Origin of the sequence: Pleurocapsa sp. CCALA 161 (assembly GCF_003003995.1) — a bacterium.
Lineage (GTDB): Bacteria > Cyanobacteriota > Cyanobacteriia > Cyanobacteriales > Xenococcaceae > Waterburya.
This window is the reverse complement of sequence record NZ_PVWF01000008.1, coordinates 1-57,671: the sequence shown is the minus strand read 5'-3', so window position 1 is coordinate 57,671 and position 57,671 is coordinate 1. Positions and strand designations below refer to the sequence as shown.

Sequence of the window (57,671 nt, the reverse complement as noted above, 5' to 3'; positions counted from 1 at the left end):
CCCTCAATCGGCTGTTGTTTGCGAGCCGCCATCATTTCTTGGCTAACCCCAAAATACAGATCATCTTGATTATCTAAGTTTCGACTACGCCCATGTGCCAATATTTCTAATTCAGCAATCTGTTGATTGAGAAAAGCACAGGCATCTTTAACATAATGCACATAGTAGGTATCACAAAGCCCGCACTCGCTACAGAGTTCCTTGGCAGGACGGCGACTACCAGGTTTTAAGGCTTTGGCTTTTTTGTGAGCAGAAACAGTCATATAGCAAGAAATTCATTAGGCAATAACTGTCAGATTAAAACAATAGCTATTGGTAGTACAACTGTTGCAAAGTTTCGTAATGGAACTTGCCGTAATAGGTAGTAGGTAGTAGGTAGTCCTAAAGGATACCCTAAAGGATTAGCGCCTGGGGGCGCGTCCCGCTTCGCATATAGGTAGTAGGGAAAAAACTTATTGCTCATTACTCCAAACTTGCTCACCCATCATTAATTAATTGACAAAGCATTAGTTTTTAATTAGTTTTTAAAATTGATAAGAAAACCCTAAAGACACCACTGGATAAACACCTAGCAGATCTAGTTCGTCATTAAGCTCTTCTTCCTCATTTTCTAATGTTTGATCGGCAGCAGCTTCCACCTCTTCTCGAAGTTCTGCGGGTATCTCAGCAGAAAAATTACTAGTCACTGTAGCTTCAGGAGAACCACCAAATACTACTCCCAAATTCCACCAAAATCCTAATCCTTTACCTGCGCCTACTGCATTGCCTCCCCCAATTCCCACATAGGGAGCAGCAGCGTCGTTAATATCAATATCGGCATCAATAGTGGCTAACCCGTCAATATTTAAATCTCGAATATCAATATTCTCTCCATTAAGTTCAACTTCCCCTAGTTCATCGGCAACTCGGTCAGAAACATCTGCCGTACCTTCGATATTATTATTGCCTAAAATTAACCCCGCGCTGAGTCTAAAGCCAGAACTTCTAAATGGCTGAATATCAATCAGGGTAGAAACATTAAATAAATTTAAGTCTCCTTCGTAGTCAAATTCTGTTTCATTAACATCGATACCCGTTGTAAAAGCATTGACTCCTACCCTGGCATTAAAATTAGGAGTAATTTTGCGAATTATACTCCCGCCAAGTCCCAAGGTACTCACTTCGGGAACAATTGCCCAACCGCTTTTGGAATCGGGAGTGCTGCTTTCAACTTGTGGTACAGGAATCTCAACAGGATTATTCTCTACTCCAGGTTCAGTAGCAGGAGTCACCCCTGAGCATTTAGAATTGTAAGGATAATTTTGGCAGAATCGATCCAAATCTAATTCTCTTTGGGCTAATCGTTCCCTCGCTTGAGTTGTCCAAGTAAACTGACTCCCAAATGATGGTGATAATAAATCTTGGGCTTGAGTCGAAACTGATGGTTGAGTTGAAGTGATTGGCTTAACTTGATTGGCTTTAGTCTGATGCGCATTTCCTGACTCTGCTATTGCAGGTTGGGCTACAAAGCTAATCAAACCTAGACAGAATCCTAGGGAACTTTGGATTACGGAAGTGTGTACCTTATTAGTCTTCACAAAATAATTACTCTAAGTTTAGTCTTATTTAAATTACCATTAATTGTTTTTTTGGCGTTGGTAAATTAAATAAAAAAGCTCAAAGCTAAGAAGCTCAAAGCTAGATACGAAAACGAACCAGTCAACTTTAATATTTAGTTAACCTTTAAAACTGATAGGAAAGTCCGAAAGACAACACTGGATAAATACCCATAATGTCTAATGCTTCGTTAAGGTCTTTTTCTTCATCTTTAAGCGCTTCATCGGCTGCTGCCACCACTTCCTCTCGAAGTTCTGTGGGGATATCTGTCGAAAAATTACTCGTCACTTCGGCATGAGGAGAACCACTAAATACTACTCCCAAATCCCACCAAAATCCTAATCCTTTACCAGGCTTGACGGCATTACCACCTCCAATACCTAGATAAGGAGAAACACCTTCATTAATCTCAATATCAGTATCAATAGAAGCCAAGTTTTCAATATTCAAGTTCCGAATATCAATGTCTTGACCGCCAATTTCCACTGTCCCTAGTTCATTAGCAACTCGTTCAGAAACATCTGCCGTCCCCTGAATGTTATTATTACCAAAGACCAAGCCACCACTAAGTCTTAAGCCAACCTTTTTAAACGGTTGATAATCAACCAGAGTAGAAACATTAAACAAATTCAAGTTTCCTTTATATTCATATTCTGTTTCATTGACATTGATATCTCTGCCAAAGTTATTGATGCCCAATCTCGCATTTAAATTAGGAGTGACTCTTTTGACTACATGTCCTCCAATTCCCAAAGTACTTATTTCGGGAACAATTGCCCAGCCACTTTTTTTCTGAACAGTGTTAACTTCAGCTTGTGGAGTAGGAGCTACCCTAGAGGCATTTTCTAAATTTCTAGGCTCTTGAGCAGGATTTACTCCGAGACATTTTGAGTTATGGGGATAACTTTGGCAAAATTGAGACAAGTCTAATTGTCTTTGGGCAATGATCGACTTGATTTGCTCACTAGAAGGCGAAGTTAACAAACTTTGAGCTGAAGTTGCTTGATCAAATCGATCTTCTAGAGTCCGATTTTCTTTGACTGATTCTGCTCTGACAGGTTGAGAGACACAACTGATTAGACCTAGACAAAACCCAAAAAAACCCTTAATTACAATAGGATTTAAGCTATTAGTGTTCACGAATATTAATTCAAATAAATTTGGATTTATTCAAATTAACATCGATTTTTTTGTTTGTAATGCATCTGTAGACTTCGATGTACGTGAATCTAACGAGTCGCCGAATTGAATGTTGAGGTTGGAAAAAAGAGTAGGAACAAGAAAAGATTAACTTTCGAGATTGTCATTGTCTATTTCTAATTGATATATTTCTCGTCTTGATAAAGAAGTGAGCTTGGCTAACTGACGACTAGCCTGCGATCGCGTCATGCCTTGAGCTAATAACTGCTGTAGTTCATGTTTTAATTCGGCTTTAGAGGTAATTAGGCTAGTTTCATCTGCTCCTTTGATAACTAGGGTATATTCCCCCTTTGGTTGACGCTCATTGCTATAAAGGTCGATCGCCTCGCCGATGTTTCCTCGCCAAAATTCCTCGTGTATTTTAGTCAATTCTCTGGCTAAAACAATTTTTCTCGTATCACCCACTACGGCGACTAAATCTTTTAAAGTCTTGAGGATACGATGGGGAGCTTCATATAGGACAATGGTTTTAGTTTCATTGCGCAATAATTCTAATCTGACTTGGCGATCGCTTTGTTTGAGGGGCAAAAATCCTTCAAAGATAAACCTGTCTGTGGGTAAACCCGATGCAGCTAAGGCACTAATTACGGCTGTTGGCCCAGGAATGGGAATTACGGTAATCTGATGGGCGATCGCTGCCTGGACTAATTCGACTCCAGGATCGGAGATACTCGGCATTCCCGCATCAGTAACTAAAGCTAGATTTGTTCCCTGTTGTAAACGGTTAATTAATTCTTGAATACGGCTGTGATGATTGTGTTCGTTATAACTAATCTGAGGCGTTGAGATTGCTAGGTGTTGTAATAATTTACCCGTACGTCGAGTGTCCTCAGCAGCAATCAGATCTACTGATTGAAGAATACGTATCGCCCGAAGAGTAATGTCTTCTAAATTGCCAATCGGCGTGCCGACTAAATATAATTTGCCCAATTTTAAGTTACTTACCGTCTTTTAGTAGATATATATAAGGTGTCTATCGATCATACTAGTCTGCGATTAGTTTGGTTTGATGCGTTCTAGGATGGGCTGTGTTAGAACGGGTTAATTAATCGTTGAATTTTACAGTAAACAATTTTTTGCTAACTTTGGTTTAAATTTAATGAGCGCAAACAGCAAGCTAGGAGAAAAACTACTTTCTCTCCATCGGCAAAAATTTACTGGAGTTTTGACCATCACAGCTCAAGATAATCAACAGCAGTGGGAGATGTTTTTTCACCAAGGACAGTATTTATGGACAGAAGGAGGTTATCATGCCAATCGTTCTTGGCGCAGAAACTTTACTCGCTATTGTCCTGGAGTAAATACAGAAATAGTTGAACTGAGACACCAACCACAAATGCGATCGCGACCTTACTGTTTGCTTAATGTCTTGCTTCAGCGAAAAATAATTCAGCGCAAACAGATTCAAGCTTTAATTGATAATCTTAGCCAAGAAATTTTGTTTGATTTACTACAAGCAGAATATAAAAGCGTTCTAAATTATAGTGTTGAAGCCACTTCGGCTCATTATTTGCTCAAAGCTGGCTTTAGCCTGTCTTTAATCTCACTCAATTTGGAACAAATTTTGTTTGAATCCCAGACAGCATGGTCTAAGTGGGGTAGTAAAGGATTAGCTTCTTGTTCGCCTCATCATGCTCCTTTGCTCCATCGCAGTCAAGATTTACAACGGCAGTTACCAGACTTGATTGTTGCTAATATGTCTCGCTTATTAAATGGAAAACAGACCCTCAGAGATTTAGCAGTCAAAATGGACAAAAATGTTTTAGATCTTACCTGTGGCATCATCCCCTATTTTTTCAAAGGTTATTTACGGTTGTTAGAAATTGCCGATTTATCTGATGCTCAAGCCATGAAGTAAGGTAAGGCTTATAAATAAAGAACTTTAATAAAAACCTAAGATGTTTAAACTAATAAATCTGAGATAATAGCAAAAAGAAAATATATATTAGCTTAAGCTGCACCTTGCCAACTCACACCGATATGATTTTTGCGTTTCAGTTTCAATCTCCTGGTCCAATTATTTTTGAGCTTGGGCCAATTGTGCTTCGTTGGTACGGTTTGTTGATTGCTACAGCAGTATTAGTGGGGTTAACTTTAGCTCAATATTTAGCTAAGGCTCGTCGGGTAGATCCAGACCTGTTGGGGGATTTAGCAATTTGGTTAGTTATTGGCGCTATTCCTTGCGCTCGCCTCTACTATGTTATTTTTCAATGGCAGCAGTATGTTCAGCGCCCTTGGTGGCATATGTTAGCGGTGTGGGAAGGTGGCATTGCGATCCACGGTGCGATTATTGGGGGTACGATCGCCACCATTATTTTTGCTCGTCTGAAGCGAATTTCTGTGTGGCAGCTATTAGATTTAATAGCACCCTCGCTCATTTTGGGTCAAGCTATTGGTCGTTGGGGTAATTTTTTTAATTCGGAGGCATTTGGAAAGCCGACAAATTTGCCTTGGAAATTGTATATTGCTCCTCAATACCGACCTTTAGAGCTAATCGATCAAGAATTTTTTCATCCGACTTTTCTGTATGAATCTTTGTGGAATTTAGGCATATTTGCCTTGCTACTCTGGTTGTTTTTTTGGGGCTTAAGCAGAACTAATCAACTCAAAACTGGTACGCTTGCAGGGGTCTATCTAATTGGCTATAGCCTGGGTCGGGTTTGGATTGAATGGTTGCGTACTGATAGCCTGATGATTGGGCCTTTGAAGATGGCTCAACTAGTCAGCTTGTGCGCGATCGCTCTTGGTCTACTAATACTTGCGTGGCTGTACTGGTGGAGAAGACCACTACCCGATGTTGTCTTTCCCCATTCCGCAAAATCATCTAACTACAGACCATAATTCAATACTTCCAAATTCAAATATTTATTACTTAATGAACTTAACTCAAACTGCCCTAAAGCCAGCTGTCTACATTATTGGTGCTGGGCCAGGAGATCCAGAATTACTGACCATCAAGGCATATAAAATACTGACTCAAGCCGATGTAATTCTCTATGCTGATTCATTAGTCCCCAAGCAGATTTTAGAGGATGTTCGCCGTGATGCCGAACTGGTGGCAACGGGCAATAAAACCTTAGAACAAATCATTCCCCTGGCAATTGAACGAGTTAGGCAGGGTAAATCTGTGGTGCGTCTACATTCGGGGGATTTAACTTTATATAGTGCGATCGCCGAACAGATGCAGGCTTTTACTGAAGCGGATATTCCCTTTGAATTGATTCCTGGGATCAGTGCTTTTCAAGCTGCGGCTGCCAAACTCAGCACAGAGTTGACTATTCCAGAGCTAGTACAGACTATTATCCTGACCAGAGTTAGCGGTAAAGCATCTGCTGTCCCCGAAACTGAGGAATTAGCCTCTCTGGCTGCGCATAAAGCTAGTTTATGTCTTTATCTAGCTGCTCGCCATAGTTCAAAAGCACAGGATCAGTTATTAGAACATTATCCCGCGGATACTCCTGTGGCAGTTTGCTATCGAGTGGGTTGGCAAGACGAGCAAATCTGGGTCGTTCCTTTGTCTAAAATGGCTGCGGTGACCAGAGAAAAAGATTTAATTAGAACAACCTTGTATTTAATTAGTCCTGCGCTGCAAAAGGCAGTAACAACTCGTTCCCGTCTCTATCATCCCCAGCATCAGCATCTGTTTCGACCAGGGAAAAAACCTGAACAGGTAAAGTAAAACAGACAAAGTAAATGGTCAAAATCATTAAACAAACGACTTCAATGCAGACTCGCGATCGCGTGAGGCTGGATGCAGATATTTATCGCCCTGAAACAGAAGAAAAGCTGCCGATTCTGCTGATGCGTCAGCCTTATGGTCGAGAAATCGCTTCAACGGTAGTTTATGCTCATCCTCGTTGGTATGCAGCCCAAGGATATATTGTCGTAATTCAAGACGTGAGGGGAAGGGGAACATCAGCAGGAAAGTTCGATCTGTTTACCCACGAAGTTGCTGATGGCTTGGATACGATTAACTGGGTATCAAGCTTACCCAATAGTACGGGCAAAGTCGGGATGTATGGTTTTTCCTATCAGGGCATGACTCAGCTATATACCGCAGCCCACCAGCCAAACTGTTTAAAAGCGATCGCTCCAGCTATGGTAGCCTACGATCTTTACAGGGATTGGGCTTATGAAAACGGGGCATTTTGTCTCTGGGCTAATCTTGCCTGGGCAATTCAGCTAGCGGGAGAAACGGCACGTCTTCAAAAAGATGAAGCAGCCTATTTAAAACTGAAAGCAGCGTCTAGTCACTTGCCCTTGCATGACTCTATTGCTGCTAATCCTCAGTTAATGCAAGAACTAGCCCCTGACTCTTTTTATCATCAGTGGTTAAATCATGCTGATGCTGGTGCTGAATATTGGCAAAAGCGATCGCCTAAATATCTTTTAGACCAGATAGATCTGCCCATGCTTCATATTGGGGGCTGGTTTGATCCTTATCTTCGGGGAACAATGAATCTCTATCAGGCAATGGTCGCTCAATGTCATCAACCCCAGCATCTGTTAGTTGGGCCCTGGGGACATCTTCCCTGGGGAAGCAAACTAGGACAGGTGGACTATGGTATAGAAGCGCAAAACCCCATTGATGAAATTCAAATTCGCTGGTTCGATCATTGGTTAAAAGATATCGACACAGGATTATTAAAAGAATCAACTATCTGCCTATTTGAAATGGGCAGCAATAACTGGAGAGAGTTTGACAGCTTACCTAGGAAGCAAACAATCTTTTATTTAGCCAGTGATGGTTTAGCTAGCATCAGAGAAGATAGCGGGATGCTCTGGCAATATGAAGAAGTTGTCGATCCTTCGCCTCAAGAATTAATCGAAACCGATCTTAGCCAGATCATAACCGAGTTCGCTCATAACATAGATATTTTAGTTCACGATCCTTGGCGACCAGTACCCGCATTAGGCGGACATGCTATTTATCCGAGTGGATCTTTTGAGCGCTCGCTTTTGGACTGTCGTGCAGATCTGCTCACTTACACCTCAGCCACTTTAGAATCAGATTTACACCTAACAGGTGTAGTAACATTGACAGTATTTTGTGCTACGAAAAATCCTAGTTTTGATCTGTGTGCCGTTTTGTCTACAGTAAATCCAGATGGTACAGTGTTTAACTTTACTCAAGGCTATATTCGAGTAGTGGCTCTAGATTCCAATCCCAACCTAATCACAATCCCACTACAACCAACCTGTATGTGTATAAAAGCGGGCAACAGCTTACGTCTTAGTCTTAGTGGGGCTTGTTTTCCTGCTTATCCTCTCAATTCAGGCGATGGCAAATTACCTCATGAATCTCGTCAGATTGATCACTGCATCATTACCATCAAGATTCATTCAGGGGGTGACTATCCTTCTAAATTAGTGATCAATAATTAAAAATTAATCAACGATATCTATAGGCAAAACATCATAACCAGAATGGGGAGATGAACAAAATACTGCTTTTACCCCCCAAATAGATTAGATATTTATGCTTGGCTAATTTAATTTTTACTGACCAGAATCTGCTGGTGGTGCTGCATTAGGATCTGCTGGAGCTGCGCCATCATCCATTTGTGTGGGTGCTTCTCCACCAGCATCAGTTTCACCACCTTCAGGAGTTGCACAAGAAGTGAGTAAACCCAAACTCAAGACAAAAGCAGCAAATAAAGTTCCTAAATATTTAACTTTCATGTTTTTCTCCAAAAAAAAACTTCAATCGAGATAATTTACTGAAGCAAATATATTAATTGCTTCAGGTACAGAGTTAATGTAACCAAATAGATGAAAATTTTTTGATAAGGCAAGCTTAAATTCACCAAACTTAATTACAATTTCATCTAGTGGTTATGAATTTGTAACACAATTCAGTTAATTTATCAAAAATATCGCAAAAAATGTCGCAATTAATACTGTTTATTTAAGCTTTTCTTTCTTTAAAATGTCTTGATTCTTTGGCATGATTACGAGAGAAAAGTTGTAAGAGGCAAATATATGGAATTAATTCAACAATTAACCCAAGGTCTAGGAGTTGATGAAAGCCAAGCTAAAGGTGGTGCTGGACTCATTTTTCAAATGGCAAAAGAACAACTAGGAAAAGGTGATTTTGCTCAAGTAGCTAATGCTCTTCCTGGTATTAGTAATTTAATTGGCGAAGCTCCTGCGGGGGGAAAAGGTATTGCTGGTGCGATTGGTGGCTTGGCTGGCATGATGGGTGAAGACAGTGGCGGAGGACAATTAGCTAATATGGCTGCTTTGGCTACTGGTTTTAGTCAACTCGGTTTAAATCCTAACATGGCAACTAAATTTATTCCCATCATCTTGTCTTTTACTCAAAATCAAGGTGGAGAAGGGATTAAAGATATTTTGGCAGGAGTGTTGCAATAGAGACTAACTTACTCCAATAAGATTTGAGACATTTTCGAGAGCGTCTTTTTTATTGCCATCAATGCAATAGACCACTTTTGTCCCTAAAATATAATTAAGTGTTAAGAAATATGAAATTTATTGTATGGCGATCGCTCAAAAAGCTCAACGAAAATCTCGTGTCATAGTCGTTGGGGCTGGGATCGGTGGTTTAACAGCAGGGGCATTATTAGCAAAACGTGGTTATCAGGTAACAATTTTCGATCAGGCAATTGTGCCTGGGGGATGCGCTTCAACTTTTAAACGGCGTGGTTTTACCTTTGATGTGGGAGCAACTCAAGTAGCGGGCTTGGAGCCTGGAGGCATTCATCACCGCATCTTTACAGAATTGGAAATTGAACCTCCAGAGGCTAGCTATTGCGATCCTGCCTGTGCGGTATTTCTACCAGGAGAAACTGAGCCAATTAACGTTTGGCGGAATGCAGATCGATGGCGACAAGAAAGGCAAAAACAGTTTCCTGGGAGTGAACCTTTTTGGCAGTTATTAAATCGGCTATTTGAGGCAAGCTGGCGTTTTCAGGGTCGAGATCCTGTCCTTCCTCCTCGCAATGTCTGGGATTTATGGCAGTTAGTCTCGGCAGTTAGACCAGATACTTTAATTACAGTGCCTTTTGCCCTGATGACTGTAGCAGATGCCTTAAAGCTATCTGGCTTGTCTGACAATCAACGCTTAAAAACCTTTTTAGATCTACAGTTAAAACTATATTCCCAGGTGGGAACAGAAGAAACAGCCTTACTTTATGCCGCCACTGCTTTAGCAGTTTCCCAAACACCCCAAGGACTATTTCATCTGCAAGGCAGTATGCAGACATTGAGCGATCGCCTAGTAGCTGGATTAGAGAAATACGGTGGTAAACTTTTAATGCGTCATAATGTCAAACAAATCCATACCGAGTCAAGAAAAGCTACAGGAGTTACGGTACAGAACAAAACAGGGGAAACCTGGACAGAATCGGCAGATGAAATAGTAGCAAACGTTACGGCACAGGATTTAGTTAGGCTGACTAACGATCCCACCCTCAAAAACTATCAACGTCGAGTGGAAAAGCTGCCCCAACCATCAGGAGCATTTGTAATTTATTTGGGAGTCAAACGAGAGGCGATTCCCCAAAACTGTCCGCCCCATCTTCAGTTTCTTTATAACCAAGATGAAGTAATTGGCGAAAACAACTCCCTGTTTGTCTCAGTGAGCAAGCCTGGAGATGGACGCGCACCCGATGGACAAGCAACTTTGATTGCCTCTTCTTTTACCAATACAGATTTATGGTGGCAAGACAGAGACTATGAGCAGATTAAACAACAATATACCGATGAGGCGATCGCTCGTCTAAATTCTTATTTTAATCTTTCTCCCGAAAATATTATTTACACTGAAGCAGCAACTCCCAGAACCTTCGCTAAATATACCGCTAGAGACAAAGGTATCGTCGGCGGATTAGGACAGCGGATCAAGACTTTTGGTCCTTTTGGCTTTGCTAACCGCACTCCTATTGAGCATCTTTGGCTAGTGGGAGACTCTACCCACCCAGGAGAGGGGACAGCAGGAGTTAGTTATTCTGCTTTGACGGTAACCAGACAAATTGAAGGGGGGTAATTTTAGCAACCAGAGTCGGAAAACATCTGGACGACTCGATCAATTAATTAGTAGTCAACACAGAAAGTAAAAATTGACAATTGGCAGTTAATCGTCAAAAATTTGATAATTATATTCCTACAAAAGAAAAGTAATGTTTAAAGCCTGGTTATTTGGTGTAGCAATTTTGTTTGTGCTAGCAGAGCTTAGTATGTGGCTTAAGCAGTTTATTTTACCACTGCCAATTTATATTTTAGCAGGGGCATTTTTGGCGATCGCCTCCAATTATGAAAAGGGTTTGATCGCTTTATTTAGAAAGGATACTTTAGTCTCAGATCCCTTAACCCAGACGGCAACTTTAATTGCTCAAGCTAAAGCCTTACCAGGTCAAGAAGTTGCTAATCTACCTCAAGCTGATTAAACGATTTAAGAGCAAGCGGGTTCACAAGTTAGAAGTCACAAGTCACAAGTTTTACAAAACGCGTTGTGATTAACTTAGTTAATTAATCAAGAGCAGAAGTAATAATTTGGGTTAATTCTTGTTCTGTCCAAGGTTTGTGTAGACAAGCATGGAGATTTGCTTGTTTTTTAGCTCGCTCAATCGCTTCTTCATCTGCTTGCCCAGTTAACATGACCGTAATCAATTGAGGAAAACGCTGATGAATTTGAATTAAAAACTCATCTCCTTTAATGCCAGGCATCAGCCAATCTGAGACGATCGCGATGACTTGAATTTCGTCTTGCTGTAGCTCTTCAATTACTTCCCAGGCTTCATCGGCACTTTCGGCCACTTCATAAATAAAGCGATCGCCAAATTTACGTTTTAGCTGTTCTTTAAGACTGTCGAGAATAACAACCTCATCATCAACACACAAAATTGCAGATTCGCTCATAATTTGTTCACTGTTCATTGCTCACTGTTCACTGTTCATTGCTCAAAGGTAACCAAACAGAAAACCTAGTATTTCCTGGCTGGCTGGATACGGTAATAGTGCCATTATGCTTGTCAACAATTTTTTTACTAATATGTAAACCCAAACCACTTCCCTCTCCTGTTGGTTTAGTAGTAAAAAAAGCCTCAAATATTTTGTCTTTGACTTGCACAGGAATTCCCGATCCTGAATCAACCACTTCTACTTTAATGCCTTCATTTTCTAAAGCAGTTGTCAGGGTTAGCGTTCCCCCTTGTTTCATGGCTTGAATTCCATTATGAATTAGATTAGTCCAGACTTGAATTAGCTCATCAGGATAGCAGCGAATTTCAGGCACATCTTGATAATGACGAATGACTTCGATATTTTGTTTTAATTGGTTGTGGTAAATCTCCAAAACGGTTTCTAATCCATCTTGCACCTGAGCTAGCCGTTTTTCTTCACTGGCATCAAAACGAGCGTAGTTTTTCAAGGCAAAGACAACTTTAGACGCTTTTTCTACTGAGGTTAAAATGGTTTTATTATTGCTTAACAGGCGAGTTAAATTATAAGCAAGCTCTAGAATCCAGCTAACTTTTTCATGCTGCAAAAGAAGTAAATAGCTGTCAATCTCCTTGATGACCCCAATATCAATCAAAAGATCGGCAATATTGCGCGCATTATCGATCTGGTATTCCTTAAGTCGATCGCTAATCTGCCGTTTAAGAGGGCGTTTTTCACTGGAAGAAAAAATGGGCTTGCTGCTCATTGACTCCTCAATCAGTTTAAAAAACAGAACTTTTTCAGCTGAATTGAGAAATTCCGAGAGCTTGGGTAATTCAGCGATCGCTGCAATCAAAGCCTTATTATTGTTGCCTGCTGAAGCTTGAATTGCGCCCAGTGGTGTATTAATTTCATGAGCGACTCCTGCTACTAATTGCCCCAATGCAGCCAGCTTTTCCTGTTGAATTAGCTGCTGTTGAGCTAGCTTTAACTCTTTGAGCGTAATTTCTAAACTTCGGGTTTGCAGCTTTAGTTGATTAATGTATTCTGCTTGTTGCAGAGCTACGGCTAAATGAGTCGCAATTTGCCTCATTAATTCGATTTCCGAATCTGACCAGATGCGAGTAGATTGATTTTGATATGCACCTAATAAACCCCAAAGTTTTTGCTCCTGAAAAACTGGAACTAACAGATAGGCTTTGGCTTGATACTGTTCTAAAGCTTGAAGATAACAATCAGGAAAACCCTTGGTGTAAATATCCTCTACTGCGGTGAACTTTTGTCCGTGAGCATATTTCCCCCCTTGAGTTGATTGCAGAAAACTATCTTGCTGAAGAATATCTCCCGACGCACCTTTTGACCAATCTCTTAACAGACAGCGATCCTGCTGAACATGACCATTACCCAGAACTTCATAGTTATTTCGTTCGACTAGTAACGAGCTCCAGCCAGCACCGACAGATTCTGCCAGAACCTGACCACTCCAGTCATCATTGAACTGATAGATCAATAAGCGATCGCATTTTAAGACTCGACGCATTTCTTGAGTTGTGCTCGTGAAAATAGTCTGAATATCTTGAGAACAGCGAATTTTCTCAATAATAGTGGCTGCTACTTTAATTTGTTCTATAGCCACTTTCTCTGGTATTGGTGGTGGTGGGATTGGTGGTTGATAATTATTCATAAGTAAACAGCTAGCCAAATAATATATCTAGTTTGTCTTAGCTAATTGCCAACGGCAATACGAAGCCTCAGAGATAGATGAAATTACTTAAACAATCTTTTGGCTCATCTTGAAACTGATCAAAGAAATGATTATTTTGATCGTCATTTCGGGAACTTATAAATACAGTAGAAATTAGCGATCACGATCACAAATAGTAACAATGTATTGTCGGGCATACAATTTACATGGGCAATAATCAAATTAAAAATTCTGCTTGGCAATTAAAAGCTTCGTTAAATACTAATGTTGATGATAGTCGGGCAGCAATTATCTGCGTTGATGACGAACCGGTAATTTTGAGTAGTCTGGGAGAACAGCTTAAACGTTCTCTAGGTCAAAGATATGAAATTGAACTGGTAGATAGCGGAGCAGAGGCGATCGCTCTTTGTGCCGAATTAGTGCCAGAAGGAATCCAGATTCCCCTAATCATCTCCGATCAAATTATGCCTGAGATGATGGGGGATGAGTTACTAATTAAGCTTCATACTCTCTATCCCGACACACTTAAAATTTTACTGACAGGGCAAGCTAACGCTGATGCAGTGGGGAATTTGGTTAATGCTGCTGCTCTATATCGTTATGTGACTAAACCTTGGGACGAAACAGATTTGATTCTCACTGTTGAAGAAGCTTTGCGTCGCTATCAACAAGAGCAACAATTAGCTGAACAAAATCAAGTTTTATTAGAAGTTAATCAAAAATTAGCTGGTGCAATTTCTCTGCTGCAAGCTACCTTAGAAGCTACGGCAGATGGCATTTTGGTCTTAAATGAAAGTGGACATGTAATCAACTATAATCAGAAATTTATTGATATTTGGGGATTGCCTAGCAAGACTGAACTAGATCGCGATCAAATTCTTACCTTGATTTTAGCCGAACTGACTGAACCTTACGCCAACAGTCTCAAAGCAAGATATGCTCAAGACAATTCCCCTCAATTTAATTCTCTAGAGCTAAAAAACGGCAAAGTGTTGGAGTGCTATTCTCAGATCCAGCAACTTCAAAAGCAAACAATTGGACAAGTCTTGAGCTTTCGAGATGTGACCGAACACAAAAAAGCCCAAATTATTATTCAACACCAGGCTTTTCATGATTCATTAACTGATTTACCCAATCGAACTTTATTTGATCGCGAATTAGCTAAAGCCTTAAATCAAGCTCAGCAGGAGAATAAAATGCTGGCAGTAGTGTTTATCGATTTAGATCGTTTCAAAACTATTAATGATACTTTAGGTCATGCAATTGGCGATTCATTGTTAAAAAGTGTGGTGGAACGATTAAAAAGTTGCGTTAGAGAAAAAGACATCATTGCTCGTTGGGGTGGAGATGAATTTACTCTGCTGCTGCCTGAAATCAACTGTCGGGATGATGCAACAGCGATCGCCAAGAGAATCTTATCAGCTCTCAAGCCTGAATTTAAATTAGACAAACACTATCTACATATTACTAGCAGTCTAGGCATCGCTGTCTTTCCTGATGATGGCAAAGATGCTGAGACTCTACTCAAAAATGCTGATATAGCTCTCTATTGGGTAAAAGAAAAAGGTCGCAACAATTATCAACATTACACCTTTAGACTGAATTCCCAAGCCCACGAACTGCTAAGTCTTGAAAATAGCCTACATTATGCTCTAAAAAACCAAGAGTTTGCTATTTACTATCAACCAATAGTAGAAGTTTATACTAACAAAATTGTCAAAGTAGAGGCTCTGCTACGTTGGCAGCACCCAGATCTGGGCATAGTTTCCCCTAATTTATTCATTCCCATCGCCGAAGAAAACGGTCTGATTGTCGAGATCGGCGACTGGGTGTTAAAAACTGCTTGCGCCCAAACAAAAGTATGGCAAAACATGGGCTTATCTGACCTCATCGTTTCGGTCAATTTGTCGGCTCGTCAATTTTATAACAATGACCTTGTACAAACAATCAGGCAAATCTTGCGCTCAACCAAACTCAGTCCTGATTGCCTAGAGCTAGAAATAACTGAAACAGCTACGATGCGAAATACTAACCTCGCCAAACAAATATTATCAAGTCTGCAACAAATGGGTATCTCTCTTTCTATGGATGATTTTGGCACGGGGTATTCATCATTAAGCTATCTGAAAGACTTTCCTTTTAGCACAATTAAAATAGACCGCTCTTTTGTTCAAGATCTCAGTTTTGACTCAAGTAACTTCGCTATTATCAACGCAATTACTACTTTGGGAGCCGGCTTGAATCTTCAGATCGTTGCGGAGGGAGTAGAATCAGAACAATTAAAGAACCTGCTTAAAACTTTGCACTGTAATTATATGCAGGGTTACTTTTTCAGCGTTCCTCTGGCAGTAGAACAAGCCACCGATCTACTGCTCAAATATTTAGGCAATCAAGCTTAAAGCTACCCTAACCGTTCAATTGCTACAAACGAATTTTAGTCACAGAAAATGAAACTGAAACTATCCGCATTCGCATTCCTTGGCGCGATTTTACAGGCAAAGCTGTTTGCCACTGTCACATTTTAGACCATGAAGATCTTGGCATGATGGGAATTGTTAAAATTATAGGCTAACGTAAAATCTACAAATTTCATCTCGATTTCATATTCGTATGTAATTCTAGACTATTGAGTAATAAAATTTGATTTCGATATCTATGCACACAATTCTGACTAAAATTAGATTGCTAACCTTAACATTTATAGGTGCAACGACCCTTACGGTTGCCTGTTCTCCAGCCATTTCTAACCAAACCCCAGCTTCAAATACTAACGCTACCGAAGCTAGTAACAAGCAAGACATGAAACAAGATGGTGGCATGATGATGCAGCACGATATGTCGATGGACATAGGGCCTGCTGATGCGGATTACGATTTACGTTTCATCGACAGCATGGTTATGCACCATCAAGGGGCTGTAAATATGGCGCAAGAAGTACTGCAAAAATCACAGCGTCCTGAAATGAAAAAACTAGCCCAAGATATTATTGCTGCTCAGAAACAAGAAATAGCGCAAATGAAACAGTGGCGTACAAATTGGTATCCCAATGCCGATCAAACTCCTATGGCTTGGCATCCAGAGATGGGTCATATGATGGCAATGTCTGAAGATATGGAGCAAAGTATGATGATGAGCATGGATTTAGGAAGTGCTGACGCTGATTTTGATCTACGTTTTATCAATGCCATGATTCCTCATCATGAAGGTGCATTGGTGATGGCAAAAGATGCTTTGAGTAAAACCAAGCGTCCTGAGATGAAGAAACTATCTCAAGCTATTTTGACCTCTCAACAGCAAGAGATCGACCAGATGAAACAATGGCGTAAAGATTGGTATAACCAGTAAAAAACGCGATCGCTTTACCGCCAATAGTTGACTGAATGTACTTAAAATTCTCCGCCTAAGCGATCGCAGCTAAAACTTTAAAATCAATCGCGGTTATTTTATCGTCGTTCACAAAGGCTGCTCTAAACAATCATTATCACCCCCCAACTTTGTCTCGTTCAGCTGATTCTGCTAAAAAACTCAAAAAATTCCCAAAACCAAATTAATAGTTTCTAGATTAAGTGCTACTTCAAAGCGATCGCTAGAGGAAGTTGAAAAATGAAGGTACTGCCTTGACCCAATTCGCTGCGAACACTTAACTGAGAAGAATGCGATCCCGCTATAGACTTGGCGATCGCCAATCCTAATCCTGAACCACCAGTGCTGCGAGAGCGATCGCTGTGTACGCGATAAAAGCGATCAAATATCTTTTTTTGATGTTCTGGGGCAATACCAATTCCCGTATCTTGAACTTTAATTAAAGCGTATCGGTCATCGCGCTCCAGAATAACCATAACTTGACCAGTTGAAGGCGTATATTGAATAGCATTGACAATTAAGTTATAAACTAAGCGATATAGTTGGTCGCAATCGCCACTTACATTTAAAGGTTTATTGATCTTTATCTGGGAAGTCAGCGTTATTTGATTGGCGATCGCCAATGATTCTAATTCCTCTACTAAGTCATCAACTAAATCGTTTAAACAACAAAGTTGGCGGCGTAAAGGAATAGTTTTTCGATCCATGCGAGCCAACCACAGCAGATCTCCAACCAGTTGAATCAATCTTTTATTTTCTCGCTCGATCGTAGTTAAAATATTTTTTGCTTCTTGTTGCTTTAGATCGACTAACAGTGATGACTCTACCGTTGCTTGCATGGCTGCTAAAGGCGTTCTCAGTTCGTGTGCAGCATCTGCTGTAAACTGTTCGATTTGTTGATAGGAACGGTAAATTGGCTGCATTGCCAAACCAGCTAACCACCAGCTTGCAATAGCTACAAAAATTAATGAAGTCGGTAATCCCAAGAGCAGAATCAGTTTTACTCTACCGAGATAATCTTCAAAGTCTTGAAGGCTTCGTCCAACTTGGAAATATCCCCAATCTTCTCTGGTTTGAGTATGCAGCGAGAAAGAAATTTGATGATAAATATTATTGCTGCTAGTGTTAAGGGTTTGCCAGGGTTCTGTGTTTAATGATTGGGGCAAACCTTCTGGGTAATCTCCAGCAATAGCGATTAAGCGTCCTGACGTATCGTACAAGCGAGCGTAGTAATTGCCTTGATCAACAGCAGAAAGAATATGGCGTTGAGAATTGAAACGATCAGAAATACAGCTAGTTCCAATCAAGCAAAGATTGGGTAGCAGTTCGCCGATAATTGGCTCGATTTTTCCTGGCTGTCTCAATTTTAGTTCTAGACCATCGTGCAGAGTTCCCGCTACAGATTCTAATTCGTTGTCGAGGGATATCCAATGAGCGTGAGAAATAGCTTTATAGACTCCAGATCCCAGCAGACTCAAAATTAAGCCCATTACTCCTGCATACCACAGAGCTAGAGAAATGCGAGTTTTATTAAACAGCTTATTTTGTCTCATCATTGGTCTAGGTTAAACCTATATCCCAAACCGCGTAAGGTTTCAATTAAATTGGAGCAAGAGACTGCTTCTAACTTACGTCTGAGTAAACGCACTTGAGCAGCGACGACATTGCTAAAAGATTCTGCATTTATTTCCCAAAGTTGATTGCGAATCTGCTCACTAGTGACAATTTGGTTCGGACGCTTCATGAAATACTCTAATAATTGAAACTCCTTATTGGTCAACAAAACCTTTTGCCGCTCGCCTTGTGATCTCAGATGATGAACAGTCTGGCTGCCGTAGTCTAGGCTCAAATTTCCCAATTCTAGGTGTTGGGGCTGAATTTGAGGCGATCGCCTCTGTAATGCTCGCAAACGTGCCAATAACTCTGCCATACCAAACGGTTTAATTAGATAATCGTCTGCCCCCGCATCCAATCCAGTCACCTTGTCCTCCATGCGATCTTTGGCAGTTAGCATTAAGACTGGTAAGGAATTATTTTTAGCACGCAACTTTTTAAGTAATTCTATTCCTGACAAACCAGGCACTAACCAATCGAAAATCGCTAGGGTGTATTGCGTCCAATTATTTTCTAGATAACTCCAAGCGTCATTACCATTTTTTACCCAATCAACTATGTATTTATAATGTTTTAAGGTGCGCTCGATCGCAGCACCTAAGTTTGGTTCGTCTTCAACGAGGAGAATTCTCATGTCAAATTAACCATTAAATAACATTGATTTTGAGGAAAAAATTAGGGATGTAATACTAAATTTGTTTCATATAGGTTACTTAAAAAATTGAGTAACAAGTAGCAATTATTAGTTATTCTGATTTCATCGCTAAATTGTTACGCAGAAATTAAACATTACCTTTGCCAAGCGAATTTAGTATAACTATCGCGATCGCTACTTTAAAATATTTTTGGCTTAACCGAGAAGTATCCAAACCTCATGATTATCTTAAATTCCAGGTGCTTCTGTAGTCAAGAAAGCCAATTGACCACCCTGAACTAAATCGGCATCGGCAATAACGCCATCTTCAATACTATGAGCTTCAACACCATGAATAAAACGTGTACCAGGGGATTCATCAAATAATTGAGAAACATCAAGAATCCCCGAAGATTCCCAATTACCCAGATCGTCTGGTTCACTATCAGTTTGACCTTCAGGCACAGCAGAGCGATCCATCTGCGCTACGCGAGATAATTTACCCGATTCTGGATCTAATTCCCAGATAGAACTTTCTTCTCCAGATGTACCACCAAAGTCTTCATCAGAAAAAGTAGCACGGTCTTCCTGAATTAAAATCTTGCCATTATCAGCCCAATCTAGGTTATCGGGGCTGCGTAAACCAAAGTCAGAACCTGCAAACTGACCATTACCTGCATCATCGCCATCATAAAGGATATCAATCTGTCCAGTTAAAGGATCGCCAGATTCGCTAAATTCAGTATCAATTTTATAGGTAGTACCCCAGTTATCACCTGCAAAACGTCCACCACGACCAGTAGAAGCCAAAACTGCTTGCGTACCATCTTCGGGGTTTGTAGCTACATCTTCAGGACGAGAAAATTGAAACCCTCCAGCGTCGATCGATAACTCATCTTGTTGGGCTTGAGTAGCAAACCCTAATTTGTCATAACCCATCTCGTCTTGTATCTCGCCGTCGTCGTTAGTATCCACCGCCGAACCTGCTAAATCAGGTCGATAATAATCCAGTTCTACCCAACTACCAGCTTGACTATTGCCAGTACCGTTAAAACCTGCGGGGTCTGGTGCATTGTCATCATCAACTACTTCACCATCTTCATTGGTAAAAGTGGGAGTGTCGGCAAGCTCACCATCAGGAACCCAACCGTAGAGTTTTCCGTCAGTTAAACCATTGCGTTCCAGTAAACTTGCTCCTTCACAAGTATCTTTTTCACCGACATACATTAATAAAGGTGCAGCTTCGCGGTCATCTCCTACCAAAAAAGCAACTTTATCAGTCGTACCAGTATCTAGTTCAGTAACGTTTTCCCAAGCAGCGCGACCCATCCAGGGAACTGCCTGAAGAGTATTAGTCGCTGGGTCGAGAACAAATTCTGTACCTCCATCAGTTTCTTCTCCAGTAAAGAACAAATTATCTTCTAAACCGCGACCATCACCAAATTGTTCTGCTGCAACGTATTGCGCCGAACACATACGATCTATGCCTTCAAATTCGAGGTCGGATGCTTCGTCTACTTCTTCCCCTGCGCGATTAATAATTTTGTCGTAAGCCAGACCAGAATCTTCTAGTTGTAAGGTTTCTTTATTGATATCGAAGAAACTGACTCGCGCCCCAGTCAATTCTGTACCGTTAGCCAGAGTATAGCCATAACCTAAATCGGAACTAAATTCGTGGTTAGCCAGTATCCTAACTGTGTCGTCATCTAAAGCAAATGCACCTAAACCATCAAGAATACCTGGAGGTGTATAACCGTTAATTTCTTCGCCGACAGTAAAGATCGGATCTACTTGATAACCGTTTAAACCGATCATTTGTGCAGGTTGTTCGGTATCGCCAGTATTAATAATTGGTGTTGGTGTTACAGGAGTACCGCCAAGATTAGGATCGAGATTTAAAGGGGTGTCTAGATTGATTAAGATTGCTTCGTTGTTATCGATGTCTTCTTCTCTTCCTTGAGAAAAGGGATAGTTGTTGTCGTTGGCAACCAAAAGGGTATTTTCATCAATGACAACTACGTTTTCAATAGTCTGAAAAGGAAAATCAAAAGTAGTTTTGCCATCGCCGTTTAAGTCATCGGGGTCATCAATATTTAGTAAATCAACAACTTCTTCTTTAGCAACAAAACCGTTGGCATCCACTTGGGTAATATCGATTTTGAAGATTTTTTTAAATTGTGCTTCTTCTCCCTGGTTGTTATCCCGTTCGATAACTAAAAACTCATGGTCGTTAATTGGCGTAAAGTCGCCAATAGGATTACCATCGGTGGTGGGATAGTAACCAACTAAACCAGTGTAGGAAGCAGATTCAACATTAAATTCATAGATTCTTAGAGCATTTTCAGGATCGCCGTCTACTTTTCCTTCTAATAAAGGATAAAGAGTCTTGCGGTCAGGACTAAATGCTATACCTTCAAAACCTCGCGATGTCTCTAAATTGGGTAAACTATCTCCTAGATTGGGATTTTCAGGAGATTGGACAAACTCGCCTGTAATTGAATTTACTACCGCCACCCCAGTTGCAGGAAAGTCGGTAAAAAAGCCATCCACCCCGATCTCAATTAGCTGTTCAATCTCTCCCTCTGGGGTTTGGGGAGTCCCATCTGCTGCTAATGTTAAGTAAGTTTCTTCGTTACGATGGGTATAGGGATGAACCTGCAAACCAGCAGCGTGAGCATTATCGATAAAAGAGGTTACTTCTCCTGTTAATTGGGTCGTAATTTCGGCATTACCGTCACCATCTCCATCTACTGGTTGATCTAACGATTCACGGAGTAAAATATTGTTTTTCCAAGGGCCAGCACCTTCTGCATATTTATCACTAATTATTTGCAGAAATTCTGCACTATCTAAATCGCGGTAAGTAGTATTGGCAGATAAACCGTTTTCTACCGCATTGACAAAATCTTGACCGTAGATTGCAGCCAAATCGTTACCTTGTTCGAGGTTGTAACGGATGTCATAGGGGACGGAGAAAACGTCGTCAGGATTGGCATCTTTGGTGGTGTCACCGTAAAGCTGAACTAAAGGAATATCTCCCAACCCTTCAGCATCTAACATTCCCTGGAGTTCAATTAAGTTTTGGAACTCAAAAGATTGAATAAAAATGCGATTAGGGTCAGTAAAACCTGTTGATTGAAGAGTTTCAATTAAAGGTGATTCTAAAGATAAACCCTGTTGATCGAAAAAGGTAGGGTGCTTGGTTTCTGGATAAATACCAACTTTAACCCCTGTTTCGGCTTCAGTCTCTTGAACTAGCTGAATAATTTCTTCCAAGGTAGGAATTTCAAAAGCACCGTCAAATTCTTGAGAACGTAAATCATTAGATTGAACCGCTCGTAGCTGCTTAATTTCTGATAAGGTAAAATCTTCGGCAAAATAGGCTGTAACCTCTTCTCCATCAAGGATTTTGGTAGACATTCGGTCTTCACCAAACACCTCAGCCACATTAGTCGTGTCATCTAAAATTGGTTCATGACGAGCAATTAAAACCCCATCTTTCGTAGATACTAGATCGGGTTCAATAAAATCAGCCCCTTGAGCGATCGCAACTTTGTATGCTTCTAATGTATGTTCTGGTAATAAACCACTCGCGCCACGATGTCCGATAACTATTGGGTCTTGACCATTAAGAGTATTTAAATTAGTAACATTAGGAGTTGCAATTGGTGCTTCCAGTAGTTTTCCTTCAGTATCAAAGTGCAATAGGTAAGGGCCAAATTCATCTCCTACCCAAAGCTCTCCATTTTCATCAATTGCCAAGGATTCCAGATCAAAATCTCCCCCAGTTAATAGACGTTCTTCGCTGTCTTCGTTAACAATATCAAAAGGAATTAAATTATCAGGATCGGATAGCTGAATAAAATTCTCTACGTCTACACTGCCGTCACCGTTTTCTACTCCCGTAAAATTAGGATTTGTTTGATATATCCGTAATAAATAATCGGTACTATTTTCTTTTGTACCAAAGCCATTATCAGACAAAAACCAAAATGCCCCTGTATTATCTGGAGCAAACTGTACACCACTGAATCCCTGAACTGGTTGTCCGTCAAACGGCCCTGTTCTGCCATTAGCATCTATGGGATTACCTTCACCGTCATTCCCCCCCGCAGGTGTACCTTCAGCCAGAGTATCTGCTGGTAAAGAAGCAAAACCAACTAATTGGTCAGTCATATTTTTTGTATGCTTGAGTGAAATTAAATGACTTAATTAAGTAAAAATATTGCGTTATAAGTAATCTTTCAAGAAAACTTTTAATCACTTTTTCCTAATTACTTACCAGAATTTCATACTCATATTAAGAGTAGGTAATCAATGATTTAATAAATAATCAAATAAATGAATATTTAGACTATTTTCAAAACTTAGTTTTGATATCAATTTTATTTCTTTAAATCGCTTTTTTGTTCTCTCATACAGACTAAATTGTGACCCAATTCGGCTCGTTATCTAACTGCGGAAAATCATCTCTTCTGGTTTATATTTCAGCTTGAGCTTGTTGCCCTTCGCTTCCAAGGCTGTAGAAAACTTAATCCATCGCTGATCGGGAATGGTGAAGAGGCGATCGCTTCCTTGGGCGAGAGATTCTAAAAATTGTTCCACAGTCTTATCCTGATTCGACGGACGACGGTAAAAGGTTTCTAGTCGTCGCCATAGTTTGGGAAAAATTGGTTCTAGCTTAGCGAGGTTAACTTGTGGTTTAACAGTAAATCCTTGATTCGATGCATCCTCTGTCCATATTCCTAGCTTTTCTTGCCTGGCAGTTTCCACGGCTTCAACCAGGCGATCGCGCAATTCTTGATATAGGGTGTCGTAAAACAGTGGATATACAAAACCTTCTGCTAATAGCTGATAATTAACGCTTTTTTGTAGTTTTTCTGCTTCTAAAATAATCTCTGACCCGTCTGGATCGTCTGGATCGCCCGTAAAAACAAAACAAACAGGTCTACCATTTTTCTCAATTTGGTTAGACAGAATATAACCTGGTTGTCCATTTTCTTCTCCACCCAGTAGCTTAAGATTACGTTTTGTGGCATCAGAGGAGAAAGGTTTGATAGCTGCTTTTTCTAGCGCATCTATTCCCTCATAGCGTAGTTGAACTTCACCATCCGACTTAAATTCAATTTGTCCTTCTAAACGGTCAAATAAAGAGTCATCATCTGCCAAAAATCTGACTGAATCGCCATCTGGAATTCCACTTTGGGGGTTGAAAACACCTTTTATCGTTAAAAATGGCATTGTTTTGCTCTTCTTAGTTTAAGCTCAAAAATTAGTTATAAATATGGGCAAAAAAAGAAACAACTACAGAAAAAAATTAGTATTAATCATTCTATTATGCTGCTGAGAAATTATTTTAGTCTTACCCTAATCTTGCAAATCATTAAAATCCCCTAAGTTAAAAATATAATTTTCTAGTAACCAGAAACATCTAAAATATAGAAGGCGTAAGTAATTAGATTCTCAGTTAAAAGTAAATTTAAGTTAAATTTTTAATTAAGATTTGATTATGTTGACCAAACTAATTATTAATTCACAAGAGGATTTTTTTTTGGAGATTAAATATTTTAAAGAAGAACTCAATCAAGTAAAATAATTATTAATTATTAATTGATAACGTTATCTTAATCTAAAGATAAAATATTGTTTCTTTAGTTGATAAAGTACCACATGAATAAACATTAATTTGTGTAAAGTTAAAATTAAATGAAAACGAAAGTAGTATCTTTTCAATAGAGCAAAAAATATTATACTTGCTCTAATGCGAAATACAACCCATCAAAATCTTATTCCTCAATCTACTGGTTTGTTAAAAATTTCCAGCTTACCAGTGAGTAGAGAACTAGACCTTAAACCACTGAAGTTTTCCCTGATTATTCCTACCTACAATGAGGGAAAAAATATTCAACAGTTAATTCCAATTTTGGTTCAACTTCTAGATAAGATTCTACCAAAAGAATATGAACTGATAGTTGTTGACGACAATAGCCCAGATCAAACCTGGAAATTAGCGTTAGAATTAACTGCCCAATATACCCAATTAAAAGTAATACGCCGAGATGTCGAAAAAGGACTGGCTACAGCGATAATTCGAGGATGGCAAGTAGCAAGGGGTGAAATCTTAGGGGTAATTGATGCTGATTTACAACATCCTCCCCATATCTTGATAAAACTGTGGCAGAAGATGGAAAAAGGGGCTGACTTAGCTGTTGCTAGTCGCAATGTCGATTCTGGAGGAGTTAGTGAGTGGAATATTCTGCGTCGTTTTCTCTCTCGTGGTGCGCAAATGTTAGGGTTGATTATTCTTCCCGAAGTGGTTGGTCGTCTCAGTGATCCGATGAGTGGATATTTTATGCTGCGCCGTGAGGTTTTAATTGATCAATCTTTAAAACCGTCAGGCTACAAGATTTTAATTGAAGTTATAGCTAGAAGTAGAATTCGCTGGATTGGGGAAGTAGGTTATGTCTTTCAAGAGAGAAAAACGGGAAATAGTAAAGTTACGTGGCAGCAATATTTAGAATATATTCAGCATTTAATCCGTTTGCGCTTAGATTTATGGCAAATTAGACGTTTTATTCGCTTTGGGATTTCAGGTGTTAGTGGTGTGTTTGTGAATATGTTTATTCTCTATTTATTACGGGAATATGTCGGTTTGGGATTAACACGTAGTGCAATTTTGGCAGCAGAAGTAGCAATAGTTAATAACTTCTTTTGGAACGATCGCTGGACTTTTAGAGATTTTTCTAAGCATCAAAAAGGCAGAATCAAAACATTTAGAAGATTTCTGAAGTTTAATGTGATTTGTCTTTCAGGTTTGGTGTTAAATATTTTAGTACTAAATCTTCTTTATAATCTTCTGAATATGAATGAATATCTTGCCAATATTATCGCGATCGCTACTGTTACTTTTTGGAATTTTTGGTTTAATCTTAAACTCAGTTGGCGCACAACTGATAATTCCTAAGACTAGATAGGCATCACTTAATTATATTCAGGATTAACTAAGAGTTGAAATTCTGCTAATTTTTTTAAAACTGTTTGATAAGAATTTCTATTAACATTGGGTTCATAATCTAATCCGACAAAAGAATCACTAGCTAAATTAATAACTTTAACTCCAGGTAAAATATTTCCCGTATAATCTCGCCAGTTAGGATAATCTACTTTTAAACCACTGTAATCAGGACAGAATAAAATAACTTCATGCCCCCATTTACTCAATCTTTTTAATCTTTGCAATCCACTAACTGTTACGCCATCAATAATTGGTAGGAAACAAGATGTGATAATGGCAATTTTCATCTGCGATCGCTTTTTTTGACCATCAGGGAACATGGTTGCAATATTATCCCTTTCGCTTCGGGGACATGATGTTACCCTTAACTACCAGTTTGTTATGCGCCTGTTATTTGGAAACAAAATTTTGTATTTACCATACTAAATTAAGTGTATTGCTGCCAAATTTTGAGATCTTCGGGACGATCAACATCAGCTAAAGTAGGTAAGTAATGCACATCTAGTTTTAGTTGTTGAGCAATATTTTTAGTTTGGTTTAAGACCTGTTCTGTTCCCCAAGTAATATTCTGAAAAAGCTGAGAAATAGGACGATTCAAGCCAATTAAATAATATCCCCCATCTTCTGCTACACCCAAAACTAAATCATGGGCTTGTAAAGAGTCAAATGCTTTGCTGAGTATGACTTGGTCAATATCAGGGCAGTCAATACCAATGATCGCGACTCGTTCATTACCTAATCCAAAAGCCCGCTCAAAAGCCGATCGCATTTTATCTCCCAGATCCCCTGAAGCTTGAGGAATATAATCACAGTCTTCTTTTAACCATTCTTTCATGGATTGGATATCACCCCCTGCGAAGTGAACCTCAATCGCTATATTTCGAAATAATTTTAAGGCGATCGCCGTTTTTAAAGTATGCTCTGTCATTTTTCGCTGTAATTTTGCAGCACCCAAAGCACCCAAAGCAGGAATCATCCTAGTTTTCGTCTTGCCAGGCTCAGGATAGCGACTAAAAATAATTAGAGTTTCGGTCATGCAATGAGTAGTGAACAATAAGCAATAAGCAATGGGCAATTATTTTTCTTCCCACTTACTGTAGGGATGCTTGACTAGATAAGAATTAAAATATTTTTTATCCTTAACTTCTCGGTCAATCCAGGAAGGAAGATTAATTTTCTGATGCTCATTTTCTAATTCTACTTCGGCAATAATCAAGCCAGCATTTTCTCCCAAAAATTCATCAACTTCCCAAGTCAAATTATCTATCTTGATTTTGTATCTAAACTTTTCAATTAATGGTTTAAGACAAAGATTATTGAGCATCTCTTGAGCGTCACCTACAGGAATCAAATACTCAAATTCAGCGCGACTATAGCCCACCGCTGTACTTTTGATCGTCAGATAACCCTGCTTCCCAACTATTCTAAGTCTTACAGTTGTACCATTGCTAGTTGGTATATACCCTTGAGAGTATTTTACACCGATATCTGGAAACTGACTTTCAAGCAATTGTTTATGCGATCGCCAAACTGGCTTCTTAACCAAATATTTGCGTTCTATTTCTGTGTTCATTATACGTTACATTTTAATTCAATAAAACTTCGCTGATCTTGCCTGCTTCTACTGCCAAAATTTGGGAATTTTTGATCCAGTCATGGTTTAAACGCGATCGCCGAATACTTCTAACATTAGCTGCGATTCAAATGTCGTCAGTTCGATAAACTCGTTTTCTTGTTTGACTTGACGAATTTTTTTAAGTTAAAGCATTGCGCTGTTTCAGCAGTTGATCTTAATTACTCAAAGATTTGAGTAATTGAGATCAAACAAATTAAAAAAACATCTACTTATTTATATAGTATTTTGAGGCTAAAAAAAATTTTTAATTCCGTCTTTGTGATGAGCAAAACAATATTTAAATTGGCAAAGATATAAGTATCTCACTACATATATATCTGAATAATGTAATTAAATGTTGCAAATTACTTTGGTAAATCGACCTACGGTAAAAATAAAACGAACAAATAATAGTATTTGTTTAAAACCGTTGGTCGCTCGATTACCTTTGATTAGCTGTAAAGTTTGTGTAATTATTCCTGTGCGTAATGAAGCGGAAAATATTCAAGCGGCTTTACTGGCGTTAACAAATCAAGTTGACTTAACAGGTAGACCATTAAACAAAAACTGTTATGAAATTATTGTTTTAGCTAATAACTGTACCGATAATTCTGTCGAAATAATTAGACAGTTTGCGCGAAATCACCCAAATCTAATACTTCATCTGGTAGACAAAAAGATCCAAAGCGATCGCGCTCACGTTGGTTGGGTACGCAAACTTTTAATGGATGAAGCTTATAGACGATTCCAATTACTCGGATATGGTAGGGGGGTAATTGCTTCAACCGACGGCGATACAAGGGTTGCTTCTACTTGGATTGCTGCAACTTTGGCAGAAATTGAAGCTGGGGCTGATGCTGTAGGCGGTCGAATTATTACCAACAGTACAGAAAGAAATAAACTCGACCAAACTACTAGACTATCTTTTCTGCGCTGCATCCGCTATGACTATTTAACTTCACAGTTAGAAGCTGCAATCGATCCTAGTTTTGACTCGCTTCCCCGACACCATTGTCACTATGGTGCAAGTTTTGCCGTCACTGCCCAAATATATGATCGGGTTGGCGGTTTACCGCCTTTACCTTCTTCTGAGGATGTAGCTCTTTATAATGCTTTAATGCGCATCGATGCTCGTTTTCGCCATAGTCCAGCAGTGCGGGTGGTTACTAGTGCAAGAGCAATAGGTAGGGCAAAAGCGGGGTTAGCAGATCGATTATCTGAGTTAAAGATAATGGGCAAAGAGCAGCAGTGTTTATGGGTTGAATCGGCTTTGACCATTGAAACTCGGTTTCATCTGCGCCGCCAGCTACGTTATCTGTGGCAAACCAGAGCAAATAATTCAATTAAAATGATTCTTATGGCTCAAAAGTTGGGTATGGAGAGAGATGTATTAGCAGAAATTATCTGGCGATCGCCTACCTTTGGCAAAGCCATCGAGCAAATTAGCCAAGATCAGGAACAAAATGCCGTTCCCTACGAGCAATACGCAGAAAAGACCCCTCTTGCTCAAGCCGTCGCCGATTTACAGCTTTTAGTTAATCACAGTCATTTAAATCGCTATTATTTGAGTTCAAATACGCTCGAACAAATCGAGCCGATATCGCTCCTGACGCAATCCCTTTAAATGTTTTAACTGACTAAGCTGCAAAAAAGAATCGTGAACTTCATCCCCTGTAAGTGGATAATCTTTAGCAAATAGCGTCCAGTGAACCAGCAAAAGATGTCCTCCGACATGAAGATGTTCGATAATTAACTGTTGAGCGGTTTTAAGATCGTCCCAACTTAAGTAATAACCAACCTCAGATAGCAGAGTTAAATCGAACATTTCTTCAGGATAATCTTGTGGCACTTGGGCAACTTTAAAGCGTACCTGGGGCAAATCTTGACAACGAGCGATCGCTTTTTGTTGAGCTATTGAGGAAACATCAATCGACAGTAAAGAGTCGCAGCGTTGAGCCAGTAAAGCCGTAAGTACTCCAATCGAGCCACCTATTTCTAAGGCATTGCTGTAGCAAGGTTTGGGTAGAGCATTAATAGTTGTCTGATATTTTTGTGCTTCATAATCGCTGGTTTCAAAATCCCAAGGATCGGGATTTGCTCGATACATATCTTCAAAATAGCTGGGCGGTAAAGAATTTTTTGGCTTATTCATAAAAAAATCTCTCTTTAGGCTCGTGTGTATTTTTTTTTACCTATGAAACTAAATGATAAATACAAAATAAAGACTATGGAAAAAACGTTGTTCGATAAAATCTTCCGTGACAGCAATGGCAATATTGTTATTGCTCAACCACCGAATTTACCTATTATTATCTGGGGTGTAGCTAGTTTGCTAACACTGATTTTTACCAGTGGCTCGATCAATGTAGGGTTGGACTTAATAGCTTTTGGCTCTTTGTTTACTTGGGCATGGCTTGAATTATTTCAACAAAAAACGGCGAGGATTCCCCTCTTCTGTCTTTAGACGAAGAGAGGGAGGAATCGCCGACAGGGTTTACGTTATACACAGACCAGTTGACCTCTTAAGTAATTTGGCTTTTGAGACAGAGAATTGACCTAATCTTTTCCAGGTAACACCTTCATATAAACTGACAACTTTATTCTTTTCTGAATACCCTCCGATGTATCCTTTGACAGTATTTTTACCCTTGGTGGCTTGAACTAAATCACCACTTCTAAATCCAAAGGGTGCAACCGTTCCACCTTTACGCTTTCTGATTCCACCTTTTTGTGGATTCTCAAAATGCAACTGTCTTCTATATAGTTGAGGGCGAGCTATCACTTTAAATGGTGCATCAGTTAGTTGAATCGAACCAACCCAATGGTGACCGCGAGAATTAGAAGTATGGAACGCTTTATATTGAACAAACCTACTCGCACCGAGGGCAATTGCGTCATTGCCGTGAGTCGTTACATCCTGGATAGACTTGTCATTTTTGTTCTTTTTCAGTCCTAAATGCTTCCTTAAAATACTGGTTTGCCAGCCTTCTAAAGTATGGGTAGGAGCAATGTCAGATAATTGTTTTAGCATCCATTTTTGACCAACCATAACTGGACTAAATCCTTTATTGCCTCGTGCTTTAACGTATTCGTAAACTATTTCCGTTACGGGAAAAAGCTTGGTTAGTTCTTGAATAATTCTTAGCTCTAGCTGTCGGTTGGCTCGAATTGATGGAGGTAATTTATGATTTCTTCGGTTATTGAATCTTTTTTGTCTATGCGCTCTTTGAGCAAAAGGAATATTTCGATTTATTCTTCTACCACGTCTGGCACGACGCAGTATTTTTTGAGCTTGTTTTCTAGCGATAACCCGCTTGAATGGCAGAACTACATGAGCAGCAAACAATACAGCTTTTTTGCTGACTGCTGCTATACCACTAAACATCTTTCCTGGGTCGATTGAAGCCACTATTTCTTGAGTTTCAGTACCACTTGGTTCTACAAGTAGCTGAACACAAAAGATATTTAAGTCGTTCCACACTGGTTTGGCTTTTTTTGAAGCAATCCATTTCCTTGCTCTCACGCTGGTTGTAGGCATTAGCGCCTCGCCTAATGGCGATAAAACTGGTACTCTAATTTTGCGAGACAGCGCGGTCTTGGGGCGGCGGCTTTTGGGGACAGAATCTTCTGACCCAACGCCGTGGTTGGAGATGCTGGGGTTCCCCCAGCCTCCCCCACGACCAAAACGCGCCTTCTTTGCCCAAGTGGAGCGACTGTCGAGGGTGTTTGTCATTGGGTATAACCCCTAATAATAGTTGTTTGTCTCTTCCTACACTATTGCTATCATGTCCTGTCTTAAAGCACCTGTAATCAGCAGGTTTAGAGATAGACCAGACAAGAGAAGAATCTGGCAGTCTGTAAAAAGCAATAGCTCATGTAGTAGTGCAATTCTCAGAAACTCTGATTAGTTTCATGCCCCTCATGTACGCAAAGCGTCATGAGTGGGTTATTGACGGGGTTAATTATTTTCGCAGGATGCTAGGTTTCGTTGTGTTAGTTGGATTTGTTGGGTTAAAAATTTTTAGCAATAATACAATTTAAACTCTAACCATTTCTCATACTGAGATTAAGACTATTTATACTCCTTCTAGTAAAACCAAATACTACCTACTACCTGTCATCACCGTTTTATATTTAATTAACAGGTCTGAACTGACAAAATAAGGGCTAATCTAGAAAAAATAGTCCTATTCTAGATAGATTTCCCAAGGCTGAGTAAAATTTTGCAGCATTTCGGCGCTAAGGCGGAAACCGGCGGGATCATCGCTGATTAAATCGCTAATTTGCGAACGGTATTGAGCGATCGCCTGTTGCTTTAATTTCAGTACGCTACTAATATCCAATCGCCAAGCAGTTACTGATTCAGAAAAATCCTGTCTTTGTTTAATGTCCCAATCCCAAATTGGATATTCAATTAGGCGTGGAGGATTAGTCAAATTCTCGGTGGCTACGGCAAACAGTTGCCAGCTAGCACGATGATCGGGGTGTGGATCTTTTCGCCAAGGTAAAAAGATTATTGATGGTGTTGTGTTTTGAAGGTACTGCTGACAAAAAGCGATCGCTTTTGCCGATGCACTAGCAAGATTTACTGCACCATCGGGCATCCCCAAAAAAGTAACTGCTTCGGGTGCAACTCCTAAAATAGCCAAAGCAGCCAAACTTTCTTGTTCTCGTAATTTCTTTAGTGCTGGAGGTGGATAAGCAAGCGAGTTAGGATGAGATTTTGTGCCATCACTCACCACTACTATTGATACTGGAAGATTTAACTGGCGTAGTAAAGCGATCGCGCCTCCGCAGCCCAAGGTTTCATCATCTGGATGGGGCGCAACAATTAAAACAGAAGCATTTTGATTAACCAGAGTTTTAATGTCTAAAAGTGGTAAAGACTTTGGAGTACTAAAAAAGCGATTGTCCCTACCTTTACCAAAGTTGATTGACATCATCAATTTCTGTAAGAACGTATTTACCAACACCTGTAAGAGCAGCATCAAAAGCAGGTTGACGCAAATATAAACTCAAATCTCTAATTATGCGTTCCATGGGTTCGGGTGGTAGTAAACCCAAAGTACCAATTGAACGCTGGCTGAGTTGAATCGTATCAATACAAATTTGTTCGATCGCCGTTCGTACCATGTTGGCGTAAGCTACTAGCTTTGCAGCTTGTTCCTGATGATCATCTGGATAACCACCAAACACGGGGGCGTAATTATCGACCAACTCTGCTGCACCTTTTAACCACAGATTGCCACTTTCAATCGCGATCGCCATTTTTCCTAAACGTTCTTGTTGATGGGGATGTCCGCAGCGATCTAACTTTTGTAAATATTGACGACTAGCGTTAAATAAAGCTTCTGCACCGCCAAGCTGTACCGCAGCAAAGCGAATTACACCAGCGCTTAACCAAGGTTGCCGAAAATAGTCTCCAGGTTGAGCAAGTAAGGATTTTTGTTCTACTTCTACCCCGCTAAAGTCAACTTTATAACTCACTGTGGCTCGCATTCCTGCTGGTTGCCACCAGTCAGGATCTACGATGGTTTCAACTTCATCCATCGGCACAATGCACATTTGCCAACTATCGTCGGGTAATTTACCGTTAACAAAAGGACGTTCCACATAACCGCAGCCCGTACAAAAAGTTTTGCTACCCTCTAAGCGATACTTACCATTACTTTGCGGAATAATATTAACTCCATCTTGAGCTTCGGCATTCCACACCCCAAATATTTTATGCTGTCTGGCATCGTCAGCATAAGCTTCGATTTGCTCTGGCGTACCAAAGGTTTGGATCAGTTGTAGAGCGTTAACATGACCTTCGTAAATACGTCCGATCACTAGGTTAGCGCGTCCAATCTGTTTAAGCAGCATTAATAACTCTTCAGTATGACCAGTTTCAAAACCTAACCCTAGTCCACCTAAACGACTACTCAAAGGGGCTATCAACAAACCTGCTGCTGCAATTTGCTGAAACTCTTGGGCGGGAAAGACACCCTGCTTGTCCAAAGAACTGGCATTAGCTGCTGCAAAATCAGCAATCTTTTTAGTCTCAAGCGCGATCGCCTCTCGAGATAAATTCTGATTCGGTGCTGCTTTAGAGAAAAGTTGGGTAGTAATGTCCCTTCTCCTTATTTAATAATTTAATTTAATTAGATTGTCGCGATCAAGATTATGTTAATGCTTCTATCAAAAGATTTAAAAGTAAAATTAGGCGATCGCCTAATTTTCCCAGTAGGTTGCATTTTAATTTAATAAAACTTCGCTGATCTTGCCTGCTTCTACTGCCAAAATTTGGGAATTTTTGATCCAGTCGTGATTAAAAGTGTCGATATGGGTAGTAGTGATAATGGTTTGAAAGCGATCGCCGATTACTTCTAACAGTTGTTTCTGACGATTGGGATCTAGTTCAGCCAAGACATCGTCTAACAAGAGCAAAGGTGGTTCTCCCACCACCTCCTCAATCAACTTCAATTCAGCTAGCTTTAAGGCTAATACTAGAGTACGCTGTTGTCCTTGGGAACCATAATAACGAGCAGGGGTTTGATTAATCGCCAACTCAATTTCATCGCGGTGCGTCCCTACCATTGTTTTACCTTGATACTGTTCCACCATACGGCGTTCTTTAATCTTGGCTAAAAATGCCTGCTGCACGATTACAGGATCATCTTCTAACCACTTAACGTTAGGCAGATAGTTAACCTCTAAATTTTCAGTTTCTCCACTAATACGTTTATGCCAAAATTCAGCAATGGGAGCAAGTCTTGCGATTACCCTGGCGCGTCGGCGCGCTACCCTCGAACCTGCTGCTGCTAGCTGTTCATCCCATAATCTCAACTGTGGTTCAAATGTCGTTAGTTCAATAGACTCGTTTTCTTGTCTAACTTGACGAATCTTTTTAAGTAAAGCATTGCGCTGTTTCAGCACCTGATTATATTGCTGCAAAATACTGGCATAGACTGGCTCTAATTGAATCAACAACCCATCTAGCCAGCTACGTCGAGCGTCTGGCGCACCCCGAACTAAATCTAAATCTAGACTAGAAAATTGGACTGCATTTAGCACCCCCAAAAAGTCTAGCTGACGACGTAAGTTTTCTTGATTTACCGATACTGTACGCCTTCCCTGCTTACGAAACACCACCTTTAGTTCACTAGTGCCATAAGCTCGTTCTACCCTTGCTTCTATCTGTCCTACCGTGGCAGAATCTAAAACTAATTCGCGATCGCGACTAGTACGGTGACTCTTGAGAGATGCAAGTAACTCTACTGCTTCTAATAAATTAGATTTTCCTTGGGCATTATTGCCTACTAAGATCGTCTTCTGTGCCTTAAATTCAATCTGGCGATCGACATAATTTCGAAACGATCGCAGACGCAAGCTCTTTAAATACATTGATAATCTTGCTGATGAAAAATATGGCGGACAGAATGTTGTGCTATTAGAATTATTCCCCTACGGAAGAAGCAAATTCGGGCTTTTGTTCAACTTTAGCTTGCTTTTCTTTGTCCTTACGACGTTTTTTAGCATATAGCTGAATGCTCGCCACCATGGTAATAACTAAAGCAGCTACCAGCCAAGTTGTAGCATCAAGGGGCAAACTATTTTTAAACACAGCTAAAAGCACAATTAATACCAGTAAAATTGTCGGTGCTTCATTCAAGGCTCTAAACTGTTGTCCTGTCCACTGACATTCACCCAGAGCAAGCTTGTTCATAATCCGCTTACAGTAATGATGATAGCCAATCAGCAAAATGACAAAAGCCAACTTAATATGTAGCCAAGTTGATTTAAGTATTTCTGGTTCGGTAGAAATCAAGCCAATTGCCATGGCTACAGTTAAAATCATCCCAGGAGTAGTAATAATGCTGTAAAGGCGCTGCTCCATGATGCCATACTGCTTCTTGAGGATACTGCGTGCTGGTTCGGGTTCTTGTTCTGCTTCTGCATGATAAACAAATAACCGTACTAAATAAAACAACCCTGCAAACCACACCACGATTCCAATCAGATGAAATGCTTTAAACCAGTAATAAGCCATAGATTAAATTATTAAATTATTGCGCTGTAAAATTTTTGTTCCTATGTAGGGAAGTGTATATTTTCTTCTCTCTTAAATTACATCTACGCAATAAAATTTCAAGGAAAATGAGATAACGGGACTGGCCAGATTTGAACTGGCGACCTAGCGCTTCAGATTGGTGTAGGTTTCCCTACTCTCTGGACTATCCCTTCACCTTGGGCAAAATACCTTTAGGTGGTGGCCGTTATGTTGCAGACAGTTCTAGTAACTAGACCTAAAATTGCTCTTCCCTGCTTTTATATCTGCAACCAGTCTCTGCACCTTCTTTACCAGGAACTATAAAGCTTGGCTCAAGATTACCTTGGTCGTCAACAAACTCGTTAACAACTTTAGGCTTCCTTGAATTTGACCACATTCATTAATGAAGTTTCCCTCATTATGCCCGATGTTTCAGGAGGCACTTGCTCTATCCAACTGAGCCACAGCCCCTTGTATATCTCAAAGTATATCTCAAATAGGATCTTCATCAAGATAAACCAACCAGACCAAGCGAATCCAAATAAAGATATTTTTGTATATAAAACTTAACTAGATTAATAAATATTGCAACATCGATTCATACTTCCTGTTATCTAAAGAAATAAATTTATTATCAGTTCAGGAAAAAAATCAAAATTTAGGAGAAAAATACTGTGACTTATCTAACTCTATTAGCGGCGACTACGCCTCATACCGTATCTTGGAGTCCTAAGGTGGCTTTTGTCATGATTGCCTGCAATATTGCAGCGATCGCTATCGGAAAATTTACTATTAAATATAAAAATGCCGGGCCTCAACTGCCTTCTCCCGCTTTGTTTGGTGGTATGGGACTACCTGCTTTATTAGGTACTACTAGTTTAGGACATCTTTTGGGTGCAGGAATGATTTTGGGTCTAGCTAATGCTGGCGCTTTATAAGGATGAGTAATTTTGCTGAATATTGTAGTTTAAACTAACCAAAGCAAGCGTAAAGCGATCGCTTTACCATTTTCCCAGAAATTCGGCTAGATGGCTTATTTAGTTAAAAATATGGGCGATCGCCTTAACCAAAAAATAATCAACAAGTCGCTCTCAAGGCTTTAGAATCAGCTTTAAGAGCGAACCGCAGTTTGCCCTTACACAAATACCATACTAGGTATAACTTAAAAATCGGCACTCAAGGGAGTTCTGGGGAAAGGAATTACGTCGCGGATATTAGTCATCCCTGTCATAAACTGTACCAATCTTTCAAAGCCCAAACCAAATCCCGCGTGGGGAACTGTGCCATAACGGCGTAGATCTAGATACCACCAGAGATCATCAGCTTCTATATTCATTTCTTGGATGCGTCTTTCTAGGACATCAAGACGTTCTTCCCGTTGAGAACCACCAATAATCTCACCAATACCAGGGGCAAGGACATCCATGGCAGAAACGGTCTTTTCTCCGTCATCTAGGCGCATATAAAACGCTTTGATATCTTTTGGATAATTAGTGACAATCACGGGCTTTTTAAACAGCTTTTCCGCGAGATAACGCTCATGTTCCGACTGGAGATCGATACCCCATTCAACGGGATATTCAAATTTCTGAGTCGCTTGCTCTAATAACTCCACCGCTTTATTGTATGTAACTCGTTCAAACTGATTATTGATAATATTATCGGCGTTTGCCAAGACGGATTTATCCACCCATTTATTAAAAAATTCTAGGTCGTCGGCACAATGTTCTAAGACATACTTAAAAATATACTTGAGGAACTCTTCTGCTAGGTTTTGATCCCCTTCCAAATCGCAAAAAGCCATCTCAGGTTCGACCATCCAAAATTCTGCCAAATGACGGGAAGTATTAGAATTTTCCGCGCGAAAAGTAGGACCAAAAGTATAGACATTTTGAAACGCCATCGCCATTACTTCTGCCTGTAGCTGTCCACTAACTGTCAGGTAAGCTGGTTTACCAAAAAAGTCCTGACTGTAATCTACTGCCCCTTGATCGTTTTTCGGTAGGTTATTGAGGTCAAAATTAGTTACGGTAAATAATTCCCCTGCCCCTTCGCAATCGCTAGCGGTAATAATCGGACTATGAATCCAGAGAAAGTGTTTCTCTTGAAAAAACTGATGAATTGCCGTAGCACAAGCATTTCTAACGCGGAATACTGCCCCTAAAGTATTAGTACGCGATCGCAAATGACTGATAGTACGTAAAAATTCAAAAGAGTGGCGTTTTTTTTGTAGAGGATAAGTCTCAGGATCGGCTGTGCCGTAAACGATTACCGAGTCTCCTTTTAGCTCAATTTTCTGTCCTTTCCCTGGTGAGTCCACCAGCTTGCCCGTAATTTCGACTGAAGCCCCTGTAGCAAGTTGTTTAAGAATATTTTCATAATCTGGTAAATCACCATTAAGAACCGCCTGTAAACCCGCTAAAGACGAACCATCATTAACTTCGACGAAAGCAAAGCCTTTTAATTCTCTTTTGGTACGTACCCAACCTTTAATGGTTACGGGTTCATCTGGTTGACCATTTTTTAGAATGTCTGCAACTCGTCTAGTGACCATATAGCCTCAAATTCATGGATGATATCAGGATTATTTTATCGTTTTGAGAGAATTAGTTTTTAGTTGGTTAGTTTTTAGTTGGTTAGTTTAGCGCGGAGTTCGGATTTGAGGCGGTTGAGGATCGATTTTTCGTCAAGAGAGTCGAGAATTTTTTTTACGACTACTTTAGGACTTTGTTCCCCCCAGGATGCACCGTTAGCCAGATAGGTTTTGGTCACTTGTCCGATGACGTAGGCAGATACCCCCGCCACTCCTCCTTGAGCGATCGCCACCGATAAATAAGGAGCAAGAGATAAGCCTCCTGTAGCAGGAACAGTTAAGCCTAAAAGCCCTTTAACTGAGCTTAAACCTAAAGTTGCGAGTAATTCGCTAGCGCTAATCCCACCCATACTCAGGGCGATATTTTTTAAGAGCTGTACCGCCCCAGCTTGAGTCATATTAATACCATAAAGACGAGACAGAGAAAGGATAATCCCCACATCAATGACTGCCCCAGAAAACAGATCGATCGCTGTGACAGGATTAAGCGCCACCGTCATCGCTTTGAGCATCATACCCTGATTAATTAAAGCATTGGCAGCGCGATCGCGAATTGCTAACTTACGCTGTAGTAGCTGTTCATTGACCTCATCGGCAAACAACATACTGTTGAGTGCTACTAAAGATTTTCCTTCGCGGTCTAATAATTCTAGAATTTTGAGCTTAAGAGTTTCTACCTGAGATGCGCCCCTGACTCTCTCTACCTTAAGTTTACCTGTCTTATCTTTAACTCCTCGGACTTCAACTGGAGAAGCAGCAACCATGATAATTTCATCAGGAGAAATCAATTCTCGGACTCTTTCTTCCTTAATCTTCTGATATATTGCCAGGCGATCGGCTTCAGGATATTGGTCGATCTTGTTAAACACCAACAGCATCGGTTTTCCTGCTTCCCTGAGTTTAGATAAAGCGCGATGTTCAACCTGAGTAATGTCTCCTGAAACAATAAACAAAATCAGATCGACTCTATGAGCCAAATCACAGGCTAAAGCTTCTCTTGCCTCTCCGTTAACCTCATCAATCCCTGGAGTATCCAGTAGTTGAATTTCGCCACCTTGCCCTGTAATCGTAAGACGCTGAAGATTTTCTGAAGTATCAGCAATTTGTTCAGGAGTTAATTTCCAGTTAGCCTGATCGATGGTGCGAGTAACACCATGCAGCGCCCCTGTCGGGAAAATATCTTGTCCCACTAAAGCATTGAGCAAAGAAGACTTCCCTCGCCCCACCATACCAAAAGCGGCAATTTGTACCACCGACTGCTCCAATTTATCCAGCATTTGCGCCAAGCGATCAATCTCAGATTCCAAACCCTCCTGCTCTTCAGCAGTTAGGTCAATATTGCTGATTAAACTGCGCAGAGAATTTTGCGCTTGACGATAATTTAACTCGGCGGTAATTTCCTCAAAGCCAATCAGTGCCTCTTCTAACTCTGAGCGATCGCCTGTTTCTTTTGACAACACAGAATACCTCTTGGTAACTTATCTCTTACTCTTTTTTCTTGACCCTTAATTTATAGTCTGTCTCATTTGTTGAATTTTGGTTTTAGTTTAACGAAAAAAATTAGCCCAATTATCATCTCTCACATAAGATTGGTTCATCAATTCTAGAGTCGCTATATTATTTAATAAAACCAGATCTACTTACTGCATAAACTTACCTGTCATAAATTGTGAATCGTAGTTATCTACCAGAAACAGTCGCCCATGTTCGTATTACCCAACAATCAATCTCAATGGGCAAAATTGAAGGCGAAGTCCAAGCTGCTCAGTATGAATGGCAATTTAGATGGCGTTTTCGCCACAGACACTTATCGGTGCAGCCTTCTCTCGGTAGAGCCTTAATTCAAGAACCTTTAGAGCGCTTCCTCGAACGTTGCGATCATCAATTAGAAGCGGGTGGCGATTATACTTTTACCGTTAGAACCAAGATGTGATTAGTGATTACTAACAAACTAAGAGCTAAAAACCAGTCAATTAATAACGTAGTCTATTCAATTAGATACTGCTTGAAGATATCGTTCAATTAAAATAATCGCCACAAGATCATCTACAGGACGAGGAGGTGTCCTTAGACCTTGAGGAATCAAGCGTTGTAGTCCCTGTGGAGGGTACATTATCCAGTAGCGATCGCGTGCTTCTAGGGTGCTGTTGGTTTCGTTAACCATAGTTACTGGCAGTTTTAATAAGCTAGATTCAATCTTTTGCTGCCACGCTTTAGAAGTCGTACCGTCTCCCATGACGATTAAATCAATGGCGTACTGTCTCACTAGCTGTTTAATACTGGCGATCGCTTGGGTCGAATCAATCACCTGATGATAAAGCAATTGCTGCTTACTATCGACCACCGCAACACCACACTTATCTCTACCAGGATCTAAACCAAGTATATTTTGATACAAATTTAGTTACCGATTAATTAAATTAATTGTTTCACTGCTCATTGTTCACTGCTCATTGCTCATTGTTCACTGCTCACTGCTCACTGCTCATTGTTCATTGCTCATTGCTCATTGTTCACTGCTCATTGTTCATTGCTCAAGTGCTATAGACTACCTTGCCATTTCGCATCACCACAAAATCAATTTTTAACGGCCCCGCAGTATAGGTATTCTCAGTAACTATCGCTCTAATTTCTCTGACAGGTTCGGCAGCTTGAGTAATTTGATCAACAAAATCAATTAGATTTTCTATTTGATTATCGCCTATTTCAATCTCACCCAATGTTCCTGCTCGTTGAGCGCGAAATTTTGACACCGCCAACAACCAATTTAATCTTTCCTCTACTTCTTGGCGAGTAACATTTTGGGAATCAATCGATACAGTGGCAATTTCCTCCCCCGCTTGAAATATTTGTTGATTGAGTGCTACATCAGCAAACACCCTAACTTCTTGTTCTCCTTGAACATAATTACCCGCCGAAATAATTCTCACCACATAGTCTCGACCATCTTGGATCTGTGATTCAAGCTGTTCTACTTGTGACCTAGTGATCTTGACGATCTCTTGTTCGGATTTTGCACCACTAAACTGAGTTGCCTTGACTGCGTTGGTGTTTGCCTGTCTCAATAAACTGTTGATCGCCAATTTTGCAGCGTTGGGATCGATAATTCTCACTACTGCTGAAGATAGTACCTGACTCTTGACCACGGCAATCTTTTTTTCTCTTAATTCTTGATAAGATTCTTCTAAAGCTGCCACGTTTCTCGATAAGAAAGCGAGTTGAGATTCTAGCTGTTCGAGTCTTTTGGTTCTGAGTTTTAAACCAAGTTCGGCTGAGGCGATCGCTTTATCTAATTGGGAAATTGAGCGATCTCTTTCTTGCACTTGGGTTTGCAGTAATTGTTGTTGCTGTTCTAAATCTTGTAGCTGAACTTCTCTTTCTGAGAGAACCCGATCCTGCTGGGTAATTTTTTGCTCTCGTTGCTGAAGTTGGGACTGTAATTCCTGACTTTGCTGTTGAAGTTGGTCTAGCTGTTTCTGTCGTTTTGAACGTTCAGTCAACAAACTATCTAACTCTTGTTGTAGTTTTTTGGCTTGAGTGGAAATTTTTTCAACCTGCTGTTTTGAGCGCTCAAAATTTTGATTAGTAGCCTTTAGGTTGGCTGCTGCTTGAGTTTGTTCCTGTTTAACTTTAGATAGCTGCTGCTGTACTTGCTGTTGTTCCTGTTCTGCCTGTTCTAATTCCGCCTCGGTTTGTCTCTTTTCTTTAAGAATGTCGTCAAGCTGAAAAATACCTCTTCTCAAAGAGCCACTTAAACCAAAAAGAATGCCTAAAGTAAGAGCCGAAATTGACATCCCTGTAATCCAGGTGATGATCATGGCTGTTTGGCGAGGACGGAGGTTAAATAACCTGAGTCTAGCTTTACCTATTTTAGTCCCCACACGATCGCCAAATACTGCAACAATACCGCCTAGAAGAAAAATTGCTGCAATCAGAATATAGCCGCTGGTCATGAAAGGTACTTAGGTAATTGAGTCCAAAAATCAGCTTGGACAAGCTGCTATGATCGATTTAGTCGTCAGCAATGTCGTTAACTATTTCATCTACAATTATTTAAGCAAATTGTTGACTCAGCGCTACAGGATTGTGTACGGTAATCTTTTTTTTGTGAATTGTGACTAATCCCTTTTCCCTCAAATCTCCTAACAATCTGGTGACGGTAACTCTGGTAGAGCCAATCGCTTCGGCGATCGCTTGATGGGATAACTTAAGATCGATCTTAATCCCTTCAGTGGTGGGCGCACCAAAATCACGACACAAAATTAATAAGAAACTAACTAAACGAGAACCCATATCTCGATGAGCCAAGGTTTCAATCATCATTTCTGTTTGCAAAATGCGGGAGGATAATCCTCTTAGCATTAGCAATGATAACTCTGGATTTTCTTGTAGAGCTTTTTCCACCTGTTCAATGGGTGCTGATAAGAGTTCGACGGGAGTAAAAGCCACAGCATGATAAAAGCGATCGCTTTTTTGACCAGTAATTAGAGAAAGCACCCCAAACACTGTATTCTCTCTCAACAAAGCTACCGTAATTTCTTCTCCTGCTTCATAAACGCGAGACAGCTTAACAGCTCCTTTTAACAAAAAGTAAACTCTTTCGGCTGGATCTCCAGGAAAAAAAATAGTTTTGCCCCGATCAAAACTCTCCACAATCGGCGGAAAAGAACCACGACCAAGTTTGCGAAATACTGATGCTAGAGGTTGATTTTGTGTCAATGGTAGTTCCATAGGGCCTAAGCCTAAGTTTAGTTACAAGTGTGCTAAGTATTCTATTAGTTTAAATAGTTATACTTTTTCACAATACAATCTTTGTTTTACTTTCCTTAGTCTAATTTAGTTCTATATTTTCGACCTAAATCAATTTTAATACGGTTATGTCACTTTCCCAGGCAGTTGTAGGATAGATAATTGCAGCTAAAAATTTGGGGAAAGACCGTGCTAGATTTAACTGGAAAAAATGCTTTCGTTACAGGGATAGCCAATAATCGTTCGATCGCCTGGGGGATTGCCCAGCAGCTACATAAAGCTGGTGCCAACATTGGCGTTAATTATCTTCCTGATGAACGAGGACGTTTTGAAAAAAAAGTGAGAGAGTTAGTTGACCCCCTTAATCCTAGTATTGTTGTTCCTTGCGATGTGCAGAATGATGAACTATTGGATTCAATGTTTGCCACAATTAAAGAACAGTGGGGTAAGCTAGATATCTTAGTTCACTGTCTGGCATTTGCTGAACGGGAAGACCTCACAGGGAATTTCTCGGCAACTTCTAGAGCAGGTTTTGCCAAAGCTTTAGATATTAGTAGTTTTTCTCTTAACTGCCTTGCGGTTAGAGCTAAACCCTTAATGACTGAAGGAGGCAGTATCGTTACCCTCTCCTATTTGGGAGGAGTAAAAGTGATCCCTAACTACAATGTAATGGGAGTAGCTAAATCAGCCTTGGAAATGAGTGTACGTTATTTAGCTGCTGAATTAGGGCAAGACAATATTCGCGTTAACGCTATTTCTGCTGGCCCAATTCGTACTTTAGCTTCTTCGGCGGTAGGAGGCATTTTAGATATGATCCGCCACGTGGAAGAGACTGCTCCTTTACGCCGTACCGTAACTCAAACAGAAGTTGGCAACACCGCAGCCTTTCTCTGTAGCGATCTGGCAAGTGGTATTACAGGACAGGTAATCTATGTTGATTCTGGATATGAGATCATGGGAATGTAGGTTTTTTTTAGCTATTAGCTCTAATAGATTAATCAGGAGGAATTATGCAAATTAGCGATCGCGCAGCGTACCCAGAGGGGAATCGCAAAACTCTCAAGAACAATCAGCATAATGCTTTAAAGCAAATAAATTCCAGAATCGCTTCTGTCAGTCGTACCACGGGAGAAACAGACGTACAGGTAGAAATAAATATCGATGGCACTGGTCAATGTAGTGCGGATACAGGTATTCCATTTCTCGACCATATGCTGCACCAGATTTCCTCTCACGGTATGTTTGACCTAAATGTTAAAGCTACTGGAGATATTGAAATTGACGATCATCATACTAATGAGGATGTAGGCATTACTCTAGGGATGGCATTAGCTCAAGCTTTGGGCGATCGCAAAGGGATTGTGCGTTTTGGTCATTTTATCGCTCCTCTAGATGAGGCTCTAGTTCAAGTAGCTCTTGATTTTTCGGGTAGACCCCACCTCAGCTATGGATTGGAAATTCCCACCCAAAGAGTCGGTAATTATGACACTCAACTAGTCAGAGAGTTTTTTGTAGCCATCATCAATCATGCTCAGATGACTCTGCATATTCGCCAGATGGACGGAATTAATTCTCACCATATCATTGAGGCGACTTTCAAAGCCTTCGCTCGCGCTATGCGTATGGCAACGGAAATAGATCCCCGTCGTGCTGGTAATATTCCTAGTTCAAAAGGAGTGCTTTAGCAATGAGCAATGAGCAATGAACAATGAGCAATGAACAATGAACAGTAATTAGTAATTAGTAATTAAACAGTGGAAGTATCTAGTCAGTGGGTCAAGGTAAATAGTCAAGACTTTGAGTTTGATGCTTATTTAGCAATGCCCGAAACGGCGGGGATTTATCCTGGGGTAATTGTAATTCAAGAGATTTTTGGGGTAAATAAGCATATTCAGGAAGTTACGGATAAATTAGCTAGTGAGGGTTATATAGCGATCGCTCCTGCAATTTATCAGCGTCAAGCACCAGGATTTGCTGTGGGTTACTCGGAAAAGGAGACTAAACAGGGTAGAGAATATAAAGTTAAAACTCAAGCCAAGGAGTTACTCGCAGATATTCAAGCCTGCATTGTTTATCTTTATAGTCAGCCCCAGGTGAAACAGTCGGGAGTTGGCACTATTGGCTTTTGCTTTGGTGGTCATGTGGCATATTTAGCAGCTACCCTAGCAGATGTTACGGCGATCGCCTCTTTTTATGGGGCGCAAATTGCTACTTGGTGTCCTGGCGAAAATGAACCGACGATTAATCGTACCAAAAACATCACAGGGAGAATTTATACTTTCTTCGGCACAGAAGATCCTTTGATTCCTAATGAGCAAACTGAACAGATCGAACAAGCATTAATACAACATAATGTAGATCATCAGGTGTTCCGTTATGAGGGAGCGACTCATGGATTTATGTGCGATTATCGTCCTCAAAGTTATAATTCTGATGCGGCTCAAGATGCCTGGAAAAAAGTGCTAGACTTGTTTAGCCAATTGTGAGTACCCTCAAAGTTACTCGGTTTGTGTGTTAATATTCACCTTATACAATACTATGTCTGATTCAACCTCCGTTCCCAACTCATCTCAAGCTTTCTCGATGGCAGATTTTGAGAATGCGCTTCAGGAATATGATTATGAGTTTACTAGAGGTCAGAAAATACAGGGAACGGTAGTCGAACTTACCTCTGAAGGCGCATATATTGACATTGGCGGAAAATCTCCTGCGTTTGTCCCCACCAATGAAGCAGCCTTGGGTTTTGTCAATAATTTAGCTGCAATTTTACCCATAGGTGAAACTAAAGAGTTTCTAATTATTCGCGAACAAGATGATGATGGACAGGTAACTCTTTCTCTGCGTCAACTAGCATTAGATCGAGCTTGGGCTGATATTAAGGAAATGGCAGAAACAGGAAAATCTACTCAGCTAAGAGTGACGGGGGTTAATAAAGGCGGAGTTATGGGGGAAGTCGCGGGTTTAAAGGCATTTATTCCGCGATCGCATCTACAGCAGCGCGACAGTCTAGATTCTTTGGTTGGACAGCTTTTGACCGCTACTTTTTTAGAAGTTAACCAAGAAAATCGCAAATTAGTACTATCCCAACGGGATGCTATGCGTGCTGTGGCGATGAATAGCATTGAAGAAGGGGTGTTAATGCCAGGGAAAGTTGTCAATATCAAGCCCTATGGTGTGTTTGTCGATCTTGATGGCGCGACAGGGCTGCTACACGTTAAGGAAATTAGCGGTGCGAGGGTTGAATCTCTCAATAATCTGTTTGAAGTCGGACAAAAGATTAAAGTTGTGATTAAACAAATTGACGAGCATCAAAATCGCATGTCGTTATCAATTAAAGCTTTAGAATCCTATCCAGGGGAAAACATCGAAAAGCTGGAGGAAGTGATGGCAGACGCTGAATCAAGATGGGAACAAGCACAGCGTCGTAATACTGATGCGCCTTCTGCACCTGAAAACTCGGAAAATTCTGAACAACCTGAAGAAGTAGAAAAATAGGGAGAAAATGATCATGATTGCCTCAAATCTCCCAACCCTCAAGCCCCCAATTCTCCATGTCAATCGACAGCCAATGGCATATTCAACGCAGCCAAGATATCTTACGCCAGTATCCTCAAATCAGAGAATATTTTGGTAACTATCCTCTTTCAATCTTACCAATTGTTTTATTAGTTCTCTCCCAATGGCTGATGGCTTGGCTGGTTAGAGATTTACCTTGGTTTGCAGTCGGCGGGATCGCTTTTTTGGTCGGACAGTTTATCCTGCATTCTTTGGGAGTTTTTGTGCATGAAGCTGCCCATAATTTGATCTTTAAATCCAAGTTTGGTTCTCAGTTTGCCCTGTGGTTGATTATTTGTGGTTCTCTTTCGTTTGGAGAGTCCCTAACTTACATTGGAGTGCATGGTAAAACCCATCATCTTCAACTTAATGATTATCAATACGACCATGAACTATGGGATCGTCATCGTGCCGAATTTGCCAACAATCATCTTTCTTGGCGTATGATTGAAAGCCTTTTGCATCTTCTGCCAGGAGGATTAATTGTTAGCGAGCTAATCATTTCTAGTTTGGTTAAGGCTGATACTCGTCAAGTAAAATCTGCACCCATTGACCAAAAATTCAATTTTGTCCTAATTTTCACGAGTATTTTACTCTACGGGGTTGCCTATTTGGCGATCGCTCCTCAAGCTGCGCTATATCTTTTCTGGAGTTTGACCCTAATGGCAAGCAACTGGGGAATAACCTTTCGCGGACAATCTATTGCCGAACATCATATTTATCATCTAGGCAAAACCTACTCCACCTATAGCTGGACGAATATTCCCTTATTTAATACTGGCTACCACGACGAACACCATACCTTTCCCCAAGTAGCGTGGATACATCTACCTAAAATCAAACGTCTTGCGCCTGAATACTTTACCAACGACAATCCTTATTCTTACTTTCAGTGGTGGTGGAACTGGGCAAAATCGATCTTTGCTCCCGCAGGCTATAACCGCTATCTACCTGATTCAAAAGCGTCAGTCCACAAGCAATTGACGTAAACTCAAAAATAGAAAATTAATGTCTTTCTTTTCTGTTGTTGCATTTCGTTACACTTTTTGTTAATTTTAGTAACAGATAGCTAGCAAGTGTTTCATTTTTGTTGAACGCGATGAAGATCAAATGGAAAGAATTAGTATTTAAAGTTAGTGTTTGGGTTGCCTTAGAGGTTTTCTTTGGTTACGTAGGAGTAGACACCATCGCTGACTACAGTGAATATATATTTGATCGCAGCATAATCACTTCAATTTGTTAACGCAATAATTGAGCTTAATCTCAAATTATTAGCTCAAGCGGATCAAAATAAAACACTTGTTTGCCGAAATTAAGCGCCCAAAAAAACTAACTACTAAATAAACTTGATAACTATGGCTGCTACTTCCGCCGAATCGAGTCGCGAAGTCTATCTAGAAGATAATCGCTCATCAGTGAAACCAACTTGGAAAATCAAGCTTTTGTACGATGGAGAATGCCCCTTGTGCGTGCGGGAAGTAAACTTTCTCACTAAACAAGATGCAGGTAGAGGAATTATTAAATTTGTCGATATTTCTAGTCTCGATTACGATCCCCAAGATAATGCAGGAATTGACTTTGCCACGGCAATGGGGGTAATTCATGCAGTTTTGCCCGACGGTACAATCATCAAAAATGTCGAAGTCTTTAGACAAGTTTATGAACAGTTAGGTCTAGGTTGGGTTTATGCCATAACCAAAATAAAAATAATTGGCGCGATCGCCGATTGGGTTTATAAAATTTGGGCAGACTGGCGTTTAAAAATCACGGGTAGACCACAAATAGACCAGATTATTGCCGAAAGAGAGCAAAAGCTCAATAACTCAGACTCAAGCAGATGTAAATTAATTTAAATTAATTTATTAATTGATTAGCTAAAAGCTGAAAACTAACCGTTTCGCGATTTAATGATTAGTAAACTGGCAGTAATCATTAGTAAAAGATAAATACAGTCGAACTAAAGCAGTTGACGATGTTATTATCAATGTGCCAGTGATTATTATAGGGTAACAATTATGGTTCAAGCACCTGTATCTCCAGTGGTACTAGCTATCTTAGATGGTTGGGGTCATCGCGAATCAACAGAAGCAAATGCTATTGCTACAGCTAAAACTCCAGTATTTACTAGTTTGCAGTACGCATATCCCCATACGTTGATTAAGACATCAGGAAAAGCAGTAGGATTACCCGATGGTCAGATGGGAAACTCCGAAGTTGGACATTTAAACTTGGGGGCGGGAAGAGTAGTTCCTCAAGAGTTAGTGAGAATTTCAGATGCGGTTGAAGATGGTTCTTTGCTGAATAATCAGATATTAATTGATGCTTGTAATCAGGTTAAGGCTACAGGAGGCAAGCTGCACCTATTGGGGCTTTGTTCTGAAGGAGGAGTTCATTCTCACCTCAAGCACCTAATTGGCTTACTTAATTTAGCTAAGGCTAATGATGTTAAAGATGTTTGTATTCATGCAGTTACCGATGGGCGAGATACCTACACAACGGAAGGGATTCAGGCCTTAAACAAGATCCAGGACGCAATTGAGCAAGTTGGCGTTGGTCGGATTGCAACTATTAGTGGTCGTTATTACGCGATGGATCGCGATCGCCGTTGGGATCGAATCCAGTTAGCCTATAACGTCATGACTCGCAACGAAAATATTTATCCTTGTTCGGCTACTGAAGTTTTAGAAAAATCTTATCGTTCAGATATCACCGATGAATTTATCATCCCCACGAGAATCGCCCCTGGAGCAGTCGAATCTGGTGATGCAGTGATTTTCTTTAACTTCCGTCCTGATCGCTCAAGACAGCTAACCTACGCCTTTGTGAACGACAAATTTGATGGGTTTGCACGTAGCAAAATCGATCCGCTACATTTCGTTACCTTTACCCAATACGATCCCAATGCACCCGCAGAGGTAGTTTTCCCGCCCCAAAATCTCACTAACATTTTGGGCGAGGTGATTGCTAATCAAGGTTTACGCCAGTTTCGTACCGCAGAAACGGAAAAATATCCTCATGTCACCTATTTTTTCAATGGTGGTTTAGAATTGCCCTTTGAAGGGGAAGATCGTGAGTTGACTCGAAGCCCAATGGTGGCAACTTATGACCGCGCACCAGAAATGTCTGCTCAAGCGGTAACCGATACAGTTTGTAACGCTGTTAAACAAGGAGTTTATGCGCTAATTGTAGTTAATTACGCTAATCCAGATATGGTGGGGCATACGGGCAATATTGAGGCGGCCGTGAAGGCAATTGAAACTGTAGATCGCTGTTTGGGTAAAGTGATTGAAACTGTTAATCAAGCAGGTGGAACTTTACTGATTACGGCAGATCACGGTAACGCCGAGTATATGCGAGATGAAGATGGCAACCCTTGGACAGCCCACACAACTAACCCAGTTCCCTTTATTTTAGTCGAGGGAGAAGCCAGAAAAATCATCGGACATGGCGCAGATGTTCCTTTACGAGAAAACGGTTGCTTGGCAGATGTTGCCCCCACTATTTTAGAAATATTACAGATTCCTCAGCCAGAAGAAATGACTGGGCAGTCTTTGATTGAGCCAGCGATCTATGAGGCAAAACCAAATCGGACGCCAATCAAGATCTCAATGTAGCTGTAGCTTTTTTTTGTTTGAATATGGCTCTGTCGGCAGCATACAATAGTTATCATTAAATTCAAATCAGACAAATTAAATTTTGATCATGAACGTATATCAAATAACACAGATTATCTGGGCAGTTTGTGGGTTACTTACAATTGTTTTAATTCTGCTACACAGTCCTAAAGGAGATGGTTTAGGCGGTATAGGTGGACAGTCACAGATGTTTACTAGTACCAAAAGTGCCGAGAATGCTTTAAATCGGATTACCTGGGGCTTGGGAATTGGTTTTATTACTTTAACTGTAGTGTTGAGTGCTGGCTGGATTGGTTAAAACTTTCTGCTCAAAATCACTAGCAAACAATCATTAGTAAACAGTCACGATTAATTTTAAAATAAACAATGACCGTAGTTGTCTTTGGCAGTATAAATCTAGATTTAGTAGTCGAAGTGGCTCATCTGCCAGCAAAGGGAGAAACGGTGATTGGCGATCGCTTTTTTTCGTTTGCTGGAGGAAAGGCAGCAAATCAAGCAGTAGCGATCGCCAAGTTGGGTGTTCCTGTCAGTGTAGTTGGGCAGGTTGGAGATGATATTTTTGGTCAAACTTTAATCAACAGTTTGCAATCATCTGGGGTCAACACAGACAGCATTACAATTAATCCTCATACCTATTCAGGCGTTGCGTCCATCGTTGTTGATCGCTACGGTGCAAATACTATTGCCTGTGCAGGTGGTGCTAATAACTTAGTGAGAGAGCCAGAAATTAAGCAGTTTAACAACCTACTGCCCCAAGCTAAAATTGTCTTGCTAGAACTCGGTATTCCTCTTGCCACTGTTTTAACCGCAGCTAGAGAAGCAAAAGCTCACAACTGCTTGCTAATCTTAGATCCTGCCCCAGTTACCTCCAATTTACCCGAAGAACTATATAGCCTAGTAGACATCATTACCCCCAATGAAATTGAAGCCAGTCAGCTAGTAGGTTTTACTGTAGATGGCGTTACTACCGCTAGACAAGCAGCATCTTCTCTACATCAAATGGGCGCTAAAAATGTCATTGTTACTTTGGGAAGCCAAGGCTCACTGTACAGTAACCAACTAGAAAGCTATTGGATTAAACCAATTGATGTACCTGTAGTCGATACAGTAGCTGCGGGCGATGCTTTTAATGGTTGTTTAGCAGCAGGTTTGGCATCAGGCAAGAAAATTGAGGAGGCGCTGCTGTGGGCAACGGTAGGAGGAGCTTTAGCCGTAACCAAAAATGGCGCTCAGTCTTCTTTACCCAATAAAGAAAGTTTTCAGCAGCTATTAAATCAACAAACATTATTGGGTTAGCAAAGTAAAATTAGCGATGACTTGATTATTGATTGGTTAAAGTAGAATATAGGTCAACGTAACCATCTTCCGACACAATCAGCGCCAAACAATTAACTTTACGGCTCATTTCATCAATATAGCGAATGGCAGAGTTATACCTAGCACCCCTAGCCGAACTACCGTTTTTGGAAGCTTGTCCATCTAAAATCACACCAAAAGAATGAATAATTCCTTCTGGCGAAAGCAAAATTGCCCCGTCAATATTAGATAGATGAGAAATAATACTTTGGGAGACAATCACTGGTTCAATCACAGTACTTTGAGCAGCTAATCTATGGGTTTCTGATTCTGCTTCTGGAGTAATCACTAACATCGTACCGTGACGCTGCTCGATCGCCGCTTCTACTGCTTTAACTAACAAATTTGCTGTAGTGGAGTTGACTTGAAACAATTGATCGACATGGTTGCAAAACAGTTGCCGATCAAAGCGCGTTCTAGGTAGTCTTGCCTGTCGATACTTAACCCGCAACATAATATTTTCTGCATGAACCAATTCCCAGGTTTGATGTTCAGCAAATCGAATTTCAAACAAATTTTCGCGACTAGGTTGATAAGTATCCAAAGGCAGTCCTAATCCCCAGACAGTTTCAATATCACAGAGCAAAGCCAGCTTATTACTAGATACCTCCAAGAGCTTACGAATTCCGCGATAATTGTAGATTTTAATCGGCGCAGCCAATTTAACCTTAGCTGCAATATCAGGATGATCTTTAGGACAGATAATTAATCTTCCCTCACTCGCAGCACCTTCATAACGTTCTGCTGCGATCGCATTAGCAAAAGATAATAAATCGACTTGATGCCATTGGTTGATATGCACTTCTATTGATTGCAGCAGACTAGCAGCAGCATCTTCGATCACCCTCTCCGAGTTAGCCAGAGATAAAGTATTCCCTGCGGATAAACTTTGTAATTCCAGCTCACCTTCTTTCAATACCTGATAAATTAAGGCTTCTAAAAAACAGCGATCAATCCGATACTCCTGCATCGAATGCAGTTCGTGGGTTACTTTGTTTAGGCAATATTGACTATTAAAGTCCTGCTGTTGAAGCTGAATTACCGTAATAATCCAGTGATCGTTTTTCTGAATCGGCAAGCTACAAAAGGAAATCTGTTCTCGTTGGAGATCGGCTTGCTGAAGAATTGACTGCACGGCAGAGCGTAAAGCTTTGGGATAAAGTGAATCTCGATGAGCCTGATTAAGATGGCTGACACTCTTAAAAAAGAAGAGTTCAGGATCATTATCAAAGTTCTGTTTTGCCAGAGAAAATACCTGCTCAAAGTCATCAGCAATAAAGCCACAGTTTTCCTGGTGAAATAAGATTTCGGGTACTTTTTGAGTAGCGATGGGAATACCTATAACAAAAATATTTGAGGCGATTGGTAGCTCTAGAATCTCTAGAATATTTTCGAGTAGATTTTTGACCGCAGCTTGGAATGTATGTTGCCAGCGCCACATAAATATTTTGGTTTGCATTGAGTTATCCATGTCATTAGAGATACAGGTTCGCTCTGATTGCTAGTCGAGGCTTATATAAAGTTTATCTTGTTAGATATCAAAGTTTTAAACAACTATTTTTTGACTATTTGCCCAAAAAAATCCCCCAGGTACCAAACTGAGGGATTATTTATAGATGTAACAGAGAGTATCTGTTGCATAGCTCTATCTCTTCTCTAATATGTTCTATTTTCTAATTAAAAACTATGATCTCGATCACAAACCCCGATCGGGTTGCTTATACTAAATCCGTTTCAGATAGGTTGCTTAAAAAATTGAGTAACAAGTAATAAGTAACAAGTTATTCTGATTTCATCAAAATTAGTTAAAAAATGGACAATAATTTATCCCTCCAGCATAAAAATATCTTGATCACAGGGGTTAGTCGAGCATCGGGTATCGGTGCTGCGATCGCCAAAATATGTGTGCAAGCAGGCGCTAACGTCGTAACCCATGGCAATCCGCAATACGATGCCAATAGATCATATCCAGATGCTTCTCTGGATTTCTGTTTTGATTTAGCAAGAGAATATAACATAAAAACAATCAGTCCTAGCGATTTATCTGCTCCCAACGAGCCAAAAAAAGCTATCCAAAATGCTCAGAAATTATTGGGCAAGCTGGACGGACTTGTGCTTAATCATGCCTATTCAGTAAACTCTACTATTTTTGATTGTACGGCAGAAAATATTGACAAGCATTTTAATGTCAATGTAAGGTCTTCTATGCTGATGATTCAAGCATTTGCCCAACAAATTGAGCCAGAGCGAGGAGGTGCTATTACTCTTTTTACCAGTGGACAATATTTAGGTCCGATGATTAATGAAATTGCTTATGCTGTATCGAAAGAGGCAATTCGAGGATTATGTACCCAAGCTTCAGTAGCTTTGGCAACCTATAACATTAGAGTCAATTGTATTAATCCAGGTCCCACAGACACTAGTTATCTTAGCGGAGTTGCTTATGATGAAGTTACCAAAATGTTTCCTTCAGGACGTTGGGGGACTCCTGATGACGCAGCAAAATTAGTTCAATTTCTGCATAGTGACTATGCCCAATGGATTACGGGTCAAACAATAGCAAGTGAGGGAGGATTTCAGCGATAAATTAAAATTTAGCTGAAGATCTTCATGTTTTAAACTAAACTGCTAATTAAGCCTAAGCAAAAACTATAGAGTAAAAATTGGCTCGCCAGGATCGCCAATACACTTAGAGCAATGCTAGGATAGCTGTTCCAATTCAGTTGAAAATCTTTAATTAATAAGCTGGCGATCGCTATTGTTAAAATAGGAAACGCGATCGCTCCCAATAACCCCAAGAAGTTAGTAGGCATCAAAAGAGTATTAGCTAGCTGCACTATCCCCAGAATTAAAGCTACTAAATAAATAGTGTGGGTATGATTAATTTTTAAACCAAGATTTAGTCGAGAGGCGATCGCAATTCCCAAGGCGGCAAAGATTGTTGATAAGCCTAGATTAATTGGCTTAGTTAAGCTACCAAAGGCAAGAGTATGATCCTGTGCAGTCTGTTTTTGATAGTGTTCTGTTGGCCAATTGACAGGAATTAGATCGGCGGCTATTTTCTTAGGGGATCGTTGTCCTTCTCCTGTAGTATAGACACATCCCACCCTGGTCTTGCCTAACTGATTGGCGTTTCTTTGCTGGGCTTCGACTACATAGATATGAGGAAAAACTTGTTCGCCACGACTGGAGATAACGGGAGTGATTTCTGGATCGGTATTGACGGGAGCAATACCTGCTTTGAGGTTAGCATATCTGGAACAGCCATACTTGGCAACGCTTTCGGTTACCTCCGTTAGGGGAAAAAGATTCTTGGGCGTTTTAGCGATCGCCTTTTCTCCTGCTAAATTAACTGCTAAACGGCAGTATTCAGGAGAACCGATTGCATTGCGACAAAGAGCAGGAATTTGTGCTGATGTATTGGTATTGGAGTTGTGATTAATGATTCCCAGCATGGTTATAATCACCGTAGCTGATATCCATATTCCAGGTAACAATAACTGTTTCAACCTGGTTAGAAGCTGAAATTTTGCTAACTTGACTCGCTCTACTGTCGGTGATGCAGGAAGACTATTGCTGACAGAGACAAAGCTATATTCTGTAGCACGATTAGCTTGTTTGATATTCATTTGGGGCATATTTTGAGCCGAGATGGTTTTAAATTCTGCTAAGGTGGCTGTCGGCTCAAAGCAGTAGCAACTTAACCACAGAGCAAATGCATTTCGTTCTCGATCATCAAGAGCGCTAATTTGTTTTAACCAATTCTGGATAACAGGGGAAATTTCTGCTCCTTCATCAACCAAACCCTCGCGAAAATATTTCTCTAAAATTGGCGGTAGCTGCTGTTGATCGCTAGTAGATAGATAATGAAAAAATTTAACTAACCGCATCACTGTTTTACTAGGATTGGCTTTCTTTCCTGTGAGTAACTCTGGGTTACTAATAAAGCAGTATTGAGCTAAATTATTGTGGGCAGAAAAATTAGCAGCTTCAGTGGTATCGCTCAATGAGGCAGAAGTAGAAAAAGTATGAATATCTGTTTCTCTTAAAAAGCGACCATGAATTAAACCCTGATCCTGTAGCAATCCACTATCACCATTACTGTGACTATTTGTTTGAGCAAACTCACCTGTTTGTAGCAAAGTTTTTTGCGACTCATCTTGATCTAACAGTAATTCTGCCTCTCCTGTCGTACCGCTAGTCATTAAGTCAAAGTTGCCAATACCTTCAAGATTAATTTCTGATTCTAAATGCTCTAAATCACCAGTATTTCCATAGGTGTCTTCAATTTCTTGACCTTGGGTAGATAATTCGACAAAGACCTGCCAATTTGGTTCAACTTGATCCAAAGAACGGGTATATAACCAAAAGCTGTTAATTCTCTCTAAAGCTAAGGAAGCGATCGCAGCACCGACGTTTTCTTTTAAAATTAAGTAGTTGGGCTGATAGTCTTTTCTGTGATTGGCGTAGATATGAAGTTGATCATCTTGAACAATGACTTGAAACTTGATATTTCTATTGCCACAGGCAGCTTTTAAGGCTTTAATAATCAATTGCTCCATAACACACCCAATCCATAGCACAGCAGTATTGAGCCTATGATTCCCCAAAACGACCGTTATATTGATATGTGATCTAAGTTAGCTAAAATAACCGTTAAACATTATTCGTTAAACATTATTGTTTTTGCCTAGTTTAAACTTGAAATTTAGTATTCATGCCGAGCAAGAAGAACCTTTTACCAACAGAAATTATCCTAACCCCTGCTCGTCAATGTATTGGCAGACTTAATCTTGATCGTCGTCTTCAGCCAGGTAACTATATGGATTTTGAGGGTAAAACCTACGCCATTTTAGAACGCCACCATTTCTATCAATACCGTGTTGGTGGCTATCGCTTTGACAAGGCAACTCTTCACGTTCAAGAATCTCAACGACCCGAAGAAACTACTCAAATAGGCGATCGCTATACTATTGGTAATGCGAACTGTCGTTTTAATGCGCGTTCAGAAATTATGCGCTGTGCGGTTAATCCCGAAGGCCCTTGTAGCGGTTGCCTCTATTTTGAGCCAGGCGATGATTAAAGCTGTTCTAATTATTAAACAACCTTAAATTTAATCTTAATTTGATCGAGTAAATGGAAGTTATTATCGCCCTGTGTTTAGGAATTACCCTTAGTGCTGCCTGTGGTTTTCGGGTGTTTGTGCCACCTTTGGCAATGAGTTTAGCGGCTCTGTCTGGGCATTTTCCTCTAGCGCCAGGTTTTGAATGGGTTGGGACGAAAGAAGCAGCGATCGCTTTGGGAATTGCGACCATCTTGGAAGTTTCTGCCTATTATATTCCGTTTGTCGATAATCTACTTGATACTGTTCAAGTCCCTATTGCTGTCGGCATTGGTACTGTCATAACTGCTGCTACCTTGGGACATACCGATCCAGTGTTGCAATGGACATTGGCAGCGATCGCTGGAGGGGGAACAGCAGGACTGACAAAAATTCTGGCTAGTTTCACTAGACTAGCTTCTACAGGAATAACAGGCGGACTAGGCAACTTTATCGTTGCCACAATTGAAGCCGTAGGTTCAATTTCTCTGTCTATCTTAGGTTTAACTTTTCCGCTTTGGACTGCTGTAATTCTTTTAGGGGTTTTGCTCGTTGCAGTAATTACCCTATTAATTAGTCCTCCCGCAATTTTGCAACAGGCTAGAGGAAACCAAAAAGTGTCTGATCGCGAATAGTCCCTACACAAAACTATAGCCGTACAAAGTTAGCGGCGCGTTTTGAGTATACCATTTGCGAAGCTTATCCTTTAGGACAAGGGTACAACGTGAAGATTCACACTCAAAAGCCGCCGCAGATTAGGACAAGTTTAGTTAACTGTTCGTGGGTAGTAGGTAGTAGGTAGTAGGTAGTAGGTAGTAGGTAGTCCTAAAGAACACCGCTCCGCATATGGTATAAGCTTCGCAAATAGGTAGTATAGTCATTTTAATTAATTTCCCTATGGTTACTTTGTATTAATGATGATGGTGAATTTTACTTGTTACTTGTTACTTGTTACTTGTTACTTGTTACTTGTTACTTGTTACTTGTTACTTGTTACTTGTTACTTG

General features: G+C 40.3%; 54 protein-coding genes and 1 pseudogene (1 of these 55 running past the window's edge). 28 read left to right on the top strand and 27 right to left on the bottom strand.

The window, feature by feature from the left end; all coding sequences use genetic code 11:
- The 4 genes from C7B62_RS03705 to rsmI all read right to left on the bottom strand — a co-directional run.
- Positions 1-263 carry the beginning of a Coenzyme F420 hydrogenase/dehydrogenase, beta subunit C-terminal domain gene (locus tag C7B62_RS03705; RefSeq protein ID WP_106233266.1) on the bottom strand. 928 nt of this gene lie to the left of the window's left edge, so only the first 263 of its 1,191 coding nucleotides appear in the window; it begins with the start codon at positions 261-263; its stop codon lies beyond the left edge, outside the window.
- 261 nt (positions 264-524) lie between these two features.
- Entirely contained in the window at positions 525-1,577 is a 1,053-nt protein-coding gene (locus tag C7B62_RS03700) for a hypothetical protein (protein WP_146132041.1), read from the bottom strand.
- A gap of 145 nt (positions 1,578-1,722) precedes the next feature.
- Positions 1,723-2,736, bottom strand: coding sequence for a hypothetical protein (locus C7B62_RS03695; RefSeq protein WP_106233264.1), 1,014 nt, complete (start codon positions 2,734-2,736; stop codon positions 1,723-1,725).
- A 147-nt stretch (positions 2,737-2,883) separates the two neighbouring features.
- Positions 2,884-3,726: a 16S rRNA (cytidine(1402)-2'-O)-methyltransferase gene (gene rsmI, locus C7B62_RS03690; RefSeq protein WP_106233263.1), complete on the bottom strand. Its 843-nt coding sequence runs from the start codon at positions 3,724-3,726 to the stop codon at positions 2,884-2,886.
- A gap of 169 nt (positions 3,727-3,895) precedes the next feature.
- Here rsmI and C7B62_RS03685 point away from each other — a divergent pair, with 169 nt between their 5' ends.
- From C7B62_RS03685 to C7B62_RS03670, 4 genes are all read left to right on the top strand, one after another.
- Positions 3,896-4,654, top strand: coding sequence for a DUF4388 domain-containing protein (locus C7B62_RS03685; RefSeq protein ID WP_106233262.1), 759 nt, complete (start codon positions 3,896-3,898; stop codon positions 4,652-4,654).
- A gap of 122 nt (positions 4,655-4,776) precedes the next feature.
- Positions 4,777-5,637, top strand: coding sequence for a prolipoprotein diacylglyceryl transferase (gene lgt, locus C7B62_RS03680; protein ID WP_106233261.1), 861 nt, complete (start codon positions 4,777-4,779; stop codon positions 5,635-5,637).
- A 34-nt stretch (positions 5,638-5,671) separates the two neighbouring features.
- Complete coding sequence (cobM, locus tag C7B62_RS03675; protein ID WP_106233260.1) at positions 5,672-6,475, top strand: precorrin-4 C(11)-methyltransferase; 804 nt, start codon at positions 5,672-5,674, stop codon at positions 6,473-6,475.
- Between the two features lie 14 nt (positions 6,476-6,489).
- Positions 6,490-8,181, top strand: coding sequence for a CocE/NonD family hydrolase (locus C7B62_RS03670; RefSeq protein ID WP_106233259.1), 1,692 nt, complete (start codon positions 6,490-6,492; stop codon positions 8,179-8,181).
- 114 nt (positions 8,182-8,295) lie between these two features.
- On the opposite strand, the gene C7B62_RS03665 is transcribed toward C7B62_RS03670, so the two are convergent.
- Positions 8,296-8,478 (bottom strand): hypothetical protein, encoded by a 183-nt coding sequence (locus C7B62_RS03665; protein WP_106233258.1) that lies wholly within the window; start codon positions 8,476-8,478, stop codon positions 8,296-8,298.
- 300 nt (positions 8,479-8,778) lie between these two features.
- Here C7B62_RS03665 and C7B62_RS03660 point away from each other — a divergent pair, with 300 nt between their 5' ends.
- The 3 genes from C7B62_RS03660 to C7B62_RS03650 all read left to right on the top strand — a co-directional run bounded on the left by C7B62_RS03660 (position 8,779) and on the right by C7B62_RS03650 (position 11,204).
- Positions 8,779-9,171, top strand: coding sequence for a DUF2780 domain-containing protein (locus C7B62_RS03660; RefSeq protein ID WP_106233257.1), 393 nt, complete (start codon positions 8,779-8,781; stop codon positions 9,169-9,171).
- Between the two features lie 124 nt (positions 9,172-9,295).
- Positions 9,296-10,804, top strand: a complete 1,509-nt coding sequence (gene crtD / locus C7B62_RS03655) for a C-3',4' desaturase CrtD (protein ID WP_106233256.1) — start codon at positions 9,296-9,298, stop codon at positions 10,802-10,804.
- Positions 10,805-10,937: 133 nt separating this feature from the next.
- Positions 10,938-11,204, top strand: a complete 267-nt coding sequence (locus C7B62_RS03650) for a hypothetical protein (protein ID WP_106233255.1) — start codon at positions 10,938-10,940, stop codon at positions 11,202-11,204.
- 82 nt (positions 11,205-11,286) lie between these two features.
- On the opposite strand, the gene C7B62_RS03645 is transcribed toward C7B62_RS03650, so the two are convergent.
- Both C7B62_RS03645 and C7B62_RS03640 read right to left on the bottom strand, forming a co-directional pair.
- Entirely contained in the window at positions 11,287-11,676 is a 390-nt protein-coding gene (locus C7B62_RS03645; RefSeq protein ID WP_106233283.1) for a response regulator, read from the bottom strand.
- Between the two features lie 28 nt (positions 11,677-11,704).
- A complete protein-coding gene (locus C7B62_RS03640) occupies positions 11,705-13,381 on the bottom strand; it encodes an ATP-binding protein (RefSeq protein WP_106233254.1) in 1,677 nt (558 codons plus the stop codon).
- Positions 13,382-13,608: 227 nt separating this feature from the next.
- Here C7B62_RS03640 and C7B62_RS03635 point away from each other — a divergent pair, with 227 nt between their 5' ends.
- From C7B62_RS03635 to C7B62_RS03630, 3 genes and pseudogenes are all read left to right on the top strand, one after another.
- Positions 13,609-15,801 (top strand): bifunctional diguanylate cyclase/phosphodiesterase, encoded by a 2,193-nt coding sequence (locus C7B62_RS03635; protein ID WP_106233253.1) that lies wholly within the window; start codon positions 13,609-13,611, stop codon positions 15,799-15,801.
- Between the two features lie 56 nt (positions 15,802-15,857).
- Positions 15,858-15,974, top strand: a pseudogene (locus C7B62_RS25315) (multicopper oxidase domain-containing protein); the annotation flags it as partial.
- Positions 15,975-16,057: 83 nt separating this feature from the next.
- Positions 16,058-16,747 carry a DUF305 domain-containing protein gene (locus tag C7B62_RS03630; RefSeq protein WP_106233252.1) on the top strand — a complete coding sequence of 230 codons (690 nt, stop codon included), beginning with the start codon at positions 16,058-16,060 and terminating at the stop codon, positions 16,745-16,747.
- Between the two features lie 224 nt (positions 16,748-16,971).
- Here C7B62_RS03630 and rppB read toward each other — a convergent pair whose 3' ends face one another.
- From rppB to C7B62_RS03610, 4 genes are all read right to left on the bottom strand, one after another.
- Positions 16,972-18,318, bottom strand: a complete 1,347-nt coding sequence (rppB, locus tag C7B62_RS03625) for a two-component system sensor histidine kinase RppB (protein WP_106233251.1) — start codon at positions 18,316-18,318, stop codon at positions 16,972-16,974.
- Positions 18,318-19,013 carry a two-component system response regulator RppA gene (rppA, locus tag C7B62_RS03620; protein ID WP_106233250.1) on the bottom strand — a complete coding sequence of 232 codons (696 nt, stop codon included), beginning with the start codon at positions 19,011-19,013 and terminating at the stop codon, positions 18,318-18,320. Before rppA ends, rppB begins: the two co-directional genes overlap by 1 nt.
- A gap of 249 nt (positions 19,014-19,262) precedes the next feature.
- Positions 19,263-23,189, bottom strand: coding sequence for an esterase-like activity of phytase family protein (locus C7B62_RS26425; protein ID WP_106233249.1), 3,927 nt, complete (start codon positions 23,187-23,189; stop codon positions 19,263-19,265).
- Positions 23,190-23,465: 276 nt separating this feature from the next.
- Complete coding sequence (locus tag C7B62_RS03610) at positions 23,466-24,254, bottom strand: thermonuclease family protein (protein WP_106233248.1); 789 nt, start codon at positions 24,252-24,254, stop codon at positions 23,466-23,468.
- A 520-nt stretch (positions 24,255-24,774) separates the two neighbouring features.
- Between C7B62_RS03610 and C7B62_RS03605 the strand changes: the two genes are divergently transcribed.
- Positions 24,775-25,977, top strand: coding sequence for a glycosyltransferase (locus C7B62_RS03605; RefSeq protein ID WP_106233247.1), 1,203 nt, complete (start codon positions 24,775-24,777; stop codon positions 25,975-25,977).
- A gap of 17 nt (positions 25,978-25,994) precedes the next feature.
- Here the strand turns inward: C7B62_RS03605 and C7B62_RS03600 are convergent, their stop codons facing one another.
- The 3 genes from C7B62_RS03600 to C7B62_RS03590 form a co-directional block, all read right to left on the bottom strand.
- Entirely contained in the window at positions 25,995-26,348 is a 354-nt protein-coding gene (locus C7B62_RS03600) for a hypothetical protein (protein WP_106233246.1), read from the bottom strand.
- 107 nt (positions 26,349-26,455) lie between these two features.
- Positions 26,456-27,064, bottom strand: a complete 609-nt coding sequence (locus tag C7B62_RS03595) for a TIGR04282 family arsenosugar biosynthesis glycosyltransferase (RefSeq protein ID WP_106233245.1) — start codon at positions 27,062-27,064, stop codon at positions 26,456-26,458.
- A 39-nt stretch (positions 27,065-27,103) separates the two neighbouring features.
- Positions 27,104-27,601, bottom strand: coding sequence for a CYTH domain-containing protein (locus tag C7B62_RS03590; protein ID WP_106233244.1), 498 nt, complete (start codon positions 27,599-27,601; stop codon positions 27,104-27,106).
- A 397-nt stretch (positions 27,602-27,998) separates the two neighbouring features.
- On the opposite strand from C7B62_RS03590, the gene C7B62_RS03585 reads away from it, so the two are divergent.
- Positions 27,999-29,267, top strand: coding sequence for a glycosyltransferase family 2 protein (locus C7B62_RS03585; protein ID WP_106233243.1), 1,269 nt, complete (start codon positions 27,999-28,001; stop codon positions 29,265-29,267).
- Here the strand turns inward: C7B62_RS03585 and C7B62_RS03580 are convergent.
- Positions 29,214-29,795: a class I SAM-dependent methyltransferase gene (locus C7B62_RS03580; protein ID WP_106233242.1), complete on the bottom strand. Its 582-nt coding sequence runs from the start codon at positions 29,793-29,795 to the stop codon at positions 29,214-29,216. The two genes, C7B62_RS03585 and C7B62_RS03580, sit on opposite strands and share 54 nt — an antisense overlap.
- A 75-nt stretch (positions 29,796-29,870) precedes the next feature.
- Here C7B62_RS03580 and C7B62_RS03575 point away from each other — a divergent pair, with 75 nt between their 5' ends.
- Positions 29,871-30,107 (top strand): hypothetical protein, encoded by a 237-nt coding sequence (locus C7B62_RS03575; RefSeq protein ID WP_106233282.1) that lies wholly within the window; start codon positions 29,871-29,873, stop codon positions 30,105-30,107.
- A gap of 30 nt (positions 30,108-30,137) precedes the next feature.
- Here C7B62_RS03575 and C7B62_RS03570 read toward each other — a convergent pair whose 3' ends face one another.
- The 5 genes from C7B62_RS03570 to hemJ form a co-directional block, all read right to left on the bottom strand.
- Positions 30,138-31,376, bottom strand: a complete 1,239-nt coding sequence (locus C7B62_RS03570) for an RRXRR domain-containing protein (protein WP_106233241.1) — start codon at positions 31,374-31,376, stop codon at positions 30,138-30,140.
- A 454-nt stretch (positions 31,377-31,830) separates the two neighbouring features.
- On the bottom strand, positions 31,831-32,586 hold the full coding sequence (locus tag C7B62_RS03565) for a PIG-L deacetylase family protein (RefSeq protein WP_199194050.1): 756 nt from the start codon (positions 32,584-32,586) through the stop codon (positions 31,831-31,833).
- Positions 32,564-33,676 carry an acyl-CoA dehydrogenase family protein gene (locus C7B62_RS03560; protein WP_255413984.1) on the bottom strand — a complete coding sequence of 371 codons (1,113 nt, stop codon included), beginning with the start codon at positions 33,674-33,676 and terminating at the stop codon, positions 32,564-32,566. Before C7B62_RS03560 ends, C7B62_RS03565 begins: the two co-directional genes overlap by 23 nt.
- Before the next feature lie 204 nt (positions 33,677-33,880).
- Positions 33,881-35,029, bottom strand: a complete 1,149-nt coding sequence (gene recF, locus C7B62_RS03555; protein ID WP_106233238.1) for a DNA replication/repair protein RecF — start codon at positions 35,027-35,029, stop codon at positions 33,881-33,883.
- Between the two features lie 52 nt (positions 35,030-35,081).
- Complete coding sequence (gene hemJ / locus C7B62_RS03550) at positions 35,082-35,675, bottom strand: protoporphyrinogen oxidase HemJ (RefSeq protein WP_106233237.1); 594 nt, start codon at positions 35,673-35,675, stop codon at positions 35,082-35,084.
- Between the two features lie 674 nt (positions 35,676-36,349).
- Here hemJ and psaK point away from each other — a divergent pair.
- Positions 36,350-36,613 (top strand): photosystem I reaction center subunit PsaK, encoded by a 264-nt coding sequence (psaK, locus tag C7B62_RS03545; RefSeq protein ID WP_106233236.1) that lies wholly within the window; start codon positions 36,350-36,352, stop codon positions 36,611-36,613.
- Positions 36,614-36,837: 224 nt separating this feature from the next.
- On the opposite strand, the gene asnS is transcribed toward psaK, so the two are convergent.
- Both asnS and C7B62_RS03535 read right to left on the bottom strand, forming a co-directional pair.
- Positions 36,838-38,229 (bottom strand): asparagine--tRNA ligase, encoded by a 1,392-nt coding sequence (gene asnS / locus C7B62_RS03540; RefSeq protein WP_106233235.1) that lies wholly within the window; start codon positions 38,227-38,229, stop codon positions 36,838-36,840.
- A 74-nt stretch (positions 38,230-38,303) separates the two neighbouring features.
- Positions 38,304-39,725 carry a GTP-binding protein gene (locus C7B62_RS03535; RefSeq protein WP_370303758.1) on the bottom strand — a complete coding sequence of 474 codons (1,422 nt, stop codon included), beginning with the start codon at positions 39,723-39,725 and terminating at the stop codon, positions 38,304-38,306.
- A 212-nt stretch (positions 39,726-39,937) separates the two neighbouring features.
- On the opposite strand from C7B62_RS03535, the gene C7B62_RS03530 reads away from it, so the two are divergent.
- A complete protein-coding gene (locus C7B62_RS03530) occupies positions 39,938-40,201 on the top strand; it encodes a DUF3146 family protein (protein WP_106233233.1) in 264 nt (87 codons plus the stop codon).
- 57 nt (positions 40,202-40,258) lie between these two features.
- Here C7B62_RS03530 and C7B62_RS03525 read toward each other — a convergent pair whose 3' ends face one another.
- The 3 genes from C7B62_RS03525 to ntcA form a co-directional block, all read right to left on the bottom strand.
- Positions 40,259-40,666 (bottom strand): pre-16S rRNA-processing nuclease YqgF, encoded by a 408-nt coding sequence (locus C7B62_RS03525; RefSeq protein ID WP_106233232.1) that lies wholly within the window; start codon positions 40,664-40,666, stop codon positions 40,259-40,261.
- Positions 40,667-40,802: 136 nt separating this feature from the next.
- Positions 40,803-42,221, bottom strand: a complete 1,419-nt coding sequence (locus tag C7B62_RS03520) for a DUF3084 domain-containing protein (protein ID WP_106233231.1) — start codon at positions 42,219-42,221, stop codon at positions 40,803-40,805.
- Between the two features lie 100 nt (positions 42,222-42,321).
- The gene (ntcA, locus tag C7B62_RS03515) at positions 42,322-42,999 is read right to left on the bottom strand and encodes a global nitrogen regulator NtcA (protein ID WP_106233230.1); all 678 of its coding nucleotides are present in this window, start codon (positions 42,997-42,999) and stop codon (positions 42,322-42,324) included.
- A gap of 207 nt (positions 43,000-43,206) precedes the next feature.
- On the opposite strand from ntcA, the gene fabI reads away from it, so the two are divergent.
- From fabI to rbsK, 10 genes are all read left to right on the top strand, one after another.
- Positions 43,207-43,983, top strand: a complete 777-nt coding sequence (gene fabI / locus C7B62_RS03510) for an enoyl-ACP reductase FabI (RefSeq protein ID WP_106233281.1) — start codon at positions 43,207-43,209, stop codon at positions 43,981-43,983.
- Positions 43,984-44,027: 44 nt separating this feature from the next.
- Positions 44,028-44,702 carry an imidazoleglycerol-phosphate dehydratase HisB gene (gene hisB, locus C7B62_RS03505; RefSeq protein ID WP_106233229.1) on the top strand — a complete coding sequence of 225 codons (675 nt, stop codon included), beginning with the start codon at positions 44,028-44,030 and terminating at the stop codon, positions 44,700-44,702.
- Positions 44,703-44,771: 69 nt separating this feature from the next.
- On the top strand, positions 44,772-45,503 hold the full coding sequence (locus C7B62_RS03500) for a dienelactone hydrolase family protein (protein ID WP_106233228.1): 732 nt from the start codon (positions 44,772-44,774) through the stop codon (positions 45,501-45,503).
- Positions 45,504-45,555: 52 nt separating this feature from the next.
- On the top strand, positions 45,556-46,512 hold the full coding sequence (locus tag C7B62_RS03495) for a S1 RNA-binding domain-containing protein (RefSeq protein WP_233219796.1): 957 nt from the start codon (positions 45,556-45,558) through the stop codon (positions 46,510-46,512).
- Between the two features lie 56 nt (positions 46,513-46,568).
- A complete protein-coding gene (locus C7B62_RS03490) occupies positions 46,569-47,561 on the top strand; it encodes a fatty acid desaturase (RefSeq protein ID WP_106233226.1) in 993 nt (330 codons plus the stop codon).
- 110 nt (positions 47,562-47,671) lie between these two features.
- Positions 47,672-47,815: a hypothetical protein gene (locus C7B62_RS26025; protein ID WP_199194048.1), complete on the top strand. Its 144-nt coding sequence runs from the start codon at positions 47,672-47,674 to the stop codon at positions 47,813-47,815.
- A gap of 112 nt (positions 47,816-47,927) precedes the next feature.
- Positions 47,928-48,425 carry a thiol-disulfide oxidoreductase DCC family protein gene (locus tag C7B62_RS03485; RefSeq protein ID WP_106233225.1) on the top strand — a complete coding sequence of 166 codons (498 nt, stop codon included), beginning with the start codon at positions 47,928-47,930 and terminating at the stop codon, positions 48,423-48,425.
- Between the two features lie 162 nt (positions 48,426-48,587).
- Positions 48,588-50,186: a 2,3-bisphosphoglycerate-independent phosphoglycerate mutase gene (gene gpmI / locus C7B62_RS03480; protein WP_106233224.1), complete on the top strand. Its 1,599-nt coding sequence runs from the start codon at positions 48,588-48,590 to the stop codon at positions 50,184-50,186.
- Between the two features lie 88 nt (positions 50,187-50,274).
- Complete coding sequence (gene secG / locus C7B62_RS03475) at positions 50,275-50,505, top strand: preprotein translocase subunit SecG (protein WP_106233223.1); 231 nt, start codon at positions 50,275-50,277, stop codon at positions 50,503-50,505.
- Positions 50,506-50,573: 68 nt separating this feature from the next.
- On the top strand, positions 50,574-51,503 hold the full coding sequence (gene rbsK, locus C7B62_RS03470; protein WP_106233222.1) for a ribokinase: 930 nt from the start codon (positions 50,574-50,576) through the stop codon (positions 51,501-51,503).
- Positions 51,504-51,528: 25 nt separating this feature from the next.
- Here rbsK and C7B62_RS03465 read toward each other — a convergent pair whose 3' ends face one another.
- On the bottom strand, positions 51,529-53,034 hold the full coding sequence (locus C7B62_RS03465) for a diadenylate cyclase (RefSeq protein ID WP_106233221.1): 1,506 nt from the start codon (positions 53,032-53,034) through the stop codon (positions 51,529-51,531).
- Between the two features lie 341 nt (positions 53,035-53,375).
- Between C7B62_RS03465 and C7B62_RS03460 the strand changes: the two genes are divergently transcribed.
- Entirely contained in the window at positions 53,376-54,149 is a 774-nt protein-coding gene (locus C7B62_RS03460) for an SDR family oxidoreductase (RefSeq protein WP_106233220.1), read from the top strand.
- Between the two features lie 29 nt (positions 54,150-54,178).
- Here the strand turns inward: C7B62_RS03460 and C7B62_RS03455 are convergent, their stop codons facing one another.
- Positions 54,179-56,125, bottom strand: a complete 1,947-nt coding sequence (locus tag C7B62_RS03455) for a phage holin family protein (RefSeq protein WP_106233219.1) — start codon at positions 56,123-56,125, stop codon at positions 54,179-54,181.
- 155 nt (positions 56,126-56,280) lie between these two features.
- On the opposite strand from C7B62_RS03455, the gene C7B62_RS03450 reads away from it, so the two are divergent.
- On the top strand, positions 56,281-56,646 hold the full coding sequence (locus tag C7B62_RS03450; RefSeq protein WP_106233218.1) for a DUF6464 family protein: 366 nt from the start codon (positions 56,281-56,283) through the stop codon (positions 56,644-56,646).
- A 53-nt stretch (positions 56,647-56,699) separates the two neighbouring features.
- Positions 56,700-57,299: a DUF4126 domain-containing protein gene (locus tag C7B62_RS03445; RefSeq protein ID WP_106233217.1), complete on the top strand. Its 600-nt coding sequence runs from the start codon at positions 56,700-56,702 to the stop codon at positions 57,297-57,299.
- Positions 57,300-57,671: the final 372 nt, after the last annotated feature.

Excerpts from the sequence above, each read along its gene's own strand:
- C7B62_RS03645 (WP_106233283.1), bottom strand. The coding sequence starts at position 11,676 with ATGAGCGAATCTGCAATTTTGTGTGTTGATGATGAGGTTGTTATTCTC.
- gpmI (WP_106233224.1), top strand. The coding sequence starts at position 48,588 with ATGGTTCAAGCACCTGTATCTCCAGTGGTACTAGCTATCTTAGATGGT.
- C7B62_RS03660 (WP_106233257.1), top strand. The coding sequence starts at position 8,779 with ATGGAATTAATTCAACAATTAACCCAAGGTCTAGGAGTTGATGAAAGC.
- hisB (WP_106233229.1), top strand. The coding sequence starts at position 44,028 with ATGCAAATTAGCGATCGCGCAGCGTACCCAGAGGGGAATCGCAAAACT.
- asnS (WP_106233235.1), bottom strand. The coding sequence starts at position 38,229 with ATGGTCACTAGACGAGTTGCAGACATTCTAAAAAATGGTCAACCAGAT.
- C7B62_RS03630 (WP_106233252.1), top strand. The coding sequence starts at position 16,058 with ATGCACACAATTCTGACTAAAATTAGATTGCTAACCTTAACATTTATA.
- C7B62_RS03595 (WP_106233245.1), bottom strand. The coding sequence starts at position 27,064 with ATGACCGAAACTCTAATTATTTTTAGTCGCTATCCTGAGCCTGGCAAG.
- C7B62_RS03565 (WP_199194050.1), bottom strand. The coding sequence starts at position 32,586 with ATGATGTCAATCAACTTTGGTAAAGGTAGGGACAATCGCTTTTTTAGT.
- C7B62_RS03635 (WP_106233253.1), top strand. The coding sequence starts at position 13,609 with ATGGGCAATAATCAAATTAAAAATTCTGCTTGGCAATTAAAAGCTTCG.
- C7B62_RS03640 (WP_106233254.1), bottom strand. The coding sequence starts at position 13,381 with ATGAATAATTATCAACCACCAATCCCACCACCACCAATACCAGAGAAA.
- C7B62_RS03520 (WP_106233231.1), bottom strand. The coding sequence starts at position 42,221 with ATGACCAGCGGCTATATTCTGATTGCAGCAATTTTTCTTCTAGGCGGT.
- cobM (WP_106233260.1), top strand. The coding sequence starts at position 5,672 with ATGAACTTAACTCAAACTGCCCTAAAGCCAGCTGTCTACATTATTGGT.
- C7B62_RS03665 (WP_106233258.1), bottom strand. The coding sequence starts at position 8,478 with ATGAAAGTTAAATATTTAGGAACTTTATTTGCTGCTTTTGTCTTGAGT.
- C7B62_RS03585 (WP_106233243.1), top strand. The coding sequence starts at position 27,999 with ATGTTGCAAATTACTTTGGTAAATCGACCTACGGTAAAAATAAAACGA.
- crtD (WP_106233256.1), top strand. The coding sequence starts at position 9,296 with ATGGCGATCGCTCAAAAAGCTCAACGAAAATCTCGTGTCATAGTCGTT.
- lgt (WP_106233261.1), top strand. The coding sequence starts at position 4,777 with ATGATTTTTGCGTTTCAGTTTCAATCTCCTGGTCCAATTATTTTTGAG.
- rppB (WP_106233251.1), bottom strand. The coding sequence starts at position 18,318 with ATGAGACAAAATAAGCTGTTTAATAAAACTCGCATTTCTCTAGCTCTG.
- C7B62_RS03590 (WP_106233244.1), bottom strand. The coding sequence starts at position 27,601 with ATGAACACAGAAATAGAACGCAAATATTTGGTTAAGAAGCCAGTTTGG.
- C7B62_RS03605 (WP_106233247.1), top strand. The coding sequence starts at position 24,775 with ATGCGAAATACAACCCATCAAAATCTTATTCCTCAATCTACTGGTTTG.
- C7B62_RS03575 (WP_106233282.1), top strand. The coding sequence starts at position 29,871 with ATGGAAAAAACGTTGTTCGATAAAATCTTCCGTGACAGCAATGGCAAT.
- C7B62_RS03465 (WP_106233221.1), bottom strand. The coding sequence starts at position 53,034 with ATGGATAACTCAATGCAAACCAAAATATTTATGTGGCGCTGGCAACAT.
- C7B62_RS03450 (WP_106233218.1), top strand. The coding sequence starts at position 56,281 with ATGCCGAGCAAGAAGAACCTTTTACCAACAGAAATTATCCTAACCCCT.
- C7B62_RS03600 (WP_106233246.1), bottom strand. The coding sequence starts at position 26,348 with ATGTTCCCTGATGGTCAAAAAAAGCGATCGCAGATGAAAATTGCCATT.
- C7B62_RS03490 (WP_106233226.1), top strand. The coding sequence starts at position 46,569 with ATGTCAATCGACAGCCAATGGCATATTCAACGCAGCCAAGATATCTTA.
- C7B62_RS03670 (WP_106233259.1), top strand. The coding sequence starts at position 6,490 with ATGGTCAAAATCATTAAACAAACGACTTCAATGCAGACTCGCGATCGC.
- C7B62_RS03570 (WP_106233241.1), bottom strand. The coding sequence starts at position 31,376 with ATGACAAACACCCTCGACAGTCGCTCCACTTGGGCAAAGAAGGCGCGT.
- C7B62_RS03610 (WP_106233248.1), bottom strand. The coding sequence starts at position 24,254 with ATGCCATTTTTAACGATAAAAGGTGTTTTCAACCCCCAAAGTGGAATT.
- C7B62_RS03445 (WP_106233217.1), top strand. The coding sequence starts at position 56,700 with ATGGAAGTTATTATCGCCCTGTGTTTAGGAATTACCCTTAGTGCTGCC.
- rbsK (WP_106233222.1), top strand. The coding sequence starts at position 50,574 with ATGACCGTAGTTGTCTTTGGCAGTATAAATCTAGATTTAGTAGTCGAA.
- C7B62_RS03485 (WP_106233225.1), top strand. The coding sequence starts at position 47,928 with ATGGCTGCTACTTCCGCCGAATCGAGTCGCGAAGTCTATCTAGAAGAT.
- C7B62_RS03455 (WP_106233219.1), bottom strand. The coding sequence starts at position 56,125 with ATGGAGCAATTGATTATTAAAGCCTTAAAAGCTGCCTGTGGCAATAGA.
- C7B62_RS03650 (WP_106233255.1), top strand. The coding sequence starts at position 10,938 with ATGTTTAAAGCCTGGTTATTTGGTGTAGCAATTTTGTTTGTGCTAGCA.
- rppA (WP_106233250.1), bottom strand. The coding sequence starts at position 19,013 with ATGAGAATTCTCCTCGTTGAAGACGAACCAAACTTAGGTGCTGCGATC.
- hemJ (WP_106233237.1), bottom strand. The coding sequence starts at position 35,675 with ATGGCTTATTACTGGTTTAAAGCATTTCATCTGATTGGAATCGTGGTG.
- C7B62_RS03685 (WP_106233262.1), top strand. The coding sequence starts at position 3,896 with ATGAGCGCAAACAGCAAGCTAGGAGAAAAACTACTTTCTCTCCATCGG.
- C7B62_RS26425 (WP_106233249.1), bottom strand. The coding sequence starts at position 23,189 with ATGACTGACCAATTAGTTGGTTTTGCTTCTTTACCAGCAGATACTCTG.
- C7B62_RS03580 (WP_106233242.1), bottom strand. The coding sequence starts at position 29,795 with ATGAATAAGCCAAAAAATTCTTTACCGCCCAGCTATTTTGAAGATATG.
- secG (WP_106233223.1), top strand. The coding sequence starts at position 50,275 with ATGAACGTATATCAAATAACACAGATTATCTGGGCAGTTTGTGGGTTA.
- C7B62_RS26025 (WP_199194048.1), top strand. The coding sequence starts at position 47,672 with ATGAAGATCAAATGGAAAGAATTAGTATTTAAAGTTAGTGTTTGGGTT.
- ntcA (WP_106233230.1), bottom strand. The coding sequence starts at position 42,999 with ATGGAACTACCATTGACACAAAATCAACCTCTAGCATCAGTATTTCGC.
- recF (WP_106233238.1), bottom strand. The coding sequence starts at position 35,029 with ATGTATTTAAAGAGCTTGCGTCTGCGATCGTTTCGAAATTATGTCGAT.
- C7B62_RS03460 (WP_106233220.1), top strand. The coding sequence starts at position 53,376 with ATGGACAATAATTTATCCCTCCAGCATAAAAATATCTTGATCACAGGG.
- C7B62_RS03495 (WP_233219796.1), top strand. The coding sequence starts at position 45,556 with ATGTCTGATTCAACCTCCGTTCCCAACTCATCTCAAGCTTTCTCGATG.